Genomic DNA, 57671 nt, shown 5'->3' on the forward strand with positions numbered 1-57671 from the left:
CATTGTTTTGATCATGGTCTCTCCATCTTTCATATCTGGTCAGAACAGTTTGGACGCGCCAAATACGCGCAACCCAGCCGTGAGGAAGCAAAGGATACCGAACCCCCAGGCCAAAACTGGGAAAATTGCTGGGAAGAGGCAAAGAACAACAAAAAATGCAATAGTTTCAGTGCCTTCGAGAATTCCATTGGAGTAATATAGCGTTTTCACACCTTGCGCACGCGTCTCCATACCAGCTTTGGCCGCCAGAACGGCATATCCAAGAAAGCTGGCGCCATTGGCATAGAAGGACAAAAGCAGAAAGGCCCCTGCGGAAGCGTTGGTCGCGGGGTCCGCAAGGACAAATGCAAACGGAATCGCCCCGTAAAACACAAAGTCGCAAACGATATCGAGATAGCCTCCGAATGCGGTCGGCCCGTGAGTTCGGGCCACCGCACCGTCAAGCCCATCCGCCATTCGAGAAAGCAACACAAAGACAAGCGCGACAGAGTAGGATTGCGCAACGATAAGGCTGGCCCCGATCAGCCCCAACCCAAGCCCAATCAGGGTCACCATGTTGGCAGAGATGCCCAACGCCGCCACGCCCTGCCCCATTTTATCCAACGGAGGGTCAATCAGTTTTCGCATGACACGGTCGAGCATCAGTTTCTTGTTCATCTTGTTGGTTTCGGATCTCGTCACCATCCGGTCTAGGCGGAATAACCTCCTTGGTCCATTGCGCAAACGGAAACGTGAGAACTTGTTAAAACGGCATGTCCGTTCCCGCTTGCCTGAGACACAGGAAGGTTTCGCGGCGAAACCACCTTCAGTCCGAGAGGAGTGCAGTAAGCTCAGCAGTCAGGGCCTCTACAATAGCTTCGTCTACACCGGCCCCTTCCAACCGAAGAAAAAATCCGCTGGTATCTTTTCCGGATTTTATGACCACAGGCTCCCCACGGCGAAGCGCCTTGAACCGATCTTTTGCGGAAATTGTTTTTCGCGAGGTTTTCGGACGTCCCCCACGGGTACTGTCTTTTGGGCCTTCTTCCGCGGCTTCGATCACAGGCAAAAGCGCCGACCATTCCTCGTCTGCGGACTGCACCTCTCCTTGGGCAAGGCATTCGCGCAACTCCTGAACATGCCCCATGCGCAGGGCCCCCGCCAGCCGCAGCCCCTGTTTCTCTGTCAACTCCGATGCAAACAACATCAGGTCACCCATTTCCTCAAAGACATGCGCAAATGAACGCACCTTGGATCGCTTCGCTTTGGATGCCGACGCAAACAGGGCGGATACAGCATCCTCAACAGTCTCGAATGCACCCTTTTGGGTCGAAATCACGGCAATTCTTCCGCGCTCGAAGTGGCTCAGCTGCGAACGCACTTCGTTTTCTTCAACCATTGCAACAAAAGCGTCCGGAACAGTCTCTATGGGCTTAATTAGAGCCTTAACTGTCTTGAATTGATCCCGCCCGGTTTCGGCAAGGAGATCTTTGATCGCCAGAACACGCCGAAACCCGGAAACCACGCCAAAACGGAGAGGATTGCTTGCGTCGTTCAACTCGTAAAGCTCGACGGGCAGTCGAAGCCCATTGGCCGAAATCGAGGCCTTCAGCTCTTCAAGTTCAACCGGGTCGATATTCACGCGATCCCTGATCATATCCTCAAGATCGATCTCACTCAGATCAACCTCCACCATCACAAGACCCCGCCCTCGGGCGACCCGAAGCTCGTCAGCGTCCGCGGCATCTTTTGCGATTTTTTCCCGCGATGCCGTATCAAGAACAGGGCTCTGACCCGCCGCGTCCGCCGCGACCTGAGCAATGGGTGCCATGGCACCTTTCATGGGGGTTTCGCGGCGAAACTCTTGCTCCAACCTGTCCAGATCTGCCGCTGAAGGTGCTTGTAGTTTCCGTCGTTTTGCCATCTCAAACCTCCTCAGCGTCATTCATTTGAAGATCTCGCCACCAACAACCAAGGATCAGCTCCTTCACCTCGGCCCATGTGCGATCAAAGGTTTCCCGGCCCCGCACATATGTATCCCGATTAAACTCTCGGTAATCAGCTTCATAAATCCCGTTCACTTGCTCACCAGCCTGCCCGACCATCGCCGTGACTTCCTGCCGATAAGTGGTCATGAAATCCCCGAAATAAGCTTGGATAACATTTGCCAGATCTGTCTGCTGAGCAGCGTCAAACCTGGTAATCAAGGCGCGGACCGCGTCCCATTCGAAACGGACCTCTTCCAGGCCATGCTGACGGCGCATGGCATTTTCACCTTCTTCGATTGAGGCGAAGGTGGAATACAACATGTCAAAAAACCGGCCCGTAGAGTCGAATTCAAGAAAAGATGCGCCGAGCGGGATCAACAGAATATCAGCCGCGGCCAAGGCATTGATGGTCAGATATCCCAGGGCAGGGGGGGTGTCCAAGATGATCAGATCATATTGAGACAGCAGGTCTTCACTCTCCAGAAAACCGGTCAACGCGTCCCAAAGCGGCCATGATCGCAATTGCATCCGCCAGACCGGCACCTGAAATTCAGCCCAATACAGGTTCAATTGGGCGCCGATCAGATCGATATTTGGCCAATGGGTGTTTTGAATAACGCGCGTCGCATCAAACTCCAGCGCCTCCTTGAGTGTCTCGTCAAGTGGCAGGGTAGGGTGCCCGGCAGCGGCGCGCACCTTGTTCTCTTCTTCCAGGAACTGGGCATAGTGCTTTGCCATGAGCGGAAAAGCAGTCTGCCATTCATCCTCAACCTGACCGCCCATAATCGAAGTCATCGATCCCTGACTGTCGAGATCAATGACCAGTACTTTGTACCCGTCCAGCGCAGCGGACATGGCTAGATGCGCCGCGGTTGAGGTTTTCCCAACACCGCCTTTGAAATTCGCAACGGCCAGAACCTTTGCGTCCAACCCTTCAGGGCGCCAGGGGCGATATTCACGTGTCGACACACCTTCTGCAGCGAAATAATCGCGCAATGTCAGAACGTCGGATAATGTGAACCACTTTGAGCCACCATCGCCTTCTCCCTGAGGAAGTGACGGGTTCTGTTTCAGAACTCTTCGAAAATGCGCAGGAGCGACCGGGATGAGGTATTTGCAAACTTCCCAGGTTGAAAACTTACGTAGCCGTTTGCGGCCATCCGGCGCATAGCCTCGCTTTGCCAAATCATCACGACCACGCGCGGCAAAACTGGCTGCCTTGGCAAATCTGGCGGTGTTGATTGGTTCAGAGAGTTTGCCTGTGGCGTCTTCTGGGTTAATGTTGAAATACGGAGGAGGAGGTGTTTGAGCTGCTCTAGCCATGGTTTTTCCCATATGTGCGCTTTTTCTGCATTTATTGCGTAAACCATATGACATGGCGGTTGCAATGAAAACATCCCATTGGAAAGGGAAGGGTTTCGCCGCGAAACTATAAATATTGGCGACAACAATGCTTTATTTTTTTTAAGATATTTAGAATCTTTCGGACATAAAAAACATCTAATTACAAATGCTTAACTGCACTAGGGGACCCGCTTGCAGGAACAAAGGCACCCTTTGACAGGACCAGAGGCACCAATACCCGTGTTGGAGAGGTCTGATTCGCAGGGAGAAGGGGTCCTGACTCCGGTTTCTGAGGATAACTCGTGTTTTTTGTGGATAACTGGAGCAAATGGGCTCTCCGCAGTCCCGTGTTTGGGTACCTAAAACTGCCAAAGGTACCTATTTCCGGTCTTGCGGGAATTCGCAAAGGAACCCGCTGCCGACTTGTCATAAGGTGCCTGTCATGCGATTGTTGGCCAGTTTCAAAGAGGTCGAGCAGAATGGACCCGATTCCCAAAGATCGCCTGACAGGCGCATTACGGCGTGAAAGCGTCAAAAAGAACGTGGCGGCGATCCACGTATCTGGCAAGTTGTCTCTGTTGCAGCGAAAGCTGTCCAACGTGTTGTTGCTGAACGCCTATGATACGTTGACCTCTCAGGCCAGCCACAGGATTGATGCCCGAACCCTGTGCGCGATGATTGGGTATAACTCAAACGATTTCGATACGTTGAAAGCCTCGTTGCGTGGATTGGCCGAGACGGTTGCGGAATGGGATATGTTGGACGAAGCGGGGCGGCAGGAATGGGGCGTTTCGGCGTTGCTGTCCTATGCCAAGCTGAAAGGGGGGATCTGTGAATATGCCTATTCCCCTGCGCTGGCAGAAAAACTGCATGACCCCAAGGTATTCGCCCTCATAAACCTCAATATCCAGCGGCAGTTTACCGGCGGGCATGCGCTGGCGCTTTATGAAAACTGCTTTCGGTTTGTGAATACCGGGTCAACCGGATGGTGGACGCTGGAGATCTTTCGCCGGCTGATGGGGGTGGATGACAGTGACTATTACAAAAGTTTCAAACACCTGAATGCCAAGATTATCAAACCTGCCGTGGCAGAGGTGAACAAGGTCAGTGATATCATCGTCACGCCGGAAACCCGAAAGATGGGGCGGGCGGTGACGGATATTCGTTTCCTGATCAAACGCAATCCGCAGCTGACCATTCTGGATATTGATGATGGCAAGGGGCTGCGCAATACGGCGACCTATGACCGCCTGACCAAGCTTGGTGTGAGTGATCGCCTGGCGCGCCAGTGGATCGGTCAGCATGGCGACGTTTATGTGTCAGAGAAGATTGATCTGGTCGAGGCGCGGGATGGGGTGAAAAGCCCGGTCAAATACCTGTCCGCCGCAATTACCGAGGATTACCAGCCGCCGGAAACCGGGCAGGGCAGGGCGGTCACGCCAGAAACCCGTGCCCGCGGGGCCCGGATTGGGCGTGTGCTGGAGGTGGCGAACAAGCGCTCTCCAACGCAGAAAGACGCTGATCGTCGCCTGTTCATGAGCCAATTGTCCGACCCGGATGCGCGGGATGACTTTGAACGGCATGGCTGGACCTCGGCGCTGAATGTCGAGGCGATCTTTGCCTTTTGGGAAGATATGGTGCCTGGCCTGTTTGAGGATCTGAACAGCTGAGCGAGATTGGGGGGAACTGCTCTCAGGCGGCTGATGCGGTGTAAGAGGATTGTCGCAACGCGCAGGGTGTCACCTCATACACGGTGCGGAACCAGCGGGTCAGGTTCGAGGTTGCGCCAAACCCAGTGGCAATAGAGATTTCACGCAGGGGCATGCTGGTCAGCGTGATCAGTTGATGTGCCCGTTCAAGCCGCAGGTTTCGATAAACGGTAAGGGGGGTCTCCCCGGTCAGGTCCATGAACCGGCGCTGCAACTGCCGGGACGAAATATTGTGCCGCTCCGCCAGTTCTTCAATCGCTAGCGGTTGTTCCAGATCCGCCTGCATCGTGTCTAATGCCGCGCAGATCAGGCGATCGCCCCCGGATTTTTGGCGGATCTTCAGGGCAAACTTGCTCTGGTTGCGTTCAAAGCCGGTTTCCAGCCCGATATAATCGCCCAGAGCCCCCGCCACATAGTCGCCGTGACGGTGGGCAAATTGCTTCAGCAACAGGGTCAGGGCGGCAAAGTTGCTGATGGCGCTGTCGATGCGGCCGGACGAGGCGTATTTCAAGCCGATATCGCTGCAGATCAGGCCTTCCTCTTCCGCGGCGGCGAGGAAGTTTGGGTGAATGGCCAGGGGCAGGTCAGAGGCCTGACCGGACTGGCACAACAGAAAGATTGCACCGCCAACAAGGACAGACCGTCCGGACAGGCGAAGGATCTGTTGGGCGCGGCCGCGTTCTTCGCGCGAAAAGGACCAGCGAGACCGGATATCCCCCAGAAACAGGACGGTCCGGTCGCGCCAATATAACGGGTCACTTGCAGGGCTGTCGGTAAGCGTATGGGTGTCGACAACATAAAGGCTGTTCGGCGCCAGATCATTGGCCGCCGAAAAAAGGTCGTTGAACATCTGGGCGCTGGCTGCGTTTGCGCGGGCCGGCAGGATAATGTTCACGCGATGCATGGTCAGGTGGGCCGCGGGGGCGGGCAGGGCGGTCTCATTGTCGAGAGCGGCGGGAGAAATCTGGTTCATTTCTGTCTCCTGCTTGGGGTCAGACCCCGCCAGCGAACCGGCGGGGCAGAATGTTTTGGACGTGCCTAGCCTTACTCGGCGGCGTCTTCGTAGGCCTCCATCGGGGGGCAGGTGCAGACGAGGTTGCGGTCGCCATAAGCGTTGTCGACGCGGTTGACCGGGGACCAGTATTTGTCGACCCCCAGCGATCCGGCCGGGAAACAGGCTTCTTCGCGCGAATAGGGACGATCCCAGTCACCCACCAGATCACGCACCGTGTGCGGCGCGTTTTTCAGCGGGTTGTTGTCCGCGTCAATCTTGCCGTCGATGATGTCCTGCGCTTCACCGCGGATCGAGATCATGGCGTCGCAGAAGCGGTCCAGTTCGTCCTTGGGTTCCGACTCGGTCGGTTCCACCATCAGCGTTCCCGCCACCGGCCAGGACATGGTCGGGGCGTGGAACCCGCTGTCAACGAGGCGCTTGGCAATGTCGTCCACGGTCACGTGACCCGCTTCGTCCAGCGGACGGGTGTCGAGGATGCATTCATGTGCCACCCGGCCCGATTCCGAGGTGTAGAGGATCGGATAGCTGTCCTTGAGGCGCGCCGCGATATAGTTGGCGTTCAGGATCGCCACTTTTGTCGCTTGCGTCAGGCCAGCACCGCCCATCAGCAGCACATAGGCCCAGCTGACCGGCAGGATCGAGGGCGAGCCGAAGGGTGCGGCAGAAACCGGTCCAATGGCATCGTTCAGCTCCGGGTGACCGGGCAGATAGGGTTCGAGGTGCGACCGCACACCGATCGGACCCATGCCGGGGCCGCCCCCACCATGCGGGATGCAGAAGGTCTTGTGCAGGTTCAGGTGGCTCACGTCACCGCCGATCTTGCCCGGTTGGGCCAGCCCGACCATGGCGTTCATATTGGCGCCGTCGATATAGACCTGACCGCCAAAATCATGGGTGATCTGGCAGACCTCCTGCACGGTTTCTTCGAACACGCCATGGGTGGACGGGTAGGTGATCATGCAGGCGGCCAGCTGTTCGGAATGTTCCGCAGCCTTGGCTTTGAAATCCACCACGTCGATATTGCCGTTTTCATCCGCTTTCACCGGCACAACCTTGTAGCCCACCATCTGTGCGGTGGCCGGGTTGGTGCCGTGGGCTGAGGTCGGGATCAGACACACATTGCGGTGCCCTTCGCCACGGGCCTCATGGTAGTTGCGGATGGTCATGAGCCCTGCATATTCACCCTGCGCCCCCGAGTTCGGCTGCATCGAGATCGCGTCATATCCGGTGATCTGGCACAGCTTGTCGCTGAGATCCTCGATCATTTCCTTATACCCAAGCGCCTGATCTTCCGGCACAAACGGGTGCAGGTTGGCAAATTCGGGCCAGGTGACCGGGATCATTTCGATCGTGGCATTCAGCTTCATGGTGCAGGACCCGAGCGGGATCATTGCGCGGTCGAGTGCAAGGTCACGGTCAGCCAGTCGGCGCATGTACCGGGTGATCTCGGCCTCGGCCCGGTTCTTGTGGAAGATCGGGTGGGTCAGATACTCGCTTTCACGCAGCGCATAGTCGGGCAGGCGATAGGCGCGATTGGCGACACTGTCGTCTTTCTTGTCGATGCCAAAGGCCCCCCAGACGGCTTCGATGGTCTCGGCGCGGGTCTGTTCGTCCAGCGAAATGCCGATCCGGTCGTCACCCACCTTGCGCAGGTTCACGCCACGGGCCACAGCGGCCTCCATCACGGTTTTCTGCAGTGGGCCAACCTTGATCGTGATCGTGTCGAAGAACACGGCCGGATCCACCTTGAACCCGTGCTCTTCCAGCCCGGCAGCGAGGCGCGAGGTCTTGCGGTGCACCGATTGTGCAATCGCCTTGATCCCGTCGGGGCCGTGGTAAACGGCATACATTGATGCCATGACCGCCAGCAGCGCCTGCGCGGTGCAGACGTTGGAGTTGGCTTTTTCGCGGCGGATATGCTGTTCGCGGGTCTGCAGGGCAAGGCGATAGGCCTTGTTTCCGCGACTGTCGATCGACACGCCGATAATCCGGCCCGGCATGGAGCGTTTCAGCTTGTCGCTGGTCGACATATAGGCCGCGTGCGGTCCACCATATCCCATCGGCACACCAAAGCGCTGGGTCGAGCCAATGGCGATATCGGCCCCCATTTCGCCGGGAGATTTCAAAAGCGCCAGAGCCAGAATATCCGCGGCAATAATTGCGATGCCCTTGTGTTCATGGATTGCGGCGATCTCGGCGGTGAAATCGCGCACATGGCCATAGGTGCCGGGATATTGGAAAATGGCCCCGAAATAGGCGCCGGGTTCCAGCTCGTCCGGGTCGGCCACGGTCACGTCGACCCCCAACGGCTTGGCGCGGGTCTTGATCACTTCGATGGTCTGGGCATGGCAGTTGCGGTCGACAAAGAAGGCGGCGGCGTTCGATTTCGACTTGCTGGCGCGTTTCGCCATTGCCATGGCCTCGGCCGCGGCGGTGGCTTCGTCCAGAAGCGAGGCGTTGGCCACGGGCAGTCCGGTGAAATCCGACACCATGGTCTGGAAGTTCAGAAGTGCCTCAAGGCGGCCTTGGGAAATCTCGGGCTGATAGGGGGTGTAAGCCGTGTACCAGGCCGGGTTTTCCAGAATATTGCGCAGGATCGGGGCAGGCGTGGTTGTGCCATAGTAACCCTGACCGATCAGAGAGGTCAGAACCTTGTTCTTGTTCGCCACCTGTTTCATGTGGAAAAGCGCGTCGCGCTCGGTCATCGCATCCCCCCAGTCCAGCGCATCTTGCTGGCGGATGGAGGAGGGCACGGTGGCGTTGATCAGCTCATCAAGGGTTTTGAAGCCGATCACTTTCAGCATGTCGGCCATCTCTTGCGGCGATGGGCCGATATGGCGGCGATTGGCGAAATCATAGGCTTCGTAGTCGGTCAGTTTGAAAGCCATGCTGTGATCCTTTGCGTGGGAGGGTCCCCCGCCGGGACGAGTCCGGCGGGGCCGTGAGTGGATGTGGTGGATTTATCCGATAAAGGCTTTGTAGCCGTCCAGATCCATCAGATCTTCCAGCTGCGCAGCGTCGGACAGTTTGATCTTGTAGATCCAGGCGCCGCTTTCCGGGCTTTCATTGAGCGAACCGGGATTGCCTTCCAGATCCTCGTTCACTTCGACGACAACGCCGTCCACCGGGGCATAGATCTCAGAGGCGGCTTTTACCGACTCGATCACACCGATCTCATCGCCTTTTTCAAATTCATCATCGGCTTCTTTCTGCTCGATGAAAACAACTTCGCCCAGCTGGTCGGCGGCGTGTTGGGTGATGCCGATCGTCGCGGTGTCCCCTTCAACGGTCAGCCATTCATGTTCTTCGGAATAATAGGTGGTCATAGGGACTCTCCTGTCTGGTGGTGGGGCGCTGCGGGAAAGGTAGTCGCCGCGCCGTTTTCAAAGCGTTAGCGTTTGTAGTTCTGCTGGACGAAGGGCAGGGCAACAATTTCAGCCGGTTGCGCCTTGCCGCGGATGATCAGATTGACCTTTTCGCCCGTCTCGCCATGTCCTTTGGCAACATAGCCCATGGCAACCGGACCACCAACCGTGGGGCCAAAGCCACCCGAGGTGATCTCGCCGAGGGTGTTGCCGTCGAGGTCCTGGATCTCCACATGTTGACGTGCCGGGGCGCGGCCTTCCGGCTTGATGCCAACCAGTTTGCGGGCCGGTCCTTCGGCCAGTTCGCGCTGCACACGGTCCGCCCCGGGGAACCCGCCTTCTTCCTTGCGGCGCTTCTGGATTGCCCAGCTCAGGGACGCTTCGATCGGCGAGGTGTCATTGTCGATGTCGTTACCATACAGGCAAAGGCCAGCTTCGAGGCGGAGCGAGTCACGCGCGCCGAGGCCTGCGGGTTCACAATCCTCATGGGCAAGGAAGGCACGGGCCACGTCGACGGCTTTGTCTTCCGGGATCGAAATCTCGTAGCCATCCTCGCCGGTATATCCCAGACGCGAGATGCGGCATTCGATGCCGTTGATGTCAGCCACGGTGGTTTCCATGAATTTCAGCTCGCGCGCAGCGGGGCAAAGCTCGCCCACCACGTCTTCGGCTTTCGGGCCTTGCACGGCCACCAGCGCGCGGTCGAAGATCTCGATCACCTCGACGCCATCCAGATGGGCCTTCATATGCGGAATGTCCTGATGACGCATCGAGGCGTTTACCACGACAAAGAAATACTCACCAGCATTGGAAACGATCAGATCGTCCATGATGCCGCCGTTTTCATTGGTGAAGAACCCGTAACGGGCCTTGCCCTCTTTCAGGCCAGCATAGGCCTGCGGGCAGATGGTTTCCAGCTTCTCGCCAATGTTTTCGCCCTTCAGGATCACCTGACCCATGTGGCTCACGTCAAAGAGGGCAGCCTTTTCGCGGCAGTGCTTGTGTTCGCCCATGATCCCCATCGGGTATTGCACGGGCATATCCCAGCCGGCGAAATCAACCATCTTGCCGCCAAGTTCCACATGCAGGTCATAAAGCGGGGTGCGTTTGGGGGCATCGGTCATGTCAGTGCCTTTCCTCTGAGCGTCGGCGGGCCTGCCGCCAGTAATGTCGTGTAGGATAGAGTGCCGATGACCGGCACTCGTTGATTTTTGTCAGTCGCGCACAACGGTCACAGTGCAATGTGCGTTGCGCACCACGCGGGCCAGGTTCGGGCCGATTTCGTAATTCGGGAAATCGCCCTTGGACGAGGCCATGATGATGTGGTCAAAGCCTTCCTTATGGGCCAGCTTCAGGATCTCGCGGTAAATGCTGCCTTGCTGAATATGCACCGGCAGGTTTGCGGCACCATTGGCGGCCAGAATCGCTTCGATCTTGCCACGAACAAAGTCCTTGGCGCCAGAACCATAGCCTTCCGGCAGGTTTGGCAGTTGGATGATCTCGGGCACAACCTCAACCACATGCAGGCCAGCGCCGTAGAATTTGGCCTGTTCCAGCGCCAGCGGCAGAGCTTTTTTCCACGAACGATCATCGGTGTGATCAATCGGCAAAAGAATTTTCGTCGCCATTGTCTTGTCTCCTTTGAAGGATGGAGAGGGGGGCCGGACTGGCTGGCCCCCCGGTGGTGGCTTATTCGGCAGGCTCTGATGCGCCGTTCTGATTGGCGAAATACTCTTTGGTGAGTTTCACCACGACCGGCGACAGAAGTGCCAGGGCAATCAGGTTCGGGATAGCCATCATGGCGTTCAGCGTGTCTGCCAGAAGCCAGATGAAGCCCAGATCGGCGGTGGCGCCGAAATAGATCATCACGATCCACAGGACGCGGTAGGGCACCAGGGCACGGGCGCCGAAGAAGAAGCCCACACATTTCTCGCCGTAGAACGACCAGCCAAGGATGGTGGTGAAGGCAAAGATCGACAGTGAAATGGCGATCAGCGACCCACCGATACCCGGCAGCGAGGTTTCAAACGCCAGCGAGGTCAGAGCCGCGCCGCTTTCGCCTGAGGTCCAGGCGCCAGAGGCGATGATGGCAAGACCCGTGATCGAGCAGACGATGATCGTGTCAATGAAAGTGCCCAGCATGGCCACCAGCCCTTGGTTCACCGGGCTGTTGTTCGAAGCCGCTGCGTGGGCGATCGGAGCGGAACCAAGACCGGCTTCGTTCGAGAACACACCACGGGCCACACCAAAGCGGATTGCCGCCCAAACAGCTGCACCTGCAAAACCACCGGTCGCGGCCGAGGGGGTGAAGGCATAGGTGAAGACCAGCGAAAGCGCATTGCCGATTTCAGAGATGTTGATCAGCAGTACCAGCAGACCGGCGAGGATATAGCTCACGGCCATGAACGGCACCAGTTTGCCGGCGACCGCACCAATGCGGGTGATACCGCCGAGGATCACAGCTGCGGTCATAACCATCAGGATCACGCCGGTGACCGAAGTGTTCACGCCGAAGTTCGAGTCCAGCACCTGTGCCACGCCGTTGGCCTGCACACCGTTGCCGATGCCAAAGGCGGCAATCGCGCCAAAGAGCGCAAAGGCCGGCGCCAGCCAGTACCATTTCGCCGACAGGCCGTTTTTGATGTAATACATCGGGCCGCCCACATAGTTGCCCAGCTCGTCGGTTTCACGGTATTTCACCGCGCAGACGGCTTCGGCATATTTGGTGGCCATCCCGACAAGGGCGGTCATCCACATCCAAAAAAGCGCACCCGGACCTCCAAGGAAAACGGCGGTCGCCACACCTGCGATGTTGCCGGTGCCGATAGTGGCTGACAGGGATGTCATCAGCGCGTTGAAGGGGCTGATCTGCCCTTCACCCTGGGCTTCGCGGCCCTGAAACAGCATCTTGAAGCCCGTGCCGACCTTCAGGATCGGCATGAATTTCAACATCACCTGAAGCAGAAACCCTACCCCAAGAATCAGGACCAGCATCAGCGGCCCCCACACGACGCCATTGATGGCACCTACGATATCGTTCAACGCTTCCATGGTTTCCTCCCCATTGCGTTTATCCCGCCGCACCAATAACGGCCTGACCCGTCTGGCGCGGTTTAGTCTTGTTCGCATGTCGCTTTTAGGGGGCAGAGCGGCGTCTTTTCCCTAAGGTCAGGCGAAGCGCGTTCCTTATAGGAAACTTTTCCATAATAGGCAACAAAAGTATGCCGATGTGCACATATCGGGATTTTGACATGTGAAGTGCGCAGGGATAGGCTTTTAGAAAATAGGGAGAAAAGCGACGATGGAGTGGATTCCACGCGAGGAAAACATCGCAAATGCGGATGCAGAACAGGCCCCGGATGGTGAGGTTCTGGGCAAAATGATTCGAGAAGCGCGCAAAGATAAAGGGCTGACACTGGAAGAAGCCGCCGGGGCGGCGGGTATTGGCAGATCGACCCTGTCGAAGATCGAAAACAACCAGACAAAGCCCAGTTTCGATATCATTCGCCGCCTGATGCAGACGCTGGAACTGGAAACCCCTCAGCTTTTCGTGCAATCCGCCAAGTCCGATATCTCGGGGCGCCGTGACTTTACCTCCTCGGGCAAAGGCGAACACAAGGAAACGCGCACCTATGACCATGAACTCCTGTGTAACGAACTGACGTCAAAACGCATGGTGCCCTATATCTCAACCATCAAGGCGCGCGAGGCGGCGGATTTTGATGGCTGGGTGCGCCACAGCGGCGAAGAGTTCATGTTTGTCCTCTCCGGCACGCTGACACTTTATACGGAACATTACCGCCCCCTGCAGATGGGGCCGGGCGACAGTGTCTATTATGACAGTGGGATGGGGCATGGCTGCGTGTCGACCAGTAAGGAAGATGCCAAAGTGCTGTGGGTGTCGCTGCAAGACTGAGCGGGGCATCCGGTATACCGAAGGATGCGGGGGCGCATCCTGCCTGCCACCTGTCGCAACCTGCTGCTTGCGCGTCCGGTATTCTGATAGGTTTCGTCAGATGTGAAACCGGGATGACCAGCGGGGATGATCCATGAATGATCTGTGGGACGGGATGATGCAGGCCGTGTGGCTGTTGATCTCGCTTGACCGCGATCTGGTCGAGATCACGTTGCGCAGTCTTGCGGTCACCTGTTCCGCCGTGGTGATCGCATCGGCCATCGCCCTGCCGCTTGGTGCATTGCTGGCCGTGCGTCGGTTTCGGCATCGCCGTCTGACCATCGCGGTTCTGAATGCGCTGATGGGTCTGCCGCCCGTGGTCGTTGGGCTGATCGTCTATGTGATCTTCTCGCGTTCCGGTCCCTTGGGGGTCATGGGGCTGTTGTTCACCCCAACCGCCATGATCATTGCGCAGGTCATTATTATTGTGCCGCTGATTGCGTCGATCACGCAGCAGGCGTTGCGAGAGCTCTGGTCTGATTATCGCGATCTTCTGATCTCGTTGAACACATCCTTGCAGCAGCGTCTGGGCACGCTGTTATGGGATGGACGTCGCGCCCTCCTGACGGCTGCGCTGGCGGGGTTTGGTCGTGCGATTGGTGAAGTGGGGGCGATCATGATTGTTGGCGGCAATATCGACCACCACACCCGGGTGCTGACAACCGCCATTGCGCTGGAAACCGGCAAGGGGGAGTTTGCCATGGCGCTTGGGCTGGGCTTTATCCTGATTGGCCTTGCCATCGCGGTGAATATCGCCATCCACACCCTTAGCCATACCGAACAGGAGGGACGTTGGTGATGTCATCCCAATCCCTCTTTCCGATCAAAGCCCGTGCGGTCACCGTGCGCCGTCGGGGCCGAAACCTGATCGGTCCGCTTGACCTGACCGTAGAAGGGCAGGGGGTCACGATTGTCCTTGGTCCAAACGGGGCCGGCAAGACCACGCTTCTGCGGGCGCTACATGGGATCGAGCGGCTGAGTGGCGGACAGATCACCTATGGCTGCCCACGTTCCGAGGCGCTGGCCGCCCAGGCATTCGTCTTCCAGACCCCGGTGATCATGCGGCGCAGTGTGCGCGAAAACATGTCCTATCCGCTGGCCCTGCGCAAAATGCCCAAGGCTGACATCGCGGCACGGGTGGAAGAGGTGGCGGATCGGGTCGGTCTGAGCTTTGCCCTGAACCGCCCCGCGCGGGTCCTGTCGGGTGGCGAACGGCAGAAGCTCGCCCTTGGACGCGCCCTGACCCTGCGACCGGAGCTTTTGTTTCTTGATGAACCCTGTGCCTCGCTGGATGGTCGCGCCACCCGTGAGATCGAGGATGTGTTGCAACACGAGATTTCACGCGGCCGCCGGATCATCATGTCGACCCACAACCTTGGACAGGCCCGCCGTCTGGCTCAGGATGTCTGGTTTGTCCACAAGGGCCAGATCCACGAGGCCGCCCCGGCAGAGCAGTTTTTCAACACCCCCGCCACCGATGCAGCGCGGGCCTTTTTGAACGGAGATATTGTCGAATGAAGAAGATCCTGACGGGGTTTTTTGCCCTCTTGTTGCTGACGGGGCTGGCACAGGCGGACAGTATGAAGATGGCGGTCACCACCTCATTTCATAATTCCGGTCTGGCTGAGGTGCTGCTGCCCGAAATCCAGAATGATCTGGGACTTGAAGTGCAGCTTCTGGTCGTAGGCACTGGTCAGGCGCTGAAGCTTGGCCGGGCAGGGGATGTGGATGCCATCCTCGTGCATTCGCGCACATCCGAAGAGGCGTTTGTGGCTGAGGGCTTTGCCCCTCATCGCACCGAGATCATGTATAATGACTTTGTTCTGATCGGCCCGGAAACCGATCCGGCGCAGATTGCCAGCGCCAATAATGCCGCGGATGCCCTGGCGCGTATTGCCAAAGCCAAGGCGTCCTTCGTCAGTCGCGGCGATGATAGCGGCACCCACAAAAAGGAACGCAGCCTCTGGGCTGTAGCCGATGTGGCCCCGGTCGGGGACTGGTATCGGGAAGTCGGGGCGGGCATGGGCGCGTCGCTCAACACCGCTGCCGGGATGGGGGCCTATATCCTTTCGGACCGTGCCAGCTGGCTGAACTTTGCCAATAAGGCCGACCAGGCGCTTCTTTTTGCAGGGGACAAGGTGCTGTTCAATCAATACGCCTATTTGCCGGTCAGCGCGGAACGCCACCCGCATGTGAAATCTGAACTGGTCGCAAAACTTGAGGCATGGCTGGTTTCGGACCGGGCGAAAGCCCTGATCGACGGCTACCGTCTGTCGGGTGAACAGCTTTTCACCTTCAATGCAAAGTAACGGGGGGGCGCAGGATGAGCCTGCGCCCGCCTTTTTCGTAATGTCCCGAAATTTTTGCCCAAACCCTGTGGGGTTTGGGCTTTGCCCTGAAAAGGGCAGCGCAGGCGCCGTCTCGGATCAATTTGATCTTGTCGCTCTCGCCTAAACCCGTCACTCTCCGCACATGTTTTTGCGCCTGATCAAATCCCTTATGGCCCTTGCGCTCATCCTGTGCTTTGCGGTGCCATCCGCGGCCGGTCAGGTCACAATCTTTGCTGCGGCCAGCCTGAAAACCGCGTTGGAGGATCTTGCGCCGGTTTTGGAAAATGACACCGGGCATGAGCTGACCCTGTCTTTTGCCGGCACCTCGGCGCTTGCGCGGCAGATCGAGTATGGCGCCCCTGCGGATATCTTTATTTCCGCCAATCCCGACTGGATGGATTATCTGGAGGCCAAGGGCCTGATCCAGCCCACCAGCCGGACGGATCTTGTTGGCAATCGGCTGGTCCTGGTGGGGCAGGGGGAGGCGGCTGATCTCAACAGCAGTTTCGACTTTGGTGCCCGTCTGAAGGGAGGGCGGCTTGCCATGGCCTTGGTTGATGCAGTGCCTGCCGGTATTTATGGCAAGGCGGCGCTGCAATCGCTTGGCAAGTGGGAGGCGCTGATGCCGCAGGTTGCGCAGGCCGATAATGTGCGCGCTGCCCTTGCCCTTGTGGCGCAGGGGGCCGCCCCGCTGGGGATTGTCTACGAAAGTGACGCAAACGCTGAACCACGCACCCAAGTTATCGGCGTCTTCCCGGCGGACACGCATCCACCGATCCGCTATCCGGCGGCCTTGACCGTGAGCGCCGCTGCTGAAGCGCGCGAGGTGCGCGACTGGCTGCTGGGTTCTGTCGCGCAGGACAGTTTCCGGGCACATGGGTTTCAGGTTCCGGGGCAGGGGACGCAATGATGGACTGGCTTGGGCCACAGGAATGGGACGCGGTGCGCCTGTCGCTCAAGGTTGCCTTCTGGGCAACGCTGCTGGCCTTGCCGCCGGGGGTGCTGGTGGCGTTGCTCCTCGCACGAGGGCAGTTTTTCGGCAAACAGATCCTGAACGGACTGGTGCATTTGCCGCTGGTCATGCCGCCGGTGGTGACAGGGTATCTGCTTCTGGTCGGATTTGGTCCCAACGGGCCTTTGGGCTGGTTGTTCGGACAGATCGGTGTGGTGTTTGCCTTCCGCTGGACGGGGGCCGCCCTGGCCGCAGCCATCATGGGGTTTCCTTTGATGGTGCGGGCCATCCGCCTGTCGATCGAGGCGGTGGATCGCAAGCTGGAACAGGCCGCCTCGACCCTTGGGGCCTCGCAGATCGTGGTGTTTTTCACCGTCACCTTGCCGTTGATCCTGCCTGGCCTGCTGACCGGTGCAATCCTGGCCTTCGCCAAGGCGATGGGAGAGTTCGGTGCCACCATTACCTTTGTGTCCAACATTCCCGGTCAGACCCAAACCCTGCCATCGGCCATTTACGCGTTCTTGCAGGTGCCAGGTGGCGAGGCTGCGGCCACGCGCCTGGTGGTGATCTCAATCGCCATCGCGATGGTCGCTCTTGTCGCCTCGGAAGTGCTGGCGCACCGATTGGCCAAACGGATCGGGGGCGAGGATGCTTGACGTCCGGCTGAAACACCGGTTCTCCGGCATGGATCTGGATTTGGAATTTACCGCTCCGGATGGGCTCACCGTGCTCTATGGGGCGTCCGGGTCCGGCAAGACAACTGTCGTGAATGCAGTGGCGGGTCTGTTGCGCCCGGATCAGGGTGGGGTTGTGATTGGGGATGAGGTGCTGGGGGATACGTCACGCGGGATCTGGCTGCCGCCACACAAGCGCGGGTTGGGCTATGTGTTTCAGGAAGCGCGGCTGTTTCCACACCTGACCGTGCGCCAGAACCTTTCTTACGGGGGCTGGTTTGGCCGCCGCCCCTCGGCGCCCGACACCGTTGCCAGTTTTGATCAGGTGATCGACATGCTGGGTATCGCCCCGTTGCTTGCCCGTCGTCCCGCCAGCCTCTCAGGCGGGGAAAAACAGCGTGTTGCCATTGGGCGTGCCTTGCTGGCCCGTCCAAGATTGCTTTTGGCGGATGAACCCCTTGCGGCGCTGGATCAGGCGCGGAAGTCTGAAATTCTGCCCTATTTTGAACGGCTGCGGGATGAGATTGCTTTGCCGATCCTCTATGTCTGTCATGCCCCAGAAGAGGTCGCGCGTCTGGCAACCACCGTTGTGGCGCTGGATCAGGGGCGGATCCTCAAAGTGGGGCCGGCAGAAGACGTGCTGGCAGATCCGGGCTTTACCCCGCAAGGCCCCCGTGCCGTGGGCGCCATTTTGCGGGCGCAGGTGGCTGTTCAGCACGAGGATGGCCTGACCGAGCTTGACGCAGGAGGCGTGCCGCTTTTTGTTCCACATATCCAAAAACCTACCGGGAGTAGGCTGCGCCTGCGCATTGCCGCTCAGGATGTGATCCTGGCCCGGGATCTGCCCGGTGATATGTCTGCGCTCAATATCTTGCCGGGGGTCATTGAAGAGCTGCGTGTGGGGGATGGTCCGGGGGCGATCGTATCCCTGTCGACCCCTGCAGGAAAACTCCTGGCCCGGATCACCCGCCGTTCCGCCGACGCCATGCAGCTTTCACCGGGCCAGCCCATGAACGCGATTGTGAAAACGGTTGCCATCGCTCCCGAGGATGTGGGACGTTAACCTCCCCTTTTCCCTTTGCCCTAAATATCCCGGGGTGAGATCCTGCTCAAAGAGCGGGATCGAGGGGCAGCGCCCCTGCCGCATCGCGGCTGGAAAAACAGCCGAGCAAAGCGAGGCCACCCCCGCCACTCCCAAGCAGCGGTGATCCTCGCAGAGGATCAACCGCGCGCGGGAGCCTCACCTCCGTCGGGAAAAATGCCGGGGTCCTGAGTGGGTAATCATATCCATCGACAATGTGTGGTCCATGTTGCGCATCCGATGACGCAGCATCTGTCGGGACATGCGTGCGAGATCCGTCGCGTATGAGGGGTTCTGCGCCAGATTCTCAGTCTCGCCGTTTGCGCGGTGGTCAAATAGGATCGGGTCCAGTGTTTCATCTGCAAATTCAATCAGCGTCAGGTGGTTGTCACGCAGGATCGACAGGTTGGACGTGCTGGGGTCTGTTCCGAGCTCCTGTTCCCACCGGGTTGGGTTTTCGGGATCCGCAAAATCCAGTTCTGAAAAGGAATAGCGCCGCCAATCCGAAGGGATTTCGCCTTGGGTCAATGGCAGGAGCGAGCGGCCATCAACGGAGTTTGGCACCTCCTGTCCAACCCAGTCGAGGATCGTGGGCATCAGGTCAATCGACTCGGTGGGTTGGGAAACCCGCTCTCCGGCCCGAGGGTCATTGCCGGGCAAGCGTATGATCAATGGCGTATGATAGGCCGCATCATGCACGGTCATCTTCCCCCAGAGGTGATGATCCCCCAGCATTTCGCCGTGATCAGCGGTCACGATCAGCAATGTGTCGTCATATTGGCCGCTGTCTTTCAGGAACTGAACGACCCGTCCGATGTGATGATCTACCTCAGTGGCCAGCCCCAGATAAACGGCGCGCAGGGTCTGGATGGCCTCATCTGTCGGGGACAGATCAGGGAACCCTTTGACAAAATCTGCCGCGGTGCTGCTTTTCTGAGCGGGGGTAAAATACGGGTGCAGGGCCGCGTCCATTTCAGCACTGTCCAGCCGGTTGGGCAGGGGCAGCCCCGCAGGGTCATACATGTCATTATAGGGGGCAGGTGCCACCAACGGAGGGTGGGGGCGAATATAGGTCAGATGTGCAAACCAGCCCTGTTTTGCATAGGCATCCATCGTTTCCAGAAACCGGCCGGTCAGAAACGCCGTGTCGCTGTGTTCGGCCTTGTAAAGTGCGGGATCATTCAGCTTTGGGGGGTTGCCGCTTGGGGAGACCGGTTTGTAAAGGTCCCAGTAATCGTCAAACTGATACCCGTTGCGGATCAGGTAACTTTGCCAGGGCAGCGATTGTTCCAGACGCATTTCGAGCATCTCGTGAAACCCTGCCATCGGATATTCATAGCTTTGCACAGCGGGATCGTTGGGGTGGTGAATGCGCGGGTCGCCGGATGTGTCGGTATACCCAAACAGCATCGGCAAATACCCCGCCTTGCGCATTTCCGTCGCCACATTTGGCGTGTCATGGCGCAGCGGGGTGCCATTTCGGACCGAGCGGTGGTTCATTGAATATTGCCCGGTCAGGATCGAGGCACGTGACGGGCCGCACGGGTTGACCACCGAAAAATGGCGTTCGAATGAAACGGCATCCCGCATCAGGTTGCGCAGGTTGGGCAGGTCGACATGATCTGCCATCGCGCCACTCACGCAATCCGCGCGCAACTGGTCGATGATGATAAAGAGCACGTTCTTGCGGGGCGGTGTCTGGGCTGTCATGGGATTCCCGATCGGTAATGACCTCTGTTCCCTCTGAACAGGTCGCATATCTGTGCTTGCGTCAAGATTGGAGTGTGGCCCGCGCGTGTTGATGGCTCAGGAAAGGATGATTTCGGTTTTTCACGAATCAGCCTGATCCTGCCAAAGGGTGGTCGGGGAAATTCAATTCAGGTGTCGCAAAACTGTGATCTCCCCGTGGAAAAACGAGGTTTCGTTGCTCCGTGACAAGAGAAGGAAGGAAATGCTACGCTCAGCTCTAGGGCCAATTGGACCGAAAAAGGATTTTCAATTGGCGCTATCCGTTGTGCCGGAAATTACCAAAACTAATGACACAATCAAAAAAACAAATCCAACGGGAGTTTGTCATGACAACCAAACACAACCTTACCCGCCGCTCGGTGCTGAAGGGTGCGACCACAATGGGGGCCGCTGCTCTGGCATCGCCGCTCTATGTGAAATCTGCCCTGGCCTCGTCGGGTGAGATCAATATCCTGATGTGGTCGGATTACCTGCCGCCCGAGTTCATCGCGGGTTTCGAGGCTGAGACCGGCATCAAGGTGAATTATACCGGGATCGGGTCGAACGAAGAAATCATCAACAAGATGAAGGCCACCAAGGGCCAGGGGTTCGACATCGTATCGCCGACCAACAACCGGTCCCTGCAATGGGGCCCGCTTGAGCTTCTGAAACCGTTTGACCTGAACAAGGTCAATCTGGATGCGGTCAACCCGGCCATGTCGAAGATCGGCACGGATGCATGGGACTTTGGCGGCAACGGGGCACATTGGCTGCCGCATATCTGGGGCACCGAAGGGATTGCCTACCGCACCGACAAATGGCTGCCGGCGGGTGATGCGCCGAGCTATGGCGATGTCTGGTCGGAAGAGAATGCCGGCAAGACCATGGGGCGTGCGCATTCGATGATGCTGGGTGCCGGTCTTTACATGGAGCGTTCGGGTGAGATGGAGCCGGGTTCGATCTGGGCTGCCTACAACGATGAAGAAACCATGCGCAAAGTCTGGGGTCAGGTGGCGGATTGGTGCATTGCACGCAAGTCACGCATCAAACTGATCTGGAACGATGCCGACACCCAGAAAAACGGCCTGCTGAACGAAGGTGTTGTGGTTGGCCAGACTTGGGATGGTCCGCCTCTGGCACTGAAATCTGCGGGTGAGCCCGTGCATTACCAAGCGCCCGTTGAGGGGGCGATGGCCTGGGTCGACGGCATGTCGATGCCAATTGGTGCGAAAAATGAAGAGCAGGTTTATGCTTTCATCGACTACGCCTATCGCAAGGAACCGGCCGGCAAGGCGATTGATAGCCACGGCTACAACTCGCCGGTGCTGGGTGCCGACACCTATTCGGGCGACACCTATAAAAAGAACTTTGCCGAAGCCTACCCTGGCGACAGCCTTGCGAACCTGAACCCATGGCCGGCTGAGGCCCCGTGGTATGCGGATGTCCGCACCGAGTTCGTCAACAAGTTCAAGAGCGCCTGATCGTTCTGACTTATCGGCCCTGCCTGTGACGGGCAGGGCCAACCAACCGTTTTCAACAGGCTCAGCTGTCAACCCTTCACGAGGGAACAAGAGAGCTATGTGCCAATGAGGAGAAGCCATATGAGTGCCGGAGTAGGCGTCGATCTGGAAAACCTGTGGATCCGCTTTGGGGACTTCGTCGCCGTGCGCGATGCCAATGTGAACATCAAAGGGGGCGACTTCTTTTCGTTCCTCGGGCCATCGGGCTGTGGCAAGACCACCATCCTGCGGGCGGTATCGGGTTTTCTGGACCCCAGCGAAGGCAATGTGCTGATCGGTGGGAAAAACATGAAGGGCATCGGGCCGAACAAACGCCCGACCGCCCTGATCTTTCAGAACCTTGCGCTTTTCCCACTGATGAAAATCTGGGAAAATATTACCTTTTCGATGGAGATCCAAGGTGCCAGCGCGCGGGAGCGTCGCAAGCGTGCAGATGAGCTTCTGGACATGATCGCGCTGCCGGGGCAGGGCGACAAACTGCCGTCCGAGCTTTCGGGGGGTCAGAAACAACGTGTGGCAATTGCCCGTGCGCTTTGTGCGGAACCCGATGTGCTGCTGCTTGACGAACCTCTGTCGGCGCTGGACCTCAAGCTGCGCCAGCATATGCGCACCGAGCTGCGGGAGATCCAGCAGCGTGTTGGCATCACCTTCATCTACATCACCCATGACCAGGGTGAAGCTCTGACCATGTCTGACGATATCGCGGTGATGCGGGCCGGTGTGATCGACCAGATTGCCGATGGCAAGACCATCTACAATGACCCGGCAACCGCCTTTGCGGCCAGCTTTGTTGGTGAGAACAATGTCTTCCGCGGCAAGGTCAGCAAAATCATCGGAAATGAGGCCCTGATCAGCACCAACCGCTCAGGCGAACTGCACGCGCGGATTTCCACTGCCAACCACGGAAAGTTGCAGGTTGGTGACGATGCCATGATGTTCATCCGACCAGAGGCGCTTTCGCTGGCTCCCACCGGGACCACGGGGGATCACTTCGTGACCGCGCAGGTGACCCATGAGGAGTTTGAGGGCAACACCTATAACATCTTCACCGAGGGTGATGGCGGCAAGGAGATCAAGATTTCCATCCCCAATCTGGGCCAGTCGTTTGAAGATCACACCGGCCAACCCATTACGCTGGAATATGACGTCAACAACGCGGTTGTTGTGCCTGCCGGCGAATTGGCAAGCGAGTAAGGAGGACAGATATGCCTGGCTTCCTGAAAGAATTTTTCAATCGCAACGGCACGCTTATGGGGTCGATCATGTTGGGGCTTGTCCTCTTCTGGGTCGTGGGCCTGATCATACTGCCCCAGCTGTCGATGCTTGATTTCTCGTTCCGGCCCAACCTGCCGCCCCCGGAGATCGGCGGGCCAAAGGACGTCTATACGCTGGAGAACTACAAATACCTGATCTATGGCCCGGAAGGTGGGTCGCAGGATTATAATGCGGTGGACCTGAAAGTGTTCTTCCGCACGCTGGTGGCCGCAGTCTGTGTGACCATCTTCAACCTGCTGTTCTGTTATCCGATCGCTTATTATCTGGGACAGAGCAAAGGCAATCACATTCGCATCTTCGCCCTGATGCTGATCATTCCCTATTGGATCAACGAGATCCTGCGGGCCTTTGCCCTGCGGATTATCTTTGGCGAAAGCGGGGTGTTGAACACGCTCCTTGTGGGCACCGGGATCTTTGACACGCCGTTTGATTTTATCCGCAATGACATCGCGCTTTATGCTGGTCTGGGCTATGCCTACATCCTGTTGATGATCTTCCCGATGTATAACGTGATCGAAAGCCTTGATGGCAACCAGATCGAGGCCGCCCGTGATCTGGGCGCGCCCTGGTGGCGGATCCATTGGCGGGTGGTGATCCCTTACGCCAAACCGGGGATCAGCTCGGGCTGCACCATGGTGTTCATGTTGTCCGCCGGTGCGCTGGCGGCGCCGCAGATCCTTGGCGGTCCGTCGTCGCTCTGGTTCACCCAGCTGATATACCAGCAGTTCAACGACAACTCTGACTGGCCACAGGGGGCAGCCTACGCAATTGTCCTTCTGGTCACCTGTATTCTGCTGGTTCTGGCAGTGATGCGCCTGTTCAAAGTGAACATGGGGGATATCGGCAAATGAGCTCTGATAAAATCATCCGTATCTCGATCTGGATCTATCTGGGCATCTTCTTTGCCTATCTTCTGGGTCCGCTGATCATCATGTCGATGACGGCGTTCAACTCGCCAACATTTCCCAGCATGACCCCATGGGAGTGCCTGACCTTCGACTGGTTTGGGGTTCTGTTTCAAGATGAGCGTATCCTTACGGGCATCTGGAACTCGATCCTGGTGGGGGCTGGCACGGTGATCCTGTCGGTGTCGATGGGGCTGGCGGGGGCGCTGATGCTGACCCAGATCTGGCCCAAGCTGCGCGCCACCTACTACACCATTATCATTGCGCCGATCCTTATTCCCGGCGTGGTGCTGGGGATCTCGACCCTGGTGTTCTGGGATCGCATCAACCGGATGCTGGGGCTGGGGGCGGACAGCTTTCTGTCAAACGGGCTGTTTCTGACCATTATCGGTCAGTCCACTTTTATCGCCAGCTATTGCATGCTGGTGCTGGTGGCCCGTCTGCAGCGTTATGACACCACGCTGACCGAAGCGGCGCTGGATCTGGGGGCCACCCATGCCCAGGCCTTCCGCAAGGTCATGCTTCCGTTCATGTTCCCGGCAATTGCGTCTGCGGCGGTGCTGGCGTTCCTCGCCTCGTTCGAGAACTACAACACCACCACCTTCACCTTCGGGGAATACCCGACGCTGACCATCGAACTGGCGCAGAAAGTGCGTTACGGGATCAACCCGTCAATCTCGGCCCTGGCCTTCATGATCGTCGCCCTGACCGTGATTTTTGCCCTGATCAACGAGGCGAATATCAAACGCAAGGCCCTGGTTGCCGAGGCGCGCAAGGATGCCACTGTAAGTGAGCTTGCCGGGAAGGTCGAAGTGCCCGGCATCATTAGCCGCAACCCGGCCGCGATTGCACTGATCGTGGTGCTGATCGGCATGGCTTCGGTGATTGGCTCGGCGATGGCCTATAGTCCTGATCAATGTATCGCGGGCGTGCAGGAGCAAAAGCGCCTGGAAACCGAGCGTCGCATTCAGGAGCTGCGCGACAAACGCGCCAAGGAAGCCGCTGAGAAAGCCCAGCAACAGGGCGGGGCAGGGGCGCAAACGGCACCGAAGCCTTCGAACAACTCGGGGTTTGGAAACGTGTTTGCACCAAACACCCTTGGTGGCGATGAAGGCAACGCGGGAGGAGAGGCTGCCCCGTCAGACAGTGGTGGCAACAACTCCGGGTTCGGAAATGTGTTTGATCCAAATGCACTGAATTCCGACGGAAATTGATCCACCAATAAACCAATAAAACGGCCCGCTTTGTGCGGGCCGTTTTGTTTTTGGGTGGGTTCGGGAATTGTCACTTTTCTGTTTCATACTTCATTTATTCATGAAATATGGAAGTCTTTAAAAGGGGACCGCCTCATGGACAAGTTACAGATTGAACGCCTCACAGCTTTGGGGCATGCAGGCCGCATGGCGCTCTATCGCCTGCTGGTGCGGCGCTATCCGGATTATGTCGCGTCGGGTGATCTTGCTGAAATTCTGGGTCAGCGCACCAATACCATGTCGGTCTATCTGGGAACATTGCTGCGCGCCGGTCTGATTGAACAAAAACGTGAGGGCCGCAGCCAGCTTTACCGCTTTGACCCGGACGGGGCCGATAGTCTGACAAGCTATCTTTACAAGGATTGCTGCCGGGGACGCCCTGCCAATTGTGCGGTGCCGGAGATCTTTTCCACGCCGCGTGAAAAGCAGAAAGTTCTGTTCCTTTGCACCGGAAATTCGGCCCGCTCAATCATGGCAGAGGTGATCCTGCGCGACCTTGCCGGTGGACGGTTTGAGGTCCGTTCGGCAGGCACCCGACCCGCCGTGGCGCTGAACCCGATCTGTTTGCAGATTTTGCAGGACAAGGGGCATGACGTGACGGGGCTGCGCCCCAGGCATATGTCTGACCTGAAGGACGAGGTGTTCGACTTTGTGTTCACCGTCTGTGACCGGGCCGCAAACGAAGATTGTCCGAGCTGGCCGGGTTTGCCAGTGACGGCCCATTGGGGCGTGCCGGATCCGGCAACGCCGCAAAACCACTCTACCCCAGCCGAGATGTTGCTGGGGTTTCAGCGGGTATATGGCGAACTCCATCGTCGTCTGACCCTGTTTGCAGCACTTGATGTTCCCGCGCTGGACCGCCTGTCGCTGCAAAACGAACTTGATGAAATTTCCCAGTCTGGAGAAAAGAAATGACCACCTACGCGATCAATGGCTTGGGCCGGATGGGCAAGCTTGCCCTGCGCCCGCTTCTGGAACGCGGCGCCAAAATCGCCTTTCTGAACGATGCGGTCGGCGACCCCGAGATGCATGCGCATCTGTTGGAGTTTGACACGGTGCATGGCCGTTGGCCTGCCGAATTTGCCCACGATGCGGACAGCATTACCATCGACGGCACCCGCCTGCCGGTGACCTGCACCCGCACTCTGGAAGAGCTGCCTTTGAACGGAGTTGACGTGGTGATCGACTGCACCGGTGCTTTCAAAACCGCTGCGAAACTCGCGCCTTACTTTGCGGCAGGGGTGAAAAAGGTGGTGGTCTCGGCCCCCGTGAAAGAAGACGAAGCCGCCAATATCGTTTTTGGTGTGAATGACCACATCTATGACGCGGAGATCCACCGCATCGTCACCGCCGCCAGCTGCACCACCAATTGTCTCGCGCCCGTGGTGAAAGTGGTTCTGGACAATTTCGGCATCAAGCACGGATCCATGACCACAATCCACGACGTGACCAACACGCAAACCATCGTGGACCGCCCCGCCAAAGATCTGCGCCGTGCCCGTTCCGCGCTGAATTCACTGATCCCCACCACCACCGGCTCGGCCAAGGCGATCACTCAGATTTTCCCGGAACTGACCGGCAAGCTCAATGGCCATGCGGTGCGGGTGCCACTCTTGAATGCCTCGCTGACCGACATCGTGTTTGAGCTGGAGCGTGAGACCACGGCGGAGGAGGTGAACGCGGCCTTCAAAGCGGCTGCTGAAGGGCCGCTCAGGGGCATTCTGGGCTATGAGGACCGCCCGCTGGTGTCCACCGACTACACCAATGATGACCGCAGTTCGATCATTGATGCGCTTTCGACCATGGTTGTGAACGGCACCCAACTGAAGATTTACGCCTGGTATGATAATGAATGGGGCTATGCGATGCGTCTGGCAGATGTGGCCCTGATGGTGGGGAAATCACTGTGACGCAGCCTGAAGGACGGCCCAGGGGCTTGGCGGCCTATATGGCCGTCACTGCCGCCTATTGGGCGTTCATGTTAACCGATGGTGCACTGCGCATGTTGGTGCTGTTGCACTTTCACACGCTGGGGTTTTCGCCGGTTGAGCTGGCCTATCTCTTTGTTTTGTATGAGATCGCAGGGGTCATCACCAACCTGTCTGCGGGCTGGATTGCCGCGCGGTTTGGCCTGACATCGACGCTGTATGCGGGGCTTGGGCTTCAGATCATCGCCCTTCTGGCGCTGACACAATTGGACCCGACATGGACCGTCACCCTGTCCGTGGCCTATGTGATGTTGGTGCAGGGCGCATCTGGCGTGGCGAAGGATCTGGCGAAAATGTCGTCGAAATCGGCGGTCAAGCTGCTCGCCCCCACCGAAGGCGATGGGCTCTTCCGCTGGGTCGCCGTGCTGACCGGATCGAAAAACGCGGTGAAAGGGCTGGGCTTTTTGCTGGGCGCGGCGCTTTTGGCGCTCGCCGGGTTCAACGCGGCCCTGTTTGGTATGGCCGCTGTGCTGGGCGTGATCCTCGCGGCCATCATGGCAAAAATGCCCACGGGCCTGCCAACCGGGCGCAAAGATGCCAAATTCCGAGAGGTCTTTTCCAAGAACCGAAATATCAACTGGCTCAGCTTCGCCCGCGTCTTCCTGTTCGGCGCGCGGGATGTGTGGTTTGTGGTCGGCATCCCGATCTATTTCCATGCTGTTTTGTCAGATGGCAGTCCCAAAGGGGATCACAGGGCGTTTTTTCTGGTGGGCGGATTTATGGCGCTCTGGATCATCTTCTACGGCGTGGTGCAGGCCAATGCGCCGCGGCTTTTGCGGGCCAAGTCGCGCGGGGCAGAGGAGTTGACCCGGCTGGCAACCCGCGCGGTCGTATGGCTTGCATTGGTGCCTGCGGCGCTGGCATTGGTGACTTATCTGGCGGGATCCGCCGCGATGTGGCTTACCCTCACTCTGGTGGTCGGACTTTTGCTCTTCGGTGCGCTCTTTGCGCTGAACTCGTCCCTGCATTCCTACCTGATCCTCGCCTTTACCGATGAAAAACGGGTCACGATGGATGTGGGCTTTTACTATATGGCAAATGCTGCCGGGCGGCTGATCGGAACGGTCCTGTCTGGTGCAAGTTACCAGCTTGGCGGATTGCCCGCCTGTCTGGCCGTGGCCGCCATAATGCTGGGCCTGTCTGCACTCGGCGCGGCGCGATTGTCGCCGCAACAGGCCACGTAAAAATCGCCCCGGCCTGTTTTGACCGGGGCGGCGCTTCATTTCTTCTTCATGGCATCCAGCAATGCAGACCCAAGCCCACCCACCTGAGGCCCGCCCGATGATTTCGGGCCGGAGGACATATTGCGCCCACCCGGTTTGCCGCCACGCGGCGGGCGGCGGTCATGTTGCTTGCACGGACCCCGTGCATTGCGATCTTCCTTTGCGGACGCCCCGCCATCCTTGCGCATGGTCAACCCAATACGTTTGCGCGGAATGTCCACCTCGGTCACCGTCACCTTGACCACATCACCGGTTTTCACCACCTCATGCGGGTCTTTCACGAACCGATCAGCCAGTTGGCTGATATGCACCAGCCCATCCTGATGCACCCCGATATCCACAAAGGCTCCGAAGGCCGCCACATTGGTCACCGTGCCTTCCAACACCATACCGGGTTTCAGGTCAGAGATTTCCTCCACCCCATCGGTGAAGCTCGCAGTTTTGAAGCTGGGTCGCGGGTCGCGGCCCGGTTTTTCCAGTTCCGAAAAGATGTCGCGCACGGTGGGCAGGCCAAAATCACCACTGACAAAATCCGCGGCTTTCAGGGATTTCAATGCGCCTTCATTGCCCATCAGATCCCGCAGATCCCGCCCGCAGGCAGACACGATTTTGCGTGCGACATCATAGGCTTCCGGGTGTACGGCTGAGGCATCCAGAGGTTCTTCCCCGTCCCGGATCCGCAAAAAACCCGCGCATTGTTCAAACGCGCGCGGACCAAGGCCCGAGACCTTCAGCAGTGCCTTGCGTGACGGGAACGCGCCGTTGATGTCGCGATGGGTCACGATGGATTGTGCCAGCGACGAGGACAGGCCCGAGACATGCGCAAGCAGCGGGGCCGAGGCCATGTTCAGGTCCACCCCCACCGCGTTCACCGCGTCCTCGACCACGGCTTCCAGCGATTTTGACAGGCGGCGCTGGTCCACGTCATGCTGATATTGCCCAACGCCGATTGACTGCGGGTCGATTTTCACCAGCTCGGCCAGCGGGTCCTGCAAGCGCCGCGCAATCGACACAGCGCCACGCAGCGATACGTCGAGGTCCGGGAATTCCTTTGCGGCCAGTTCGGACGCGGAATAAACCGATGCCCCAGCCTCGCTGACCACCACCTTAGTTGGGGCTTTGGCGCCCGTAGGCAGGCGTTTGAGCGTGTCGGCGACCAGGCGCTCGGTCTCGCGCGAGGCTGTGCCGTTGCCGATGGCAATCAGTTCAATATTGTGTTTGGCGATCAACGCAAGAAGTGCCGCGTGTGATCCCTGCACGTCCATTCTTGGCTGAAATGGGTAAAGCGTGGCCGTGTCCAAAAGCTTGCCGGTGGCATCCACAACCGCGGCCTTCACTCCGGTGCGAATGCCCGGATCCAGACCCAATGTGGCGCGCGGCCCGGCCGGGGCGGCCAGCAGCAAATCCTTGAGGTTGCGGGCAAAAACATCAATCGCTTCGTCATGGGCGCGGGCACGCAGGTCCCCCATCAGGTCAAGCGTCATCGACAGCGCAAGTTTTACCCGCCACGCCCAGCGGGCGACGGTGCGCAGCCACTCATCCCCGGGGGTTTGACCGCTGGCTTCCAATCGGGCCGCAACCATATCCACCGCCCGTGTCGCGCCCTCTTCATCGGGCGCAATATCAAGTGTGATCACCCCTTCCTTCGAGGCGCGCAGCATGGCCAGAGCCCGGTGTGACGGGGTTTTTGACCACAATTCCTGATGATCGAAATAATCCGAGAACTTTGCCCCGGCCTGTTCCTGACCTGAGACAAGTTTGGCCGTCAGAAGGGCTTCGCGCTGCATGAATATACGCAGCGCGCCGACAAGTTCCGCATTTTCAGAGAGCTCTTCGACCAGGATATCCCGCGCGCCATTGAGCGCGTCTTTCACCGTTGGCACAGCCTCGGTCACGAAGGCTTCGGCGTGGGTTTCGGGGGCAATGGTTCGGTTGCTGCGGATTTTGTCCAGCAGCGGTTCCAGCCCGTTTTCCCGTGCGATCATCGCCTTGGTACGGCGCTTGGGTTTATAGGGCAGATAAAGGTCTTCGAGCGTGGATTTCGTGTCTGCCGCCGCGATGGATCTGGCCAGCTCTTCGGTGAGTTTGCCCTGATCCCTGATGCTGCCCAGAATGACCTCGCGCCGGGCTTCCAGCTCACGCAGATAGGACAGCCGATCGGCAAGTGTGCGCAGCTGGGTGTCATCCAGCCCGCCGGTGACTTCTTTCCGGTATCGGGCGATGAAGGGCACGGTGGCGCCGCCATCAAGCAACTCCACTGCTGCATTAACTTGTTGGGAAGACGCAGAAATATCGGTCGCGATGGCCTGGGAAATGCGGGTGTTGGTGTCCATGATCTCTCCTGTTCGGATGACCTGTTTAGCGTCAGTTCCGAGGCTGGGGAAGGGGGAATGACAGGGTGTGCTGGCGGATTATCGCCCGCGTTTGGTTGAGAGCAGCAGGTTGGTTTCGGACCGCGTAATGCCTTCCATCCGACGGATGGTAAACAGCACCTGATCCAGTTCTTCCAGCGTCTGAGTGCCGATTTCGGCAATCAGGTCCCAGGTGCCGTTTGTGGAATGCACAGCCATGACCTGCGGAAGGGCCGCGACGCGGGACATCAGTCGTTCGGTGCCGCGCCCCTCGATGCCCAGCATCATCAGCCCCCGAACGGGGTTGGGGGCCACGTCCTGCCGGGTGACAACGGTGAAGCCAACCACCTCGCCCCGCGCCTTGAGGGCGTCAAGCCGACTGCGCACCGTGGTGCGTGTGACCCCAAGGTGGTCGGCAAGCTCTGACACGGAGGCACGGCCATCGCGATGCAGAAGCGTCAGGAGGCGAGTGTCCAATTTGTCCATCAATGCTCACCAATTTGATTAATGCTGGCTCATTTTGAGCAATTTAATCCCTTCCGGCAAGCCGGATCCTCGCGAATAGATGAGATATGGAACAGAAAAACATCATTCTCGTTGGGATCCCGATGGATTCGGGCAAGCGGCGTCAGGGGTGCCGGATGGGCCCGGATGCCTATCGGGTGGCTGGACTGGCCGAGGCGCTGACCGCGCTTGGGCATCAGGTGGAAGATATCGGGGATGTGGTCCCCGATCCGGAGAACATGCCCGCGCATGACCATCTGGTTCAGCTGCCGGAATGTGTCGGTTGGACACGGGCCTTGACCCGCACGGCACAGGTTTCTGCGGCGCGAGGGATGCCGATTTTTCTGGGCGGAGATCATGCGCTGGCGATGGGCTCGGTGGCCGGGATGGCGGCCTATGCCAAGTCGCAGGGGCGCCCTCTTTTCGTCCTTTGGCTGGATGCGCATACGGATTTCCACACGCCACAAAGCACCGAGAGTGGCAACCTGCACGGCTGTCCGGTCGCATATTTTACCGGGCAGCCGGGGTTTCATGATTTTCCCGCGCTGGACGCCAAGGTTGAGGTCGAACATGTGGGCATGATGGGGCTGCGCTCGGTCGATCCTGCGGAACATGCGGCGCTGGCCAAACATAATGCGATGCTGGCCGATATGCGGGCGATTGATGAACATGGGATCAAGGCGCCCCTGGTGTCTTTTCTGGATCGGGTGAAAGCGGCAAACGGGATGCTGCATGTGTCGCTGGATGTGGATTTTCTGGATCCATCCATCGCGCCCGCGGTTGGCACAACCGTGCCCGGAGGGGCAACCGAACGCGAGGCGCATCTGGTGATGGAGCTTCTGTGTGACAGTGGGCTTGTGACCTCTTTGGATCTGGTGGAGCTGAACCCGTTTCTGGATGAACGCGGGCGTACGGCCATGCTGATGGTGGACCTCACCGCCTCGCTTCTGGGGCGGCGTGTGTTTGATCGCCCCACCCGGAGCTTCTGATGATTGCGCTGCAGGCCCCCAGTGCGGTGGTCATGATCCGACCCCATGCCTTCATGTCAAATCCCGAGACACGGGATGACAACGCGTTTCAGACCCTGTCGAACCGGTCGGCAAAAGCGACGTCGGTGGCGGCGCGCGACGAACATGATGCGGCGGTTGAGGCTTTGCGGTCCGCCGGGGTTCGGGTGCATGTATTTGATGATCTGGGGGAAAAGAACACGCCGGACAGCGTGTTTCCGAACAACTGGTTTTCCACCCATCCCGGTGGTCATGTGGCCATCTACCCGATGTTTGTCCCGTCCCGACGCCGCGAACGGCGGGCTGACGTGATCGAGATGCTCAAGGCGGAATACCGGGTGCAGGATGTGATTGATTACTCGGGACTTGAGGCCGACAATCTTGCCCTGGAAGGAACGGGGGCGATGGTGCTCGACCACCTGGCGCGCATTGCCTATACGGTGTCGTCCCATCGGGCCGATCCGGTGCTGCTGGAGCGGTTCTGCACCCATTTCAACTATGAACCCATGGTGTTTGAGGCACGCGATGCGCAGGGTCGGGATGTCTATCACACCAATGTCCTGATGGGGATCGGCGCCGATTATGCCCTGATCTGCCTTGATATGATCGTTGATCCGGTGCGGCGCGCCGAGCTGCGGGCACGGCTTGAAGAAACGGGGCGCAAGGTGATTGACCTCAGCCATGAGCAGATCGGTGAATTTGCCGGCAATGCGATTGAGCTGACCGGGCGGGACGGGCGCATTCTTGCCCTGTCCGAACGCGCCCTAAAGGCGCTGCGCTCGGATCAGATCGCCATTATCGAACAAAGTGCGGCGCCGTTGCCGCTCTCCATACCCACAATTGAAACTGCGGGTGGATCCGTGCGCTGCATGATTGCCGGCATCCATCTTGCTCGCCGTTAAGGAGCCATGACCATGCAACCGTCCGACAAGGCGCTGGTGCCTTTTGTATCCGTCGACCACATGATGAAACTGATCCACCATATCGGGCTGGAACAGATGATGACCGGGATCGCGGCCGAGATTGAACGCGATTTCAAACGTTGGGAAAGCTTCGACAAGACCCCGCGCGTGCCCGCCCATTCACCGCATGGGGTGATTGAGCTGATGCCGACCTCGGATGGTGAGGCCTATGGGTTCAAATATGTGAACGGGCATCCGAAAAACACTTCCGAAGGGTTGCAGACCGTAACCGCCTTTGGCCTGTTGGCGGATGTTTACACCGGTTATCCCACGCTTCTGACCGAAATGACGATCCTGACCGCGCTGCGCACGGCGGCGACCTCGGCCCTGGTGGGGAAATACCTCGCCCCCAAGGGTGCGACCACCATGGCGATGATCGGAAATGGCGCGCAGTCAGAGTTCCAATGTCTGGCCTTCAAGGCGCTTTGCGGCATCGACACGGTGCGCCTTTATGACACCGATCCGGCGGCAACTGCCAAATGCGCTGCAAACCTGGCCGGGCGCGGATTGAGTGTGGTGCAATGCAAGACCCCGGAAGAGGTGACCCTCGGGGCACAGATCATTACCACCTGCACGGCTGACAAGAAAAACGCCACGATCCTGACCGACAATATGATCGGCGCGGGTGTGCATATCAACGCGATCGGGGGGGATTGTCCGGGCAAGACCGAGCTGCACCGCGACATCCTGTTGCGCTCGGATATTTTCGTCGAATACCCGGAGCAGACCCGCATTGAAGGCGAGATTCAGGCGTTGGACGCTGATCATCCGGTCATTGAAATGTGGCAGGTTATGACCGGACAGGTCCCAGGTCGCAAGGACGATCGCCAGATCACGCTGTTTGACAGTGTCGGCTTTGCAATCGAGGACTTCTCGGCGTTGCGGTATGTCAAGCAAGCCATTGAAGGCACCGAGTTTTTTGAAACTCTGGACATGTTGGCCGATCCGGATGACCCACGGGATCTGTTCGGCATGGTCAATCGGGCGAAGTAACGCAACCATACCGCTTGGAGTGGGGCGCCCGCCCCGGTTTTCCCTAGCGTCAAAAAGCAATAAACTGCCGAGTATTCAATTCGGGTGGTGGCCGAATTCTATTGCGGTTAGGTTGGGGCAAGCTATCTTGTCTGATGCCTTCTGGTGACTGGAATTCTGCCGTGACACGCCTGCGCTCTGCTATTGGATCATTGGTGCTGGGCACCGGTTTTTTGCTTGGGTTGGCATGGCCCGGACTGGCGTTGGATCAGCTTACGTTCAAAGTGACGGGCGCGTCGCCTGAACTTCGGGACAGTCTGAAATCCGCTTCTTTGCTGGAACAGGCCCACCGGGCGCAGGACGGCACCCCGCGTGAGCTTTTTGCCGCAGCACTGGCCGATTATGGCCGCCTGACCGAGGCCCTCTATGGCGAGGGCTACTATGGTGGCGTGGTCCAGATCCGGGTGGACGGGCGAGAGGCAGCGGATGTCCCGCTTTTCTCCGTGCCCAAACACATCCAGCGCATCGACATACAGATTGACCCCGGCCCGCTGTTTCGGTTCGATAAGGCGGGGGTGTCGCCGCTGGCCCCCGGTCACGCCCTGCCGGAGAATTTTCGCGTGGGCAAGGTGGCGCGGAGCGGCGAGGTGCAGATTGCCCTTGATGGGGCGGCCGAGGCATGGCGCGATGCCGGATATGCCAAGGTCGGGTTGGCAGCCCAGACTTTGAGGGCAAATCACGCCACCAGAAAACTGACTGCCCTCCTAGAGCTTGATCCGGGGCCGAAAGTGCGCTTTGGCGCGTTGGTCCAGCAAAGCGAAAGTGGTGTGCGGGCCGCGCGCATTCAGCGGATTGCCGGCCTGCCGACAGGAGAGGTGTTCTCCCCCGCAACCCTGCGCAAGGTGGCGACGCGTTTGCGGCGCACCGGGGCGTTCGCCTCTGTGTCGCTGAGCGAAGGTGAGGTTCTGCGGGCCGGAAATGTCATGGATATCGGCCTGTCTCTTGTGGATGAAAGACCCCGCCGTTTTGGGGCCGGGGCTGAGTTGTCCACGTTGGATGGTCTGACCCTGACAGGGTTCTGGATGCATCGAAACCTCTTGGGTGGCGCGGAACGTTTCCGGGTGGATGGAGAGGTCAGCGGGATCGGCAGCGTGGATGGTGGGCTGGATTACAAGCTTGGCGCGCGTCTGGACCAACCGGCCACGTTCGGCGCGGATACAAACGGGTATCTGCGCGCCACCCTGTCCTATGAAGATGAACCGGGTTTCATTTCGCGGAAAGTGGAACTGGGGGCAGGTGCCAGCCGGATCTTTTCGGACAGCCTGACAGGAGAGCTGGGGGTTGGGCTGAGCTATGCCGAAACCACTGATTTCAAAGGGGATCGCCGGTTTGTTCTGCTGACCCTTCCGGGGGCGCTGACTTGGGACCGGCGCGACAATGAGTTAAACCCGACCGAAGGCTTTTATCTGCGGGCAGATGCCAAACCTTTCCTGTCGCTCGACGGGGAGGGTGCCGGGCTGTGGGCGCTGACGGATGCCCGCGTGTTTCATGCGTTGGATGCGGAGGCCCGCTATGTGCTGGCCGGCCGGATACAGCTGGGAGGGGTTTTTGCAGGTGCGACGGGCCACATACCACCCGATTTCCTGTTTTATTCCGGCGGGGGCAACTCCGTGCGGGGGCAACCCTATAAATCCTTGGGCGTGACCCGAAATGGGAAAATGACAGGCGGTCAGGGATATCTGGCCCTGTCGGCTGAAATGCGGGCGGAAGTGACGGACAGGATCGGCGTCGTCGGTTTTTTTGATGCGGGTCACGTGGGGGATGACGGGTTTTTCCAAGGGAAAGACAGCTGGCATTCCGGGGCAGGTCTGGGGCTTCGATACCAGACCCCAATCGGCCCGCTGCGACTGGATCTTGGGGTGCCGGTGACAGGGGACACGGGCAACGGGCTGCAACTCTATCTCGGGATTGGACAAGCATTTTGAAGCGCATTCTTCTCATATGGCTGGTGAGCGTGTTGCTGCCCGGTCTGGCATGGGCACAAGATACCCGTTTGCAGTCGGAACTGGATGACCGCGGCTATCTTCAGGCGTTTTTGGAGGACAACCTTTCGGATGTGGGGCGCGATATTCGCATCATCGGCTTTGAAGGAGCGCTGAGTGCCAAAGCCAAGGTGGCCCAGATCACGGTTGCGGATGAAAAGGGGATCTGGCTGACATTGAACGAGGTGGGGCTGGGCTGGAACCGGACCGCAGTTCTGGGAGGGGTGCTGGATATTTCCGAACTTTCCGCCAAGGAAATCCTCCTGACCCGCCGCCCTGTCACAAGTGGGGATACGCCCTCCCCCGAAGCAACCGGGTTTTCCCTGCCGGACCTACCGATTTCAATTGATGTGGAGAAAATTTCAGCCGCGCGGATTGTCATCGGGGCAGAGGTGTTCGGTCAGGCGGCAACCATGTCTTTGCAGGGCGAGGCGCATTTGTCTGGAGGCAGCGGGTCTGCCCGACTTGTGCTGGAGCGCGAAGACGGAGTGTCTGGGAAATTTACACTTGATGGCGCATTCAGCAATGCCTCCCGCGACCTCATGCTGGACCTTGATCTGTCCGAAGCGCCGGATGGGATCGTGGCCAATCTGATCAACCTGCCGGGGCTTCCCTCCGTGGATATGCGTGTAAACGGAAGCGGTCCGTTGACAGATTTTGTGGCCGATATCCAGTTGTCGACTGATGGCGAGGAACGGTTGGCCGGTCAGGTGAAGCTGGGTGAAGATCAAAAGGGCCAGTCACAGTTCACGGTTGAGCTTGCAGGGGATATTGCCCCCGTTTTCCTGCCAGATTACCGCGCGTTTTTCGGAGATGAGATCAGCCTGACCAGCCTGGGGCATCGCCAGGCCAGTGGCGCATTGGTTCTGGAGCAGCTGGCACTATCTACCCGGGCCTTTTCCATGCAGGGGCACGCAGCCCTTTCCCCGGATGGTTGGCCTGATCAGGTTGAGCTGAGCGGGCAGCTTGCAGGGGACGCGGATGGGCGGGTGCTTTTGCCTCTGCCGGGGGAAAAGACCTATGTGAGCGCGGGTGACTTTTCCCTTCAATATGATCGCAGCGAAGGTCAGGACTGGCGCTTTCGGGCGACCTTGGACACGGTGGAGCGGGCGGATGTTTCACTGGAAACGGCTGCAATTGTCGGGCGTGGCCAGCTTGGGCCTGCGACTGCGGGCAAGACGGGATATGCATCCGGTGATTTGTCCCTTACCCTTGCAGGGCTGACCTTTGTTGACCCGGCTCTGACAAAGGCGATCGGGTCAAAGGTGACGGGCAAGCTGCAGATGGACTGGCACGAAGGGGCGCCGGTGGTCCTGTCCGGGCTTGATCTGACCAATGGCATTGCCCGCCTGCAGGGCGAACTGGCTGTCCGGGATTTCGCGTCTGGAATGGTGGTCAAAACCCGCCCGGCGCTCTTGCTCTCGGTTTCTGATCTTGCGCCCTTTGATGAATTGGTCGGGCAGGATCTGCGCGGTGCAGCTGATCTGGTGCTGACCGGGCAGGCCAACCTTCTGGGGGGCGCGTTTGATCTGCGGCTGGTTGGGACCGGAGAGGCGCTTGCCTTGGGACAGCCACGTGTAGACCCGTTATTGGCGGGGCAGACACGGCTGGAAGTCATTGCGGTGCGCGATGCTGAGGGGCTGCGCCTGCAAAAGGCAGATATCGTATCAGACCACGCATCCTTCCATGCCAGTGCTGATCTGAAAACCGGGGCCTCAAAGCTGGATTTCCATGCGGAGGTCAAGGAGGTCAGGGTGGTGGATCCCGGCCTGACTGGTGCCGCCACCCTGTCAGGTACAGCCCTACAGAATCAAGATCGCTGGACGCTGGAGGCCAACGGTGAGGGGCCCGGCGGTGCGACGCTTATGTTCTCCGGCATCGTGGCGATGAAAGATGGAGCGCCAGAGCGTGTCGAGGGGAAGGTGACCGGGCGCATTGCCCGTTTGGCAGACCTGCAGGGGGTGATTGGCCAGCCGGTCTCTGGCGATATTGAAATTGCGGCGCAGGGAAATATGGCGGTGGAAAGTGGCGCGTTTGACGTGTCGCTCGATGGGACCGGGCGCAACCTGTCCATCGGCAATGCCATGCTGGATCCGCTGACCCTCGGGAACAGCCAGCTGTCACTTGCGGCGCACAGAAAGGCCGGGCAACCGATCCTGTTGGATGACCTGCGCCTGACAACGCGCGAAGTGACGCTGACGGCAACCGGGGAAAGTGGCGACGCGGGGCATTTGCTGCGCTTTGACGGGCGGTTGCGTGATCTGGGCCTGTTGGCGGAGGGTGTTTCGGGGCCTGCAGTGGTGCAGGGCACCGCCCATCTGAACGGTTCGGAATGGGAGATCGAGATTGACGGGCAGGGCCCGAACCAGGCGGATATCAAGGCAAGGGGCAGGGTTGCGTCTGATGCGTCGCGGGCCGATCTGGATATCGACGGATCCGTGCACATGGCGCTGCTGAACCCGCTGATCCGGCCGCGCGTGATGACCGGCACGGCTCAGCTGGATCTTTCCTTGTCAGGGCCGCTGGTCCTGTCCTCCCTGACCGGACAGGTGGATGTCGCAAACGGGCAGCTGATCCTGCCGCTTTATAATGTGTCGCTGAATCTGAACCGGGCGCAGGCCCGTCTGGCCAATGGACAGGCGCAGGTGGATGTGCTGGCCGCGGTCCAGTCGGGTGGAACACTGACCGCTCAGGGCAGGTTGGGCCTGTCCGCCCCTTATCAAGCGGATATGCAGATCCGGGCAGATCAGGTGCATCTGAGTGATGGCATTCTTTATGATACGACGGTGAGCGGTAAGGCCGATCTGGCTGGCCCGTTGCGGGGGGGTGCTCAACTGAGCGCCAAACTCACCCTCGGCACAACTGAAATCCGTATTCCAGAGGCGGGTCCAAGTGCTGTGCCGATCATGGCTGATCTGGAGCATGTGAACAGGCCCGCGGCGGTGACACGGACATTGAAAAACGCTGGCATGATATCCGAGCCGGGCGAAGATCAGACCGGTCTGGTGTATCCGCTCGATATTACCATAGACGCCCCGTCCCGGATTTTCGTGCGGGGCCGTGGTCTGGATGCCGAACTGGGGGGGCGGTTGCGCATCACGGGCACCAGTGCGGATGTCATCCCACAGGGACGATTTGAACTGGTGCGGGGGCGGCTGGACATTCTGGGCAAACGTCTGACCCTGACCACGGGGCAGGTCGGGATGCAGGGCAGCTTTGATCCGATGCTGTATTTTGTCGCAAAAAGCCAGACGGATGTGGCGGATGTGTTCATCACCGTCGAGGGGCTGGCATCCGCGCCGGAAGTGCGGTTCTCCTCGGTGCCGGATCGCCCGCAGGATGAAGTGCTGGCCTTGTTGTTGTTTGGCCGGGACATTACCCAGATTTCCCCGCTGCAGGCGCTGCAGATGGCGGCTGCCGTTCGAACCCTCGCAGGGCAGGGGGGGGACGGGGTTGTTGCCAAGCTGCGGGGCTCCTTTGCCCTTGATGATCTGGATGTCGCGACAGATGAAAGCGGCGTGACCAATTTGCGGGTTGGCAAATATATCTCGGACAATATCTATAGCGACGTGGTGGTTGGATCCGATGGCACCAGCGAGGTGAACCTGAACCTGAATATCAGCCCCTCGGTCAAGGCGCGCGGTGGGGTGCGGTCAACCGGCGAAAGCACGCTGGGGATCTTTTTTGAGCGCGATTACTGACGATAGCCCCAGTTCAGTCGGGGCTATCCCATGTCTGACAAGCGAAACGGGCCACCGAAAGGCAGCCCGTTCCATTGGGGAAATCAAGACAGGTCAGCGCAGATCAAACCGGTCTGCATTCATGACCTTGACCCATGCTGCCACGAAGTCTGCGATGAACTTTTCCTCTGCATCCCCCTGCGCGTAAACCTCTGACAGCGCGCGCAGTTGGGAATTGGAGCCGAACACCAGATCAACACGGGTGCCTGTCCATTTTACCTTGCCGGTTGCCCGGTCGCGCCCTTCAAACAGGGTTTCGGTCTTGTCCGTGGCGGACCAGGATGTGGCCATATCCAGCACATTGACAAAGAAGTCATTGGTCAATGCCCCGGGCCGGTCGGTGAAGACGCCATGCGTGGTGCTGCCGCTATGGTTTGCCCCGATCACCCGAAGCCCCCCAACCAGCACGGTCATTTCCGGTGCGCTCAGGGTCAGAAGCTGCGCCCGATCCACCAAAAGCTCTTCGGCAGAGACGGAATAGCGGGCTTTCTGGTAATTGCGGAACCCATCTGCCACTGGCTCCAGCACATCGAAACTGTCCGCATCGGTCTGATCTTCGCGGGCATCCATCCGGCCGGGCGTGAAGGGCACGTCGATTGTGTGGCCCGCCGCATGGGCCGCCTGCTCCACGCCAACAGACCCTGCCAGCACAATCACATCGGCCAGCGAGATCTCCTTGCCGCCGGTGGCGTTCGCGTTGAATGCGCTGCGGATGCCCTCCAGCACCTCAAGGACACGAGACAGGTTTTCCGGTTCATTCACCTCCCAATCTTTCTGAGGGGCCAGACGAATGCGCGCGCCATTGGCGCCGCCGCGCATGTCAGAGCCGCGGAAGGTTGAGGCCGAGGCCCAGGCGGTGGTGACAAGATCGCGGGTGGACAGGCCAGCTTCGGCAATCTTCGCTTTCAGCGCCGCAATATCGGCTGTATCGACCAGCGGATGATCGACCGCTGGAATCGGGTCTTGCCAGATCAGATCCTCTTTCGGCACATCCGTCCCAAGGTAACGTGTTTTCGGTCCCATGTCGCGGTGGGTCAGCTTGAACCAGGCTCGCGCAAACGCATCGGCAAAGGCCTTGGGATCCGCGAGGAACCGCCGGGCAATCGGTTCATAAACCGGATCATATCGCAGCGAAAGGTCCGCGGTGGTCATCATCGGGCGATGCTTTTTCGAAGGATCAAATGCGTCTTCAACCATGTCGGCGTCGTCCACATCCTTGGCCAGCCACATATTGGCCCCGGCCGGGCTTTTCACCAGCTCCCAGTCGTATTTGAACAGAACGTCAAGATAGCCCATGTCCCAGGTGGTGGGTTTGGGCTTCCACGCGCCTTCGATGCCGGATCCGATCGCGTCACCCGCCTTTCCGGAGCCATGGCTGCTGGTCCAGCCCAGCCCCATTTCCTGCAGGCTGGCAGCCTCGGGTTCCGGCCCGACAAGGGCCGCATCACCCGCCCCATGGGCCTTGCCGAATGTGTGCCCCCCCGCAATCAGGGCGACGGTTTCTTCGTCATTCATCGCCATGCGGCCAAAGGTGTCGCGCACGTCAAAGCCAGAGGCCACGGGGTCGGGATTGCCGTTTGGTCCCTCCGGGTTCACGTAGATCAGCCCCATTTGCACAGCAGCCAGCGGGTTTTCCAGATCGCGGTCACCAGAATAGCGCTCATCGGCAAGCCACTCACCTTCGGCACCCCAATAGATATCTTCTTCCGGTTCCCAGATATCCGCGCGGCCACCGCCAAACCCGAAGGGTTTCAGCCCCATGGAGTCAATGGCCACATTGCCTGCCAGAATGAACAGATCTGCCCAGGACAGGGCGTTGCCGTATTTTTGTTTCACCGGCCACAGCAGGCGACGGGCCTTGTCCAGGTTCACATTGTCCGGCCAGCTGTTCAGCGGCGCAAACCGCTGGTTCCCGGTATTGCCCCCGCCGCGCCCGTCGGCAGAACGATAGGTGCCAGCCGCATGCCAGGCCATGCGCACGAAAAGCGGGCCATAATGGCCATAATCGGCGGGCCACCAGTCCTGACTGTCAGTCATCAGGGCGGTTAGATCAGTCTTGACCGCTTCCAGATCCAGCCCTTCAAAGGCTTTGGCATAGTCAAAATCCGTGCCCATCGGGTTCGATTTTGCACTATGCTGATGCAGAATGCGCAGGTTCAGCTGTCCCGGCCACCAATCGCTGTTTGACCGTGTGCCGGTTGAGGTTGCGCCATGGGCCACCGGGCATCCTGTCTTGGCATTTCCGTCCATCATTCTCTCCATTTGTTGACCATGCATTCCGGGCTGAAATTGCCCGTGACAGGATCAGGTTAGGGGGAGAGATTGATAAAGTGAAATTGCCTTTCTCAATCACTGTGATAAGTTTAGATTATGATTGATATCACCCTGAGAAAACTGCGCTATTTCGATGCGCTGGCCCGCACCGGGCATTTTGGGCGCGCAGCTGAAATCTGCGCTGTTTCCCAGCCCGCCCTGTCCGTTCAGATCAAGGAATTGGAGGAGATGCTGGCCACGCCGCTTTTTGAGCGCAGCCCGCGTCACCTGCGCCTGACCCGGTTCGGACAGACCTTTCTGACCCGTGCCCGCGAGATCCTGCGTGCCGTGGATGATCTCGAACAGCTGGCCCGCACCTCGCAGGGGCGGCTGGTGGGGTCCCTGCGTATCGGGGTCATTCCGACCATTGCGCCTTATCTTTTGCCGCGGATCATCCAGCGTCTCAGCACGGAATATGAGGAGGCGGAAATCCATGTGCGGGAAACGCAGACCTCGACCTTGATCAAGGAGCTGAAAGAAGGGCGGATCGACATGGCGATCCTTGCGCTGCCAATTGCCGACCCCGCTTTTGCCGAACTGGCCCTGTTTGATGAGCGTTTTGTCCTCGTGCGCCCCGAAGGCGAGGCCCGAACCCCGGTGCCCAGCCCGGAGAAGCTTCGGGAAATGCGCCTGCTGCTGTTGGAAGAGGGGCATTGTTTTCGCGATCAGGCGCTGTCCTTTTGCAACCTGCCAACTGGTGCGATGGGTGGGGGCCGTGTTGAGTTGCGCGAAATGCTGGATGGCAGTTCCCTTGCCACTTTGGTGCAGATGGTCGGGGCAGGCATTGGCGTGACGCTGATCCCGGAAATGGCGGTATCGGTGGAAACGGCCTCGGCCCCCGTATCGGTGGCGCATTTCCCCGACCCGCAGCCCTCGCGCACGATCGGGATGGTCTGGCGAAAATCCAGCCCGATGGGGCCGATGTTTCATGATATTGCCCAGACCGTGCGGGACTGTGCGCAGTTGGGGTCTTTGCCCGGTCACGAAAGCGGTGCGACTGTGACCTGAGACAGGGAAACATCGAAACGCCGCATGAGACCCCAATGATAGGCGCAGAATACGCGTCTTATGGGCCTGTCGCTATTCCCTTTGCCGGTGCAATGTGGCAATTCTGGCCTCAGCACCCACTCGGATCCGCTCACGTCAAACCCGGATCTTATCACCCTTTGCCCAACCTCTAGAAAGCAAGAGAGTTTTTCATGTCTGCAAAACGCATCGTTCTGTCCAGCGACCACGCAGCCATCGACCTTCGTCAGGCCGTGGCCAAACATATTGCGGAACAAGGTTACGAGGTGGTGGATATTGGCCCGACCACACCCGAAAGCACCCATTATCCGAAACATGGCGCCGCGGCGGCTGAACGTGTTGCGTCCGGAGATTGCGATCTGGGCATCATCTTTTGCGGCACCGGGCAGGGGATCATGATGGCGGCCAACAAAGTGCCGGGCATTCGCTGCGGGGTCTGTTCCGACAGTTTTTCGGCCCGGATGATCCGTCAGCACAACAATGCGCAAATCCTGTCGATCGGGGCGCGTGTTGTCGGTGAGGGTCTGGCCCTTGAGATTGTGGATGCGTTTCTTGGCGCCGAGTTCGAGGGCGGCCGTCATGCCACCCGTGTCGACATGATCGAGGCCCCCGGCGCGGACTGACAGACCCTTCAGCTACGCCATTCAACGGTGAGTGGCGTGGCTTTGCTGTTCTTAAAGGGACCGGGGTTGGCTGTGAGTAATGTCCAGTATCCCCAAGTGCCGGGGCATATTGCGAAAACACAGCAAAAAACCTTGTAAAATAATAGCAAAACTTGACCATCAGGTCACTGTTTCGCCACCATTTGCCCACCAAATTTCCTGTCCGGTTTTCCATCTTTCCCATGGGTATTGGGGAAGGGTGAAGAGCCATGAGTGGGTATTTCTCAGGCGGCCAGTTCATCAGTGTTGACGTGACTTTGCATGACGCTCTGGCGCCGGGCATTGAAATCTCTGGTACCGGGGCGGATCTGGATATTTCGGTCCACCTGTCGGGCGGAAATACAAATCTGAACTACAGTTTGACCAATGGAACGCTGAGCCTGCTGGGCACCGAGCTTGAGAAAGGCGGCTATACCAAGTTTGATCTCGGGAGCAGCCAGATATGGCTCTACCGTGCCGACCTTCTGCGCATTCGAGACGGTATTGGACCCCAAAATCGCTCAGAAATGCTGTTTCACAATCAGGAAGGCTGGAGAGAGGCGGTCGCAGAAATTTGGACCAGTGGTTAAGGTGGCCCTGTACGCACGAAGGGGGTCAAAAGCGGCCACATTTTCGGGTTGTGCGTTTTGAGTTGACATAGCGGGATGATCCGTATGTATGCTCCGATATAGTTTAATTTGGAGCGGACATGGAACAACTTTGGTCAGCGGAGGCCCTGCGGTTACATTGGGTTTTGCAACCCTCAGAGCAGCCGCTGCTGAAGGGGTTGTCTGGTCCGAAGCGGCTTGTGCTCGGATACTACCTGAAGTTTTTCCAACGCCATGCCAGATTTCCTAACCGAATGGATGCTATACCAGAGATTGTTGCTCAGTTCTTGGCGGAGCAGATCGAGTATGACGGTCCACTGCCATCAGATGTGCCAGAGCGCTCGGATCGCCGGTATCGCCGTCTGGTTTCGGACCATTTGCGGCTCCGACGGTTTGATCAAGCCGCTTCAGGCGAGTTTGTGAAATGGCTTGTGGCCGAGGTCTTGCCGAACGCACCGCAGGTGTCCGCGCTTGATGAGCGAATGACGGCGTGGTTTCTGATCAACCGCTTCATCCAACCTGACCAATCGCGTTTGGACAAGCTGGTGGCCCAGTCAGAACGCCGGTTCGATCAGATGCTGTGCGCCAAGATTTCAGGGCGGCTGGTGTTGGCGCACAAACACGCCTTGGATGCTTTGCTGACGACTGATGAGGCCGCATCGCGATTTGCGCAGCTTGCGCGAGGTCCAGGCGGGACAAGCGTACAGGCCGTTCAGGATGCTGTGGTGCGGTTAGAGATGGTGCGTGCCATCGGCCTTCCTGCAGATCTCTTGGACGGTGTCTACCCAGACCATATCGCCAATCTGGCCCGGCGCGCCGCCAGCGAGGATGCTTGGGACATGCGCCGCCGTCCTGAGGTCGTGCGCCATGCCCTGCTGAGTTGCTTTTGCGCAACCAGGGGCACAGATTTGACAGATGATCTGAGCGATTTGGTGATCAGCATCATCCACAAGATCTCTGCGCGCGCTGAGAGTAAGGTGATCAAGGAATACGTTGCCGATTTCCGGAAGGCGGAAAGCAAAGACACGCTTCTGGGCAAGATCGTGCTCGCGGTCGATGGGCAGCCGGACGGTGACATTCCGCAGGTCATCTACCCAGTGGTCCCGCGCGAAACGATCCGTGATCTCGCACAAGCCTACCAGGCGGACACGCCTTCCTTCACGACCCGCGTGCATCACACAATTCGCCGCTCTTATGCGCGGCATTATCGGCGCGTCCTGCCGGTAATCTTGAAAGCGCTGACATTCCGGACCAGCAGTGCCAGTGCGGAGCCGTTGTTAGCCGCCCTTTCTATATTGACCGAGCCATCGGATCGGAAGCCGCAGTTTTACGCTGAGAGTGAGGTGCCGATCGACGGTGTCGTCCGCCCAAAATGGCGCGATATTGTCCTCGAGATGGGCCGTGGGGGCGTGAGCCGCGTCAATCGGATCAACTACGAGATATGCGTCCTGCAAACCCTGCGCGACAAACTGCGGACAAAGGAAATCTGGATAGAGGGCGCGAAGCGATATTGTGATCCGGACCAAGACCTGCCCGCCGATTTTGATGCGCGCCGCGCGCACTACTTTAATCTTCTTAATCAGCCCCAAGACGCGGATCAGTTTGTCCAAGCTTTGCGGGATAACATGAGAACCGCCTTGATCTCCTTCGATCAAAGCTTCCCGGCCAACAAGGATGTCACACTCAAGTCCCGGGGTGGCGGCACGCGCCTGTCTCTACGCCCCTTGAAGCCACAAACTGATCCTGTGGGGCTTGAAGACCTGAAAGCAGAGCTCGGCCGACGGTGGCCGATGACCAGCCTGCTTGATGTGCTGAAGGAAGTTGACCTGCGCACGGAGTTCACGCCGCTGTTCCGTGCGGCGGGATCTCGGCAGACCTTGCCACAGGAAGAGGTCTCCCGGCGCCTCTTGCTGGCCCTGTTTGGGATCGGGACGAATATTGGGCTCAAGGCCATTGCGGCGGGCCCCCATAAGGTCAGCTACAAAGAACTGCTCTACATCCGGCAACGCTTCGTTCACAAAACAGCGCTTCAGGATGCAACCCGGCGGATTGCAGACGCCACCTACCGCATCCGAAGCGCCGATATCTGGGGAGATGCGGGCACGAGTTGTGCCTCGGATTCCACGCAGTTGGCTTCCTGGGACCAGAACCTGATGACAGAGTGGCACCAGCGCTATGGCGGGCGCGGGGTGATGATCTACTGGCATGTTGATAAGCAGGCCACCTGCGTCCACTCACAGATGAAACAAGTCTCGTCTTCAGAGGTCGCTTCCATGATCGAAGGCGTGCTGCACCACGGCACGGACCTGGATATCGACCGCCAGTTTGTTGATACCCACGGGCAAAGTGTCGTGGGGTTCGCCTTTTGCCATCTTCTCGGCTTCGACTTGATGCCGCGCCTGAAGGGTATCGCCAACCAAAAGCTCGCCCGCGCGGACAAGCAAACCGACCATCGCTTCGCAAATATCGAGTCTATTTGCATGGCCCGGCCCATCGACTGGGGTCTGATCGGGCAGCATTACGATGAGATGATCCGCCTTGCGAGCGCCCTCAAGCTGCGGACAGCAGACGCGGAAACCATCCTACGCCGCTTTACACGGGGCCAAACGCACCCGGTGTTCTCGGCGCTGTTGGAATTGGGCAAGGCGGTTAAAACGATCTTTCTGTGCCGGTATCTCGGCAACGCGGAGCTGCGCCGCGAGATCCATTCTGGACTCAATGTTATAGAGCGCTGGAACGGGGTGAACGACTTCATCTTCTACGGCAATGGCAATGAGCTGGTGTCCAATCGTCGTGACGATCATGAAATCTCTGTCCTCAGCCTGCATCTGCTGCAAGCGGCGATGGTCTACGTGAACACCCTTATGATCCAGGAGGTGCTCCGTGAGCACGCCTGGCGCGAAAAAATGACAGACCGAGACATGGCGGCGCTGAACCCACTGCCGCACAGCCACTTCAACCCATACGGCGTCTTCGATCTTGATATGGACACGCGTTTACCTCTCGAAGAGGTGAGGATGGCAGCATGACATGTTCCGAAACTTATAACAAACGGAACGACCTTTTTTGTGCGCAAAATCAGCGCCTTGTAAAATCCGTATATTTGTTCCGTATATGGCGCCTTAAATCCGGGCAAAATCCATGCTGATCGGGTACGCGAGGGTCTCGACGACTGGCCAGAACCTAGAAAGTCAGATCGAACACCTCCAGAGCGAAGGTTGTGACACGATCTTCCAGGAAAAAATCACGGGGTTTGACCGGCGCAGGCCTCAGCTTGAAAAGATGATCGCTTCCCTACAGCCCAGTGATACGTTGGTCGTCACCAGCCTCGACCGTCTGGCCCGATCAACCAGTGATCTCTTCGTGATTACCCAGAAGGTAGAGGCCGTCGGAGCATCATTCCGCTCCCTGCGGGAACCCTGGGCCGACACAACAAGCTCCATGGGAAAGTTCTTACTTACTGTTTTTGCTGGACTTTCTGAACTTGAACGCAACATCATCAATGAACGCACAGAAGAAGGACGGACCTCCGCAAAGAAACGCGGCGTGAAGTTCGGACGCAAGCTGAAGCTGACACCACACCAGCAGGATCAGGTCAGGGCCATGCTCAAAGAGGGAAAATCCATTCGTGCCATCGCGCGCGACTTCAACGTCGGTGTCGCAACAATCGACCGCATCAAGCGCACAACAGCACTCTCATGAAATGTGGCCGTTTTTGAACCCCTTCGTGCGTACGGGGCCAATATCTGCAGGGCCATGTGAACATGTCGGCCAGCACGTTTGAAACACTTCTGGGACTGCGTGAAGATTTCGTGCGCGAGGTGCTCACCGGCCAGGCGCTCTGGGCGCAAATCCTGACCGCGCTGATCGCCACCGGCACTTTGCTGGTCACAGCCCAGGTCATCCTGTCTGTCCTGCGTCTGCGCCACAGCCTGCGCCGCACCCATCCCTACAAACGCATCGGCCGGGTCCGGCTTCTGCTCTCGGACCACAGCCGGGTGGCCTATTCCACCCGTGGTCTACTCGCCCGCTACGTGGTGCTGCCCACCGCACTTCTGCAAGACAGCCGGGACCTGCGCCTGACCGTCGCGCATGAATTGCAGCATTTCCGCCAGCGCGACGTTGAATGCGAGTTTCTGCTGGAAATTCTGCGCCCCCTCACCTTCTGGAACCCGTGCTTTTTCCTCTGGCGCCGTCAGGTGCGTCTGCTGCGCGAATATGCCTGTGATCAGGCCCTGATCGCCCGTCACAGGCTGGAGGCGCGGGCCTATTGCGAATGTTTGATCCGCGCCTGTGCGAAGGCGGCCCGCGAACCGGCGCTGTTTTCCCGCACCACCCCCTCGGTGGCTCTGGTGGACCGGCGCGAAACCCGCAACCGCTCCAGCCTGCGCAACCGTATCCTTGCCGTCGCCGCCACCGAACAGGGTCTCGGGCAGACCCATGGGCCGATCTGGATGGTGCTGACCGGCTGCCTGATCAGCGCGGTGGTGATGACCATGCTGCTGATGCAACGCCCCGGCGACTGGAGCCATGACCGCATCATGCTTTCGACCATCGTCAACCTGGAGCGCATGGCCAACCGGCAATCCACATTTGCCACCCCTTTGGCAGCTCTGCCCGCAGATCACGCGCCACAGTAAAGCGTTTCCAGGTATTGTTGGATCACCGCGATACCTCGAAACGCTTTAACCCGCACGTCGCAACTCCCGCGCGGCCAGGTCTGGATCCGCGGTCAGCCTGAGGGGGTGCGTGTCGCTCATGCGGCGGTTTCCGGGTCAGCCGGGGCGGTTGCCGCAATCCAGTCCTGAATTTGTGCGGCCACTTCCTTCATCTCTTCGGCATCTCGAAACGCCGCGGCTTCAATTGGGTAATATTCATAATCGCTGTGCAGGATCAGAAGGGCTTGCGGCGTCGCAATCACACCGGGCACGTGGCTCCAACGGGTCAGGCTTGTATGCCCCGGATGCTCAAGCGCATAGCCTTCGGGCGACAGCCGGATTTGCGTAATGCCAGATCGTATCGGCGCTTCCAGCATCGCCTTCTGACCTCTGCGGCCATACAACATCAAAAGGCCAATCAATCCACCAATACCGACCACATAGGCAAGGCCACCTCCCAAATTGCCACCAACCACCCCAGCTATTAGGCCAGCTACAGCGCCAACCCCCAGAGCACCTCCGATAAAGCCGATCCATCCTTCCAAGAAGCTACCAGCCCGTGTACGCCTCTGCTTCAGCGCCTTGCAGGCTTTCTTGAAATTGACGTTCTGAAATGTTGATTGGAAAACAAAATCACTCATCTGACCTTCACCCTAAAGCGTTTCAAATTTAATTTGAGACAAGGGTAATTTCGAAACGCCCTCAACATCAACAGGTTCCGCGCGTTTCGCGCAAAGTGATGCCGAAAGCCGCATGTCAGAACAAGACAGACTGATCCTGTGGCAGGTTCCAAAGCAAAACGGGCCCCGAAGGGCCCGCTTTTTCAACATGGCACTCGTTCAACGAACCACATAAACCGACGCATCAGAATGGCGCACGATCCGGGCTGCGTTTGGCCCCAGCAGGTAATCCTTGAAATCAGGACGATGCGCCCCGATCACGATCAGGTCTGCCGCGTTCAGATCGGCGGTCTGCAGCACTTTTTCATAGACCGACCCAATTGCCACGATATGCCGGGTCCTGCCGTTCACCTCCGCCCCAAGCGTTGCCTCGCACATATCGTGCAACAGTTTCTTGGCCTTGTCCTGAGCGGTCGAGACATGGTGGTCCTGCAGATAGGCGCCCACGATATTGGCCCCGAAATCGGGCACCACGGTGATAATGTCCAGCTGGGCCCCATCCATATCCGCCAGTTTGGCGGCCCGTTCCAGAACCTTGCGGTCCTCTTCCGGGCGGTTGATGTCCACGGCGCAGAGTATGGTCTTGGTCATGCCGTCACTCCTTGAGCTTCGAGTTTGCGGGCGCGGCCCATCTGCAGGAAGGCCACGAGGCCCAGCAGCATCAGCGCCGGAATGAAGATCAGCTCTTTCGGAAGCTGATCGGCTGCGGCCTGCACCCGGGTGATCGCCACCGGATCATCGCCATAGAAGTCGAACGAGCCAAGCTGGTTGGACAGGTCGGTGCCAAAGGACGGTTCATCCAGGCGCATCACCTCTCCCTCAGGCACCAGCATCAGCCCCAGCGCCTGCAGGCGGGCATCGGCCCCGTCGGCATCCGGCACGATCAGCGGCACGGTCAGGTCCTTGACCGCAAGCGTATCAAAATCCGGTCCCGAAATCACCGTGCGCAATGTGCTGCCGGGCTCCGCCGCTTCCAGCGCCTGCACAAAACCAGCCGGTTCGATGGTTTCATAAGGCGGCTGGATCTGGTCCATGAAGAACCCCGGACGGAACAGGGCAAAGGCCACCACCAAGAGCGCCACGGTTTCCCAGATCCGCGACCGGGTCAGGAAAAAGCCCATCGTGCCCGCGGTGAACACAAGGATCCCGATCGTGGCAATGATAAAGACGATGATCCCCTGCATCCATGTCACGTCAATCAGCAAAAGATCGGTGTTGAAGATGAACACAAACGGCAGGGCCACGGTGCGCAGGCTGTAGAAGAACGCCGTAAACCCGGTGCGGATCGCATCCCCGCCCGACACGGCGGCGGCGGCGAAACTCGCCAGACCCACGGGCGGCGTCACATCCGCCATGATCCCGAAGTAAAAGACGAAGAGGTGCACAGCGATGAGCGGCACAATCAGGCCAGATTGCGCGCCCAGCTCCACCACAACCCCCACCATCAGCGAGCTGACCACGATATAGTTCGCGGTGGTCGGCAGGCCCATGCCCAGGATCAGCGACAGGATCGCCACGAAGACCAGCATCAGGATCAGGTTGCCGCCCGAAAGGAACTCAACAAAATCGGCCATCACCTGACCGATCCCGGTCAGCGACACGGTGCCGACGATGATCCCGGCGGTGGCGGTGGCCAGACCGATCCCGATCATGTTGCGCGCGCCATCAATCATGCCTTCAACCCAATCGGTCACACCGTCCCGCAGGCGACCCAACGGGTTGTTTTCGCCCCGGAAAAACGCCTTCAGCGATTTCTGAGTAAGCAGAATGGCAAAGAGCAGCAGCGTGGCCCAGAAGGCCGACAGACCCGGCGATTTACGCTCGATCATCAGGAAGTAGACCAGCACGATGATCGGCAGCAGATAGTAAAGACCTGATTTGTAGATCTTGGCCACATCAGGCAGTTCGACCACCTCGGCATTGGGGTCATCCGGCTCCAGATCATCGGTCTGCGCAGCAAGGTAGATGAGGACGATATAGATCGCCAGCAGCAGGGCCGCGAGGATCCAGCCGGACCCGGCGGGCACCATGGCCACGATCAGCCGGACCGGGAATTGCGTCAGATAACACAGCCCGGCAAACCCCGCGAAAAAGGCAAACATGCCGCCAATGGTCTTGCCCATCGACACCACCTTATTGCCAATGGTGGGCATGTTGTTTTTCACCGCTTCCAGGTGAACGATATAGACCAGCGCGATATAGGAAATCACTGCAGGCAGGAAGGCGTGGGTGATCACCTCGACATAAGAGATACCGACATATTCCACCATCAGGAAGGCCGCAGCCCCCATCACCGGCGGCATGATCTGACCATTCACCGAGGAGGCCACTTCAACCGATCCGGCCTTTTCAGCGGTGAACCCCACGCGTTTCATCAGCGGAATGGTGAAGGTGCCGGTGGTCACCACGTTGGCAATCGAAGAGCCTGAAATCAGGCCGGTGGCTGCAGACCCAACAACGGCCGCTTTTGCCGGTCCGCCCCGCAGGTGGCCCAACGCGCCAAACGCCATCTTGATAAAGTAATTGCCCGCGCCCGCCTTATCCAGCAGGGCGCCAAACAGGACAAACAGGAACACGAATTTGGTCGACACGCCAAGCGCGATGCCAAAGACGCCTTCCGATGTGATCCACATATGGCTCATCGCCTTGCGCAAGGACGCCCCAGCCCAGCGGATCTGGTCGGGAACCACTTCGGATGACCCGAAAAAGACGTAAAACAGGAACACGATCGCCAGCCCAACCATCACCGGGCCAAGCGTGCGGTAAGCGGCGATGAACAGGAACACCAGACCCGCAAGGGCGAAATAAGCGTCTGATGTATCCGCCAGACCGCCGTTTCCGACAATCTTGTCGTAGAAGAAATAGCCATACATGGCCAGGAAGGCGCCCCCCAGCCCGAGGATCCAGTCATACCACGGGATCTTGTCACGGGGCGAGGATTTGAACAGGGGATAGGCCATGGCGGCCAGGAAAATGGCAAAGGCCAGATGGATCTGCCGCGCGTTGTTGATCAGATCACCACTCAGCACGTAGTTTGAAATCGGTGATGCCAGCAGCACCTGAAAAACCGACCAGATCAGCGCCACAACGGCAATCATTGTGCCAACCCAGCCGGTTGGTGCGCGCGCGCCGCTGTCACTGGCAGCAACCAGTTCCTGCAGCTCTTCTTCGCTCAGTGCGCGATTTTCACTGTCAGCCATGAACCTTCTCCCCGTTTGAAATTGGTAATTTCCAACTTTTTATGGCCCCATAAGGGGGAAAGGGCCGGGAATTTCCCGGCCCCGTTATTGTGGCTTATTCGATGATACCGGCTTCGCGGTAGTATTTCTCGGCACCCGGATGCAGCGGGGCAGACAGACCAGCAGTGGCCATCTCTTTCGGGTCGAGATTGGCAAAAGCCGGGTGCAGACCCTTGAAGTCTTCGATGTTTTCAAAGACCGACTTCACGAGAGCATAGACCACGTCTTCTGACACTTGGTCCGAGCTGACAAAGGTCGCGCCCACACCAAAGGTCGCGGTATCCGCGTCATTGCCGCGATACATGCCACCCGGAATGGTGGCCGAACGATAGAACGAGTTGTCTTCGATCAGCTTGGCAACGTCATCGCCAGCCACTTCCACCAGCACACTGTCGCAGGCGGTGGTGGCTTCCTGGATCGACCCCGAGGGGTGGCCAACGGTGTAAACCATGGCATCAATCTGGTTGTCACACAGAGCGGCAGATTGTTCAGAGGCCTTCAGCTCGGTGGCCAGGGCAAAATCGCCAGTGGTCCAGCCCTTGGCCTCCATCAGCACTTCCATCGTGCCGCGCTGACCGGAACCGGGGTTGCCGATGTTGACGCGCTTGCCCTTGAGGTCATCAAAGGTCTTGATACCGCTGTCGGCACGGGCGACCACGGTGAAGGGCTCCGGGTGCACCGAGAACACGGCGCGCAGACCTTCAAACGGGCCGGCCTCTTCGAATTTCGAGGTGCCGTTAAAGGCGTGATACTGCCAGTCGGACTGGGCCACGCCGAATTCCAACTCACCCTCGCGGATGGTGTTGATGTTGTAAACCGACCCACCGGTCGATTCGACCGAGCAGCGCACGCCGTGGTCCCGACGGCCCTTGTTCACCAGACGGCAGATCGCGCCACCGGTGGGATAATAGACGCCGGTCACACCGCCGGTGCCGATGGTGATGAATTCTTCGGCCATCGCGGCCGGGGCCATGACGCCCGCTGCGGCAAGACCATATGCCGCGATTTTCAGCTTCTGGAACATTTCGAAATCTCCTGTCGAGTGTTTGTTCTTACGTGTTTGTGTTCGTCCAAAACGACCCCATGGCGACCACATCCCGCGCTTTGGATCGGGAGGAGCCGCAAAGAAAGAGTGTCCCTATTTGAAAGCGCTTCTTGATGTTCGTCGTCTATACGTATCATTACTTATGGTGCTAAGCGGAACAGTCGTGAAAAGGTGGCCAAGCTGGTTCTGGCTGGGAAAAAAATGATATGGAACGACGGCGTTACTCTTTAAGACTGGTTCTGGCCGTGGCCCTGGTCGGGCTGCAGTTCATCGCCGTGTCGGCAATCATTTTCTTCACCTTTCTCAGCTCTGAACGCGCCCTGCTGCGCCAGTCACACACATTGCTGGGCGAAGCAGGCGAAACCGTGGTCAGCCAGGTGCGCAGCTTTCTTGCCCCAGCGCGCCAGAGCCTGGATGTCACCCGCCGCCTGGCCGAAAACCGCGTTCTGGACACAACTGATGACGCCCTGCTGGAAAGCCATTTGTTCCAGCAATTGCTGGTCGCCCCGCAGATCTCGGGGTTTTATTTCGCTGAACCGAACGGGCGGTTTGTCTATGTCATGCGCAGCGAGACCGAGGGCCGTTTCCGCACCAAGATCATTGAACCCTTCGATCAAAGCAGCCCTGCCCATCCCGCGCATTATGTCTGGCGCAACGATCAGTTCGAGATCCTGGGCGCCGCTTATGATGACAACGACACCTACGAGGCCCGCACCCGCCCCTGGTTCACACAGGCCAAGGCGACACAGGGCAGCATCTGGACTGATCCCTATATCTATTTCACCACCAGACAGCCCGGCATCACCTATGCCGCCCCGGTCCTGTCTGAGGACGGAACCTTGCTGGGCGTGCTGGGCATCGACATCGACATCAACGCAATTTCCGGGTTTCTGGCCGAACTTTGGGCGGATAAGGGCGGGGCTGCGATCATCATGAACCGGAACGGAGAGGTTCTGGCCCATCCCGAACTGGTTCTGATCAGCAATGATTCGGACATGAATCACCCAACCCTGACCATGGTGAACCAGATCACCGACGAGGTCGCCAAAGCCGCCTTTGGCAAGCTTCTGTTCCTGTCGGATGATGCTACCTCCACCTCCGCCCGCGAGCTGGAATTGCAGGGAAAGCGCTTTGTCTCTCTGCTGATGCCAATCCCCGAACCCAACCTGACCTGGACCGTTGGGATCTATGCACCGGTCGAGGCCTTCATCGGTGAAATCACCAAGGACCGGATCCGCTGGATCTGGGTGGCGGGCCTTGTTGCGGTCCTGACCGGGCTGGTCGGGCTGCGGCTTGCGGACTGGATCAACCGCCCGCTGCGCACCTTTGTCAAAGACACCAAACAGGCCACCCGTGGCGAGGCCAGCCTCGATGACGGGTTGCACAGCCCTTATACGGAGCTTGAGGGCACGGGCGAAATGCTGGTGCGCGAAATTCGCACCCGGCAAAGATATGAAGCCGCTTATGGGCGCACGTTTGAACTGACCTCACGCGGCATGGCGCAGATCGAACCGATCTCCGGCAACTTCCTTCGTGTCAATGATCAGCTTGCGGATCTGCTCGGGGTCAGCACCGCCCAGCTTGTCACGATGTCGCTTTATCAATTTGCCCCACAAGAGGGGAACACCCCGCTTGAAAACTTCTCATCCATCCTAAGTGAAGACACGGAATTCATTGAAGATATCTGCTTTTCGCTCCCCGATGGATCAACCACATGGCTGCGGGTGAACGCCATCCTCATCCTTGATGAATTTGGCCAGCCAGACCACGCGGTCGCCATCTTCGATGATGTGAACGAGCAAAAGAAATCCGCCGATCTGACCCAGCAGCTGAGCCGGGAAATGACCCATCTTTCGCGGGTCAACCTGATGGGTGAAATGGCAACAGGCATGGCGCATGAACTGAACCAGCCGCTGAGCGCCATCGCCTATAATGCCGACGCCCTGCATCTGGCACTCAGCGAGCTGGACGGCGACACGGAGGAGGTCAGACAGATCAGCGCGGATATCGAACGACAGGCACATCGGGCGGGGGACATCATTCGCGGATTGCGCGATCTGGTCCGCAAGGATCGCGGCCGCATGGTGCCGTTTGACATGGTCGCCCTTTGCAGCCAGACCATCAAACTGGTCGAAGGGGAAGCGCGCGCGCGTTCAATCCAGATCGAATTTGCTCCGGGGGGGCAATCTGGCAAACCTCTGAACGCAACCGGAAACCGCACTCAGGTTGCGCAGGTTCTGGTCAACCTTCTGCGCAATGCGATTGACGCGCTGGCCAAGGATGCAGATCCCCATGCAAAGATCACCGTTTCGCTCTCTTTCAAGAAAGGCGAGGTGCAGACCTGTGTTCAGGACAACGGGCCGGGCCTTCCGGCAGATTTCGAGTTGTTTCGCAAGTTTGATACAATAAAGTCGGGGGGCATGGGGCTGGGCCTGTCCATCTCGCGCTCGATCATCGAGGCCCATGGTGGAACGATCTGGCACGAAACCCCCTCGCAAGGCGGCGCACGGTTCTGCTTTACCCTGCAAACCAGCCCCGGAACGGAAGAGACTGCACATGACTGATCCTGCCCCCCTGGTCTATCTTGTCGATGATGACGACGATGTGCGGGCCGCCCTGACCCGGTCGCTCAGCAAGCGCGGTTTTCAGATTGAGGCCTTCGCCGATGCCAAAGGGTTCCTGAACGCGTTCGACAAGACCCGGCAAAGCTGCCTCATTCTCGATTACGGCCTGCCCGAAATGGATGGGCTGGCGCTTCAGGAAAAACTCATCACGGACGAAGTCATCCTGCCGATCATCTTTATCACCGGACATGGCGGCATCCCGGAATCGGTGCGGGCCATGCAGGCCGGGGCGATGGATTTTCTCGAAAAACCCTTTCCGCTTGACCTGTTGATGGAACGGGTCCAGTCCGCCCTTGCGATGAGCCTGCAATTGCAGGACGAACAACGCCAGCGCCAGAAGCTGGATCTGAAGCTGGCCGACCTGACTGCGCGCGAACGCGACGTTCTCGATCACATCCTGACCAACCCGGCCCGTGTCTCCAGCAAGGAAATCGGGGCCGCGCTGGAAATCAGCCCCCGCACCGTGGACATCCACCGTGCCCGTCTCATGCAGAAAATGGGGGTCAAATCGCTGCTCGAACTTGTGCAGCTTTGCATGGTGCCCTGACCGCTGCCAGCACCGCACAAACAGATCCGCCGGGCCCAAACGACCCGGCAAATCCGTTTATATAAGCCCCGCGGCAGGCCCCACGGCCCGAAACCCGCCACGTGCCAAAGGGCTTACCCCGCGCAGCAGTATTTGGTTTTGATTGTTGAGTAGAATTCTGCGGCGTATTTACCCTGTTCTCTTGATCCATAGCTAGAGGCTTTTGTTCCACCGAAGGGGACGTGGTAGTCGACGCCTGCGGTTGGGAGGTTGACCATGACCATTCCGGCTTTTGCGTTGTGTTTGAAGTTGCGGGCATGTTTCAGGCTTGCGGTGCAGATCCCTGCGGAGAGGCCGAACTCGGTGTCATTGGCGGTGGCCAGTGCCTCGTCAAAATCGGCGACCTTGATGATCGAGGCGCAGGGTCCGAAGATTTCTTCGCGCGAGCT

46 protein-coding genes (1 of these 46 running past the window's edge) are annotated in these 57671 nt (G+C 58.7%); 28 read left to right on the forward strand and 18 right to left on the reverse strand.

The annotated features are described in order from the left end of the window. Window positions 1-39 precede the first annotated feature (39 nt). The 3 genes from XMD517_RS15175 to XMD517_RS15185 all read right to left on the reverse strand — a co-directional run bounded on the left by XMD517_RS15175 (window position 40) and on the right by XMD517_RS15185 (window position 3302). Window positions 40-642 carry a CDP-alcohol phosphatidyltransferase family protein gene (locus XMD517_RS15175; protein WP_173488210.1) on the reverse strand — a complete coding sequence of 201 codons (603 nt, stop codon included), beginning with the start codon at window positions 640-642 and terminating at the stop codon, window positions 40-42. A gap of 163 nt (window positions 643-805) precedes the next feature. Next, window positions 806-1924: a ParB/RepB/Spo0J family partition protein gene (locus XMD517_RS15180; RefSeq protein ID WP_371810663.1), complete on the reverse strand. Its 1119-nt coding sequence runs from the start codon at window positions 1922-1924 to the stop codon at window positions 806-808. Beyond that, entirely contained in the window at window positions 1905-3302 is a 1398-nt protein-coding gene (locus XMD517_RS15185; protein WP_254450048.1) for an AAA family ATPase, read from the reverse strand. The genes XMD517_RS15180 and XMD517_RS15185 overlap by 20 nt, the downstream gene beginning before the upstream one ends. Before the next feature lie 488 nt (window positions 3303-3790). Here XMD517_RS15185 and XMD517_RS15190 point away from each other — a divergent pair, with 488 nt between their 5' ends. Beyond that, the gene (locus tag XMD517_RS15190; protein WP_173488173.1) at window positions 3791-4981 is read left to right on the forward strand and encodes a replication initiation protein; all 1191 of its coding nucleotides are present in this window, start codon (window positions 3791-3793) and stop codon (window positions 4979-4981) included. Window positions 4982-5003: 22 nt separating this feature from the next. Here XMD517_RS15190 and XMD517_RS15195 read toward each other — a convergent pair whose 3' ends face one another. The 6 genes from XMD517_RS15195 to XMD517_RS15220 all read right to left on the reverse strand — a co-directional run bounded on the left by XMD517_RS15195 (window position 5004) and on the right by XMD517_RS15220 (window position 12451). Then, window positions 5004-5993, reverse strand: coding sequence for a helix-turn-helix domain-containing protein (locus XMD517_RS15195; protein WP_173488172.1), 990 nt, complete (start codon window positions 5991-5993; stop codon window positions 5004-5006). A gap of 71 nt (window positions 5994-6064) precedes the next feature. Beyond that, window positions 6065-8923, reverse strand: a complete 2859-nt coding sequence (gene gcvP, locus XMD517_RS15200) for an aminomethyl-transferring glycine dehydrogenase (RefSeq protein ID WP_173488171.1) — start codon at window positions 8921-8923, stop codon at window positions 6065-6067. A gap of 72 nt (window positions 8924-8995) precedes the next feature. Next, the gene (gcvH, locus tag XMD517_RS15205; protein ID WP_173485117.1) at window positions 8996-9361 is read right to left on the reverse strand and encodes a glycine cleavage system protein GcvH; all 366 of its coding nucleotides are present in this window, start codon (window positions 9359-9361) and stop codon (window positions 8996-8998) included. 65 nt (window positions 9362-9426) lie between these two features. Continuing rightward, window positions 9427-10524, reverse strand: a complete 1098-nt coding sequence (gene gcvT / locus XMD517_RS15210; protein ID WP_173488170.1) for a glycine cleavage system aminomethyltransferase GcvT — start codon at window positions 10522-10524, stop codon at window positions 9427-9429. A gap of 90 nt (window positions 10525-10614) precedes the next feature. Then, window positions 10615-11028: a universal stress protein gene (locus tag XMD517_RS15215; protein WP_173485115.1), complete on the reverse strand. Its 414-nt coding sequence runs from the start codon at window positions 11026-11028 to the stop codon at window positions 10615-10617. Between the two features lie 61 nt (window positions 11029-11089). Next, window positions 11090-12451, reverse strand: coding sequence for a sodium:alanine symporter family protein (locus XMD517_RS15220; RefSeq protein ID WP_173488169.1), 1362 nt, complete (start codon window positions 12449-12451; stop codon window positions 11090-11092). Between the two features lie 250 nt (window positions 12452-12701). Here XMD517_RS15220 and XMD517_RS15225 point away from each other — a divergent pair, with 250 nt between their 5' ends. From XMD517_RS15225 to modC, 7 genes are all read left to right on the forward strand, one after another. Continuing rightward, entirely contained in the window at window positions 12702-13316 is a 615-nt protein-coding gene (locus XMD517_RS15225; RefSeq protein WP_254450049.1) for a helix-turn-helix domain-containing protein, read from the forward strand. 133 nt (window positions 13317-13449) lie between these two features. Further along, on the forward strand, window positions 13450-14154 hold the full coding sequence (locus XMD517_RS15230; RefSeq protein WP_173488168.1) for an ABC transporter permease: 705 nt from the start codon (window positions 13450-13452) through the stop codon (window positions 14152-14154). Then, window positions 14154-14873, forward strand: a complete 720-nt coding sequence (locus XMD517_RS15235; protein WP_173488167.1) for an ATP-binding cassette domain-containing protein — start codon at window positions 14154-14156, stop codon at window positions 14871-14873. Before XMD517_RS15230 ends, XMD517_RS15235 begins: the two co-directional genes overlap by 1 nt. After that, entirely contained in the window at window positions 14870-15664 is a 795-nt protein-coding gene (locus tag XMD517_RS15240) for a substrate-binding domain-containing protein (protein WP_173488166.1), read from the forward strand. Before XMD517_RS15235 ends, XMD517_RS15240 begins: the two co-directional genes overlap by 4 nt. 190 nt (window positions 15665-15854) lie before the next feature. After that, window positions 15855-16595, forward strand: coding sequence for a molybdate ABC transporter substrate-binding protein (gene modA / locus XMD517_RS15245; protein WP_254450050.1), 741 nt, complete (start codon window positions 15855-15857; stop codon window positions 16593-16595). Beyond that, window positions 16595-17293: a molybdate ABC transporter permease subunit gene (gene modB / locus XMD517_RS15250; RefSeq protein WP_173485592.1), complete on the forward strand. Its 699-nt coding sequence runs from the start codon at window positions 16595-16597 to the stop codon at window positions 17291-17293. Before modA ends, modB begins: the two co-directional genes overlap by 1 nt. Then, window positions 17286-18374, forward strand: a complete 1089-nt coding sequence (gene modC, locus XMD517_RS15255; RefSeq protein WP_173488164.1) for a molybdenum ABC transporter ATP-binding protein — start codon at window positions 17286-17288, stop codon at window positions 18372-18374. Before modB ends, modC begins: the two co-directional genes overlap by 8 nt. Before the next feature lie 177 nt (window positions 18375-18551). Here the strand turns inward: modC and XMD517_RS15260 are convergent, their stop codons facing one another. Further along, on the reverse strand, window positions 18552-20102 hold the full coding sequence (locus XMD517_RS15260; protein ID WP_173488163.1) for an alkaline phosphatase family protein: 1551 nt from the start codon (window positions 20100-20102) through the stop codon (window positions 18552-18554). Window positions 20103-20467: 365 nt separating this feature from the next. Between XMD517_RS15260 and XMD517_RS15265 the strand changes: the two genes are divergently transcribed. The 7 genes from XMD517_RS15265 (at window position 20468) to arsJ (ending at window position 28245) form a co-directional block, all read left to right on the forward strand. Continuing rightward, a complete protein-coding gene (locus XMD517_RS15265) occupies window positions 20468-21601 on the forward strand; it encodes a PotD/PotF family extracellular solute-binding protein (RefSeq protein WP_173488162.1) in 1134 nt (377 codons plus the stop codon). Between the two features lie 120 nt (window positions 21602-21721). Continuing rightward, the gene (locus XMD517_RS15270; RefSeq protein ID WP_173488161.1) at window positions 21722-22834 is read left to right on the forward strand and encodes an ABC transporter ATP-binding protein; all 1113 of its coding nucleotides are present in this window, start codon (window positions 21722-21724) and stop codon (window positions 22832-22834) included. 11 nt (window positions 22835-22845) lie between these two features. Next, window positions 22846-23766 (forward strand): ABC transporter permease, encoded by a 921-nt coding sequence (locus XMD517_RS15275; protein WP_173488160.1) that lies wholly within the window; start codon window positions 22846-22848, stop codon window positions 23764-23766. Further along, on the forward strand, window positions 23763-25034 hold the full coding sequence (locus XMD517_RS15280) for an ABC transporter permease (protein WP_173488159.1): 1272 nt from the start codon (window positions 23763-23765) through the stop codon (window positions 25032-25034). The genes XMD517_RS15275 and XMD517_RS15280 overlap by 4 nt, the downstream gene beginning before the upstream one ends. 135 nt (window positions 25035-25169) lie before the next feature. Beyond that, entirely contained in the window at window positions 25170-25988 is an 819-nt protein-coding gene (locus XMD517_RS15285) for a helix-turn-helix domain-containing protein (protein ID WP_173488158.1), read from the forward strand. Further along, complete coding sequence (locus XMD517_RS15290; protein ID WP_173488157.1) at window positions 25985-26983, forward strand: ArsJ-associated glyceraldehyde-3-phosphate dehydrogenase; 999 nt, start codon at window positions 25985-25987, stop codon at window positions 26981-26983. Before XMD517_RS15285 ends, XMD517_RS15290 begins: the two co-directional genes overlap by 4 nt. Window positions 26984-27021: 38 nt before the next feature. Then, complete coding sequence (gene arsJ, locus XMD517_RS15295) at window positions 27022-28245, forward strand: organoarsenical effux MFS transporter ArsJ (protein ID WP_254450051.1); 1224 nt, start codon at window positions 27022-27024, stop codon at window positions 28243-28245. A gap of 35 nt (window positions 28246-28280) precedes the next feature. Here arsJ and XMD517_RS15300 read toward each other — a convergent pair whose 3' ends face one another. Beyond that, window positions 28281-30617 (reverse strand): Tex family protein, encoded by a 2337-nt coding sequence (locus tag XMD517_RS15300; protein ID WP_173488155.1) that lies wholly within the window; start codon window positions 30615-30617, stop codon window positions 28281-28283. Between the two features lie 78 nt (window positions 30618-30695). Then, the gene (locus XMD517_RS15305; RefSeq protein ID WP_173488154.1) at window positions 30696-31121 is read right to left on the reverse strand and encodes an Lrp/AsnC family transcriptional regulator; all 426 of its coding nucleotides are present in this window, start codon (window positions 31119-31121) and stop codon (window positions 30696-30698) included. Window positions 31122-31207: 86 nt separating this feature from the next. Here XMD517_RS15305 and rocF point away from each other — a divergent pair, with 86 nt between their 5' ends. From rocF to XMD517_RS15330, 5 genes are all read left to right on the forward strand, one after another. After that, window positions 31208-32128 carry an arginase gene (gene rocF / locus XMD517_RS15310; protein ID WP_173488153.1) on the forward strand — a complete coding sequence of 307 codons (921 nt, stop codon included), beginning with the start codon at window positions 31208-31210 and terminating at the stop codon, window positions 32126-32128. After that, on the forward strand, window positions 32128-33048 hold the full coding sequence (gene ctlX / locus XMD517_RS15315; protein ID WP_173488152.1) for a citrulline utilization hydrolase CtlX: 921 nt from the start codon (window positions 32128-32130) through the stop codon (window positions 33046-33048). Before rocF ends, ctlX begins: the two co-directional genes overlap by 1 nt. Before the next feature lie 12 nt (window positions 33049-33060). Further along, window positions 33061-34101 carry an ornithine cyclodeaminase gene (locus tag XMD517_RS15320; protein WP_371734359.1) on the forward strand — a complete coding sequence of 347 codons (1041 nt, stop codon included), beginning with the start codon at window positions 33061-33063 and terminating at the stop codon, window positions 34099-34101. Between the two features lie 161 nt (window positions 34102-34262). Continuing rightward, a complete protein-coding gene (locus XMD517_RS15325; protein ID WP_173488150.1) occupies window positions 34263-36065 on the forward strand; it encodes a BamA/TamA family outer membrane protein in 1803 nt (600 codons plus the stop codon). Next, the gene (locus XMD517_RS15330) at window positions 36062-39823 is read left to right on the forward strand and encodes a translocation/assembly module TamB domain-containing protein (RefSeq protein ID WP_173488149.1); all 3762 of its coding nucleotides are present in this window, start codon (window positions 36062-36064) and stop codon (window positions 39821-39823) included. Before XMD517_RS15325 ends, XMD517_RS15330 begins: the two co-directional genes overlap by 4 nt. 93 nt (window positions 39824-39916) lie before the next feature. Here XMD517_RS15330 and katG read toward each other — a convergent pair whose 3' ends face one another. After that, the gene (gene katG / locus XMD517_RS15335; protein ID WP_173488207.1) at window positions 39917-42112 is read right to left on the reverse strand and encodes a catalase/peroxidase HPI; all 2196 of its coding nucleotides are present in this window, start codon (window positions 42110-42112) and stop codon (window positions 39917-39919) included. Window positions 42113-42232: 120 nt separating this feature from the next. Between katG and XMD517_RS15340 the strand changes: the two genes are divergently transcribed. The 6 genes from XMD517_RS15340 to XMD517_RS15365 all read left to right on the forward strand — a co-directional run bounded on the left by XMD517_RS15340 (window position 42233) and on the right by XMD517_RS15365 (window position 49090). Beyond that, window positions 42233-43183 (forward strand): LysR substrate-binding domain-containing protein, encoded by a 951-nt coding sequence (locus XMD517_RS15340; RefSeq protein WP_173488148.1) that lies wholly within the window; start codon window positions 42233-42235, stop codon window positions 43181-43183. A gap of 191 nt (window positions 43184-43374) precedes the next feature. Then, entirely contained in the window at window positions 43375-43824 is a 450-nt protein-coding gene (gene rpiB / locus XMD517_RS15345) for a ribose 5-phosphate isomerase B (RefSeq protein WP_173485092.1), read from the forward strand. Between the two features lie 248 nt (window positions 43825-44072). Continuing rightward, a complete protein-coding gene (locus XMD517_RS15350) occupies window positions 44073-44432 on the forward strand; it encodes a hypothetical protein (RefSeq protein WP_173488147.1) in 360 nt (119 codons plus the stop codon). Window positions 44433-44551: 119 nt separating this feature from the next. Then, a complete protein-coding gene (locus XMD517_RS15355; protein ID WP_047998006.1) occupies window positions 44552-47479 on the forward strand; it encodes a Tn3 family transposase in 2928 nt (975 codons plus the stop codon). 112 nt (window positions 47480-47591) lie between these two features. Then, on the forward strand, window positions 47592-48152 hold the full coding sequence (locus XMD517_RS15360) for a recombinase family protein (RefSeq protein WP_047998007.1): 561 nt from the start codon (window positions 47592-47594) through the stop codon (window positions 48150-48152). Between the two features lie 62 nt (window positions 48153-48214). Then, on the forward strand, window positions 48215-49090 hold the full coding sequence (locus tag XMD517_RS15365) for a M56 family metallopeptidase (RefSeq protein ID WP_173507562.1): 876 nt from the start codon (window positions 48215-48217) through the stop codon (window positions 49088-49090). A 116-nt stretch (window positions 49091-49206) separates the two neighbouring features. Here the strand turns inward: XMD517_RS15365 and XMD517_RS15370 are convergent, their stop codons facing one another. The 4 genes from XMD517_RS15370 to XMD517_RS15385 form a co-directional block, all read right to left on the reverse strand. Next, window positions 49207-49749 carry a YcxB family protein gene (locus tag XMD517_RS15370; protein WP_173488333.1) on the reverse strand — a complete coding sequence of 181 codons (543 nt, stop codon included), beginning with the start codon at window positions 49747-49749 and terminating at the stop codon, window positions 49207-49209. Window positions 49750-49947: 198 nt separating this feature from the next. Next, window positions 49948-50379: a universal stress protein gene (locus XMD517_RS15375; protein ID WP_173485062.1), complete on the reverse strand. Its 432-nt coding sequence runs from the start codon at window positions 50377-50379 to the stop codon at window positions 49948-49950. Beyond that, window positions 50376-52988, reverse strand: a complete 2613-nt coding sequence (locus XMD517_RS15380) for a TRAP transporter permease (protein ID WP_173488332.1) — start codon at window positions 52986-52988, stop codon at window positions 50376-50378. The genes XMD517_RS15375 and XMD517_RS15380 overlap by 4 nt, the downstream gene beginning before the upstream one ends. Window positions 52989-53082: 94 nt before the next feature. Further along, the gene (locus tag XMD517_RS15385; protein WP_173488331.1) at window positions 53083-54051 is read right to left on the reverse strand and encodes a TAXI family TRAP transporter solute-binding subunit; all 969 of its coding nucleotides are present in this window, start codon (window positions 54049-54051) and stop codon (window positions 53083-53085) included. A gap of 227 nt (window positions 54052-54278) precedes the next feature. Here XMD517_RS15385 and XMD517_RS15390 point away from each other — a divergent pair, with 227 nt between their 5' ends. After that, window positions 54279-56636, forward strand: a complete 2358-nt coding sequence (locus XMD517_RS15390; RefSeq protein ID WP_173488330.1) for a cache domain-containing protein — start codon at window positions 54279-54281, stop codon at window positions 56634-56636. Beyond that, window positions 56629-57243: a response regulator transcription factor gene (locus XMD517_RS15395; protein WP_055191306.1), complete on the forward strand. Its 615-nt coding sequence runs from the start codon at window positions 56629-56631 to the stop codon at window positions 57241-57243. The genes XMD517_RS15390 and XMD517_RS15395 overlap by 8 nt, the downstream gene beginning before the upstream one ends. A gap of 113 nt (window positions 57244-57356) precedes the next feature. On the opposite strand, the gene XMD517_RS15400 is transcribed toward XMD517_RS15395, so the two are convergent. Next, a protein-coding gene (locus tag XMD517_RS15400) for an aldehyde dehydrogenase family protein (protein ID WP_217360576.1) crosses the window boundary here: on the reverse strand, window positions 57357-57671 show its final stretch. Its footprint extends 1116 nt past the window's final position; the window shows 315 of its 1431 coding nt (coding positions 1117-1431); its start codon lies beyond the right edge, outside the window — the gene reads right to left on this strand; its stop codon occupies window positions 57357-57359.

The organism is Aliiroseovarius sp. xm-d-517 (assembly GCF_013283135.1).
Classification (GTDB): domain Bacteria; phylum Pseudomonadota; class Alphaproteobacteria; order Rhodobacterales; family Rhodobacteraceae; genus Aliiroseovarius; species Aliiroseovarius crassostreae.

Coding starts and splice junctions, on each gene's coding strand:
- arsJ (WP_254450051.1), top strand. CDS start 27,022: ATGGCCGTCACTGCCGCCTATTGGGCGTTCATGTTAACCGATGGTGCA.
- XMD517_RS15265 (WP_173488162.1), top strand. CDS start 20,468: ATGACAACCAAACACAACCTTACCCGCCGCTCGGTGCTGAAGGGTGCG.
- rpiB (WP_173485092.1), top strand. CDS start 43,375: ATGTCTGCAAAACGCATCGTTCTGTCCAGCGACCACGCAGCCATCGAC.
- gcvT (WP_173488170.1), bottom strand. CDS start 10,524: ATGACCGATGCCCCCAAACGCACCCCGCTTTATGACCTGCATGTGGAA.
- XMD517_RS15385 (WP_173488331.1), bottom strand. CDS start 54,051: ATGTTCCAGAAGCTGAAAATCGCGGCATATGGTCTTGCCGCAGCGGGC.
- XMD517_RS15275 (WP_173488160.1), top strand. CDS start 22,846: ATGCCTGGCTTCCTGAAAGAATTTTTCAATCGCAACGGCACGCTTATG.
- XMD517_RS15230 (WP_173488168.1), top strand. CDS start 13,450: ATGAATGATCTGTGGGACGGGATGATGCAGGCCGTGTGGCTGTTGATC.
- XMD517_RS15180 (WP_371810663.1), bottom strand. CDS start 1,924: ATGACGCTGAGGAGGTTTGAGATGGCAAAACGACGGAAACTACAAGCA.
- modC (WP_173488164.1), top strand. CDS start 17,286: ATGCTTGACGTCCGGCTGAAACACCGGTTCTCCGGCATGGATCTGGAT.
- XMD517_RS15380 (WP_173488332.1), bottom strand. CDS start 52,988: ATGGCTGACAGTGAAAATCGCGCACTGAGCGAAGAAGAGCTGCAGGAA.
- katG (WP_173488207.1), bottom strand. CDS start 42,112: ATGGACGGAAATGCCAAGACAGGATGCCCGGTGGCCCATGGCGCAACC.
- XMD517_RS15365 (WP_173507562.1), top strand. CDS start 48,215: ATGTCGGCCAGCACGTTTGAAACACTTCTGGGACTGCGTGAAGATTTC.
- XMD517_RS15390 (WP_173488330.1), top strand. CDS start 54,279: ATGGAACGACGGCGTTACTCTTTAAGACTGGTTCTGGCCGTGGCCCTG.
- gcvP (WP_173488171.1), bottom strand. CDS start 8,923: ATGGCTTTCAAACTGACCGACTACGAAGCCTATGATTTCGCCAATCGC.
- XMD517_RS15290 (WP_173488157.1), top strand. CDS start 25,985: ATGACCACCTACGCGATCAATGGCTTGGGCCGGATGGGCAAGCTTGCC.
- XMD517_RS15190 (WP_173488173.1), top strand. CDS start 3,791: ATGGACCCGATTCCCAAAGATCGCCTGACAGGCGCATTACGGCGTGAA.
- XMD517_RS15225 (WP_254450049.1), top strand. CDS start 12,702: ATGGAGTGGATTCCACGCGAGGAAAACATCGCAAATGCGGATGCAGAA.
- XMD517_RS15280 (WP_173488159.1), top strand. CDS start 23,763: ATGAGCTCTGATAAAATCATCCGTATCTCGATCTGGATCTATCTGGGC.
- XMD517_RS15285 (WP_173488158.1), top strand. CDS start 25,170: ATGGACAAGTTACAGATTGAACGCCTCACAGCTTTGGGGCATGCAGGC.
- XMD517_RS15215 (WP_173485115.1), bottom strand. CDS start 11,028: ATGGCGACGAAAATTCTTTTGCCGATTGATCACACCGATGATCGTTCG.
- XMD517_RS15370 (WP_173488333.1), bottom strand. CDS start 49,749: ATGAGTGATTTTGTTTTCCAATCAACATTTCAGAACGTCAATTTCAAG.
- XMD517_RS15270 (WP_173488161.1), top strand. CDS start 21,722: ATGAGTGCCGGAGTAGGCGTCGATCTGGAAAACCTGTGGATCCGCTTT.
- XMD517_RS15350 (WP_173488147.1), top strand. CDS start 44,073: ATGAGTGGGTATTTCTCAGGCGGCCAGTTCATCAGTGTTGACGTGACT.
- XMD517_RS15185 (WP_254450048.1), bottom strand. CDS start 3,302: ATGGGAAAAACCATGGCTAGAGCAGCTCAAACACCTCCTCCTCCGTAT.
- XMD517_RS15360 (WP_047998007.1), top strand. CDS start 47,592: ATGCTGATCGGGTACGCGAGGGTCTCGACGACTGGCCAGAACCTAGAA.
- XMD517_RS15220 (WP_173488169.1), bottom strand. CDS start 12,451: ATGGAAGCGTTGAACGATATCGTAGGTGCCATCAATGGCGTCGTGTGG.
- XMD517_RS15375 (WP_173485062.1), bottom strand. CDS start 50,379: ATGACCAAGACCATACTCTGCGCCGTGGACATCAACCGCCCGGAAGAG.
- XMD517_RS15235 (WP_173488167.1), top strand. CDS start 14,154: ATGTCATCCCAATCCCTCTTTCCGATCAAAGCCCGTGCGGTCACCGTG.
- XMD517_RS15195 (WP_173488172.1), bottom strand. CDS start 5,993: ATGAACCAGATTTCTCCCGCCGCTCTCGACAATGAGACCGCCCTGCCC.
- ctlX (WP_173488152.1), top strand. CDS start 32,128: ATGATTGCGCTGCAGGCCCCCAGTGCGGTGGTCATGATCCGACCCCAT.
- rocF (WP_173488153.1), top strand. CDS start 31,208: ATGGAACAGAAAAACATCATTCTCGTTGGGATCCCGATGGATTCGGGC.
- XMD517_RS15395 (WP_055191306.1), top strand. CDS start 56,629: ATGACTGATCCTGCCCCCCTGGTCTATCTTGTCGATGATGACGACGAT.
- modA (WP_254450050.1), top strand. CDS start 15,855: ATGGCCCTTGCGCTCATCCTGTGCTTTGCGGTGCCATCCGCGGCCGGT.
- XMD517_RS15355 (WP_047998006.1), top strand. CDS start 44,552: ATGGAACAACTTTGGTCAGCGGAGGCCCTGCGGTTACATTGGGTTTTG.
- modB (WP_173485592.1), top strand. CDS start 16,595: ATGGACTGGCTTGGGCCACAGGAATGGGACGCGGTGCGCCTGTCGCTC.
- XMD517_RS15240 (WP_173488166.1), top strand. CDS start 14,870: ATGAAGAAGATCCTGACGGGGTTTTTTGCCCTCTTGTTGCTGACGGGG.
- XMD517_RS15175 (WP_173488210.1), bottom strand. CDS start 642: ATGCTCGACCGTGTCATGCGAAAACTGATTGACCCTCCGTTGGATAAA.
- XMD517_RS15300 (WP_173488155.1), bottom strand. CDS start 30,617: ATGGACACCAACACCCGCATTTCCCAGGCCATCGCGACCGATATTTCT.
- XMD517_RS15320 (WP_371734359.1), top strand. CDS start 33,061: ATGCAACCGTCCGACAAGGCGCTGGTGCCTTTTGTATCCGTCGACCAC.
- XMD517_RS15305 (WP_173488154.1), bottom strand. CDS start 31,121: ATGGACAAATTGGACACTCGCCTCCTGACGCTTCTGCATCGCGATGGC.
- XMD517_RS15260 (WP_173488163.1), bottom strand. CDS start 20,102: ATGACAGCCCAGACACCGCCCCGCAAGAACGTGCTCTTTATCATCATC.
- gcvH (WP_173485117.1), bottom strand. CDS start 9,361: ATGACCACCTATTATTCCGAAGAACATGAATGGCTGACCGTTGAAGGG.
- XMD517_RS15340 (WP_173488148.1), top strand. CDS start 42,233: ATGATTGATATCACCCTGAGAAAACTGCGCTATTTCGATGCGCTGGCC.